Origin of the sequence: Actinomadura sp. RB99, assembly GCF_014706005.1 — a bacterium.
Lineage (GTDB): Bacteria > Actinomycetota > Actinomycetes > Streptosporangiales > Streptosporangiaceae > Spirillospora.
The window spans coordinates 1-55,595 of record NZ_JABMCA010000055.1 but is presented as its reverse complement, the minus strand read 5'-3'; the positions used below and the strand labels follow the sequence as shown (position 1 = coordinate 55,595).

At 74.6% G+C, this 55,595-nt stretch carries 52 protein-coding genes and 1 pseudogene (1 of these 53 running past the window's edge); 29 read left to right on the top strand and 24 right to left on the bottom strand.

Features of this window, described 5'->3' with window-relative positions:
* The 7 genes from amrb99_RS35575 to amrb99_RS51700 all read left to right on the top strand — a co-directional run.
* Positions 1-408, top strand: the 3' end of a protein-coding gene (locus amrb99_RS35575) for an aminoglycoside phosphotransferase family protein (RefSeq protein WP_190864608.1). 609 nt of this gene lie to the left of the window's left edge; 408 of the gene's 1,017 nt are visible here — the last part of the coding sequence; its start codon lies beyond the left edge, outside the window; the stop codon is at positions 406-408.
* Positions 405-1,688, top strand: coding sequence for an enolase C-terminal domain-like protein (locus tag amrb99_RS35570; protein WP_190864606.1), 1,284 nt, complete (start codon positions 405-407; stop codon positions 1,686-1,688). Before amrb99_RS35575 ends, amrb99_RS35570 begins: the two co-directional genes overlap by 4 nt.
* Complete coding sequence (locus tag amrb99_RS35565; RefSeq protein ID WP_190864604.1) at positions 1,685-2,641, top strand: NAD(P)-dependent oxidoreductase; 957 nt, start codon at positions 1,685-1,687, stop codon at positions 2,639-2,641. The genes amrb99_RS35570 and amrb99_RS35565 overlap by 4 nt, the downstream gene beginning before the upstream one ends.
* Entirely contained in the window at positions 2,638-4,038 is a 1,401-nt protein-coding gene (gene leuC, locus amrb99_RS35560; RefSeq protein ID WP_347256988.1) for a 3-isopropylmalate dehydratase large subunit, read from the top strand. The genes amrb99_RS35565 and leuC overlap by 4 nt, the downstream gene beginning before the upstream one ends.
* The gene (gene leuD, locus amrb99_RS35555) at positions 4,038-4,637 is read left to right on the top strand and encodes a 3-isopropylmalate dehydratase small subunit (protein ID WP_190864602.1); all 600 of its coding nucleotides are present in this window, start codon (positions 4,038-4,040) and stop codon (positions 4,635-4,637) included. Before leuC ends, leuD begins: the two co-directional genes overlap by 1 nt.
* Before the next feature lie 96 nt (positions 4,638-4,733).
* Complete coding sequence (locus tag amrb99_RS51705; protein ID WP_241756228.1) at positions 4,734-5,294, top strand: cytochrome P450; 561 nt, start codon at positions 4,734-4,736, stop codon at positions 5,292-5,294.
* Complete coding sequence (locus tag amrb99_RS51700) at positions 5,261-5,899, top strand: cytochrome P450 (RefSeq protein ID WP_241756233.1); 639 nt, start codon at positions 5,261-5,263, stop codon at positions 5,897-5,899. Before amrb99_RS51705 ends, amrb99_RS51700 begins: the two co-directional genes overlap by 34 nt.
* Before the next feature lie 11 nt (positions 5,900-5,910).
* Here the strand turns inward: amrb99_RS51700 and amrb99_RS35545 are convergent, their stop codons facing one another.
* Both amrb99_RS35545 and amrb99_RS35540 read right to left on the bottom strand, forming a co-directional pair.
* Positions 5,911-6,303 (bottom strand): nuclear transport factor 2 family protein, encoded by a 393-nt coding sequence (locus amrb99_RS35545; protein ID WP_206700232.1) that lies wholly within the window; start codon positions 6,301-6,303, stop codon positions 5,911-5,913.
* A 4-nt stretch (positions 6,304-6,307) separates the two neighbouring features.
* Positions 6,308-7,459 carry an MBL fold metallo-hydrolase gene (locus amrb99_RS35540; protein ID WP_190864600.1) on the bottom strand — a complete coding sequence of 384 codons (1,152 nt, stop codon included), beginning with the start codon at positions 7,457-7,459 and terminating at the stop codon, positions 6,308-6,310.
* Between the two features lie 23 nt (positions 7,460-7,482).
* Between amrb99_RS35540 and amrb99_RS35535 the strand changes: the two are divergent.
* Positions 7,483-9,066: pseudogene (locus amrb99_RS35535) on the top strand (aldehyde dehydrogenase).
* A gap of 71 nt (positions 9,067-9,137) precedes the next feature.
* On the opposite strand, the gene amrb99_RS35530 reads toward amrb99_RS35535, so the two are convergent.
* The gene (locus tag amrb99_RS35530; RefSeq protein WP_190864598.1) at positions 9,138-9,701 is read right to left on the bottom strand and encodes a MarR family transcriptional regulator; all 564 of its coding nucleotides are present in this window, start codon (positions 9,699-9,701) and stop codon (positions 9,138-9,140) included.
* Positions 9,702-9,913: 212 nt separating this feature from the next.
* On the opposite strand from amrb99_RS35530, the gene amrb99_RS35525 reads away from it, so the two are divergent.
* Genes amrb99_RS35525 through amrb99_RS35510 form a run of 4 tightly spaced genes read left to right on the top strand, consistent with a single transcriptional unit; the run spans position 9,914 to position 13,949 of the window.
* Entirely contained in the window at positions 9,914-10,999 is a 1,086-nt protein-coding gene (locus amrb99_RS35525) for an ABC transporter substrate-binding protein (RefSeq protein WP_190864596.1), read from the top strand.
* Between the two features lie 3 nt (positions 11,000-11,002).
* Positions 11,003-11,785, top strand: coding sequence for an ABC transporter ATP-binding protein (locus tag amrb99_RS35520; RefSeq protein WP_190864594.1), 783 nt, complete (start codon positions 11,003-11,005; stop codon positions 11,783-11,785).
* Positions 11,782-12,708: an ABC transporter permease gene (locus amrb99_RS51695; RefSeq protein ID WP_190864592.1), complete on the top strand. Its 927-nt coding sequence runs from the start codon at positions 11,782-11,784 to the stop codon at positions 12,706-12,708. Before amrb99_RS35520 ends, amrb99_RS51695 begins: the two co-directional genes overlap by 4 nt.
* Complete coding sequence (locus amrb99_RS35510) at positions 12,705-13,949, top strand: alcohol dehydrogenase catalytic domain-containing protein (protein ID WP_206700231.1); 1,245 nt, start codon at positions 12,705-12,707, stop codon at positions 13,947-13,949. Before amrb99_RS51695 ends, amrb99_RS35510 begins: the two co-directional genes overlap by 4 nt.
* A gap of 155 nt (positions 13,950-14,104) precedes the next feature.
* Here amrb99_RS35510 and amrb99_RS35505 read toward each other — a convergent pair whose 3' ends face one another.
* The 4 genes from amrb99_RS35505 to amrb99_RS35490 form a co-directional block, all read right to left on the bottom strand.
* A complete protein-coding gene (locus amrb99_RS35505) occupies positions 14,105-14,617 on the bottom strand; it encodes a cupin domain-containing protein (protein WP_190864590.1) in 513 nt (170 codons plus the stop codon).
* Complete coding sequence (locus amrb99_RS35500) at positions 14,614-15,423, bottom strand: alpha/beta fold hydrolase (protein WP_190864587.1); 810 nt, start codon at positions 15,421-15,423, stop codon at positions 14,614-14,616. The genes amrb99_RS35505 and amrb99_RS35500 overlap by 4 nt, the downstream gene beginning before the upstream one ends.
* On the bottom strand, positions 15,420-16,217 hold the full coding sequence (locus amrb99_RS35495; RefSeq protein WP_190864640.1) for an aspartate dehydrogenase domain-containing protein: 798 nt from the start codon (positions 16,215-16,217) through the stop codon (positions 15,420-15,422). Before amrb99_RS35495 ends, amrb99_RS35500 begins: the two co-directional genes overlap by 4 nt.
* Before the next feature lie 115 nt (positions 16,218-16,332).
* Positions 16,333-17,637 carry an FAD-binding oxidoreductase gene (locus amrb99_RS35490; RefSeq protein WP_190864585.1) on the bottom strand — a complete coding sequence of 435 codons (1,305 nt, stop codon included), beginning with the start codon at positions 17,635-17,637 and terminating at the stop codon, positions 16,333-16,335.
* Positions 17,638-17,772: 135 nt separating this feature from the next.
* On the opposite strand from amrb99_RS35490, the gene amrb99_RS35485 reads away from it, so the two are divergent.
* Complete coding sequence (locus amrb99_RS35485) at positions 17,773-19,275, top strand: PLP-dependent aminotransferase family protein (protein WP_190864583.1); 1,503 nt, start codon at positions 17,773-17,775, stop codon at positions 19,273-19,275.
* Positions 19,276-19,330: 55 nt separating this feature from the next.
* On the opposite strand, the gene amrb99_RS35480 is transcribed toward amrb99_RS35485, so the two are convergent.
* From amrb99_RS35480 to amrb99_RS35460, 5 genes are all read right to left on the bottom strand, one after another.
* Positions 19,331-19,972 (bottom strand): hypothetical protein, encoded by a 642-nt coding sequence (locus amrb99_RS35480; protein WP_190864581.1) that lies wholly within the window; start codon positions 19,970-19,972, stop codon positions 19,331-19,333.
* The gene (locus amrb99_RS35475) at positions 19,969-20,547 is read right to left on the bottom strand and encodes a sigma-70 family RNA polymerase sigma factor (RefSeq protein ID WP_190864579.1); all 579 of its coding nucleotides are present in this window, start codon (positions 20,545-20,547) and stop codon (positions 19,969-19,971) included. The genes amrb99_RS35480 and amrb99_RS35475 overlap by 4 nt, the downstream gene beginning before the upstream one ends.
* A gap of 97 nt (positions 20,548-20,644) precedes the next feature.
* Entirely contained in the window at positions 20,645-21,217 is a 573-nt protein-coding gene (locus amrb99_RS35470; protein WP_190864577.1) for a heme-binding protein, read from the bottom strand.
* A gap of 581 nt (positions 21,218-21,798) precedes the next feature.
* Entirely contained in the window at positions 21,799-22,752 is a 954-nt protein-coding gene (locus amrb99_RS35465) for an alpha/beta fold hydrolase (RefSeq protein WP_241756227.1), read from the bottom strand.
* A 62-nt stretch (positions 22,753-22,814) separates the two neighbouring features.
* The gene (locus tag amrb99_RS35460; RefSeq protein WP_190864575.1) at positions 22,815-23,684 is read right to left on the bottom strand and encodes a sigma-70 family RNA polymerase sigma factor; all 870 of its coding nucleotides are present in this window, start codon (positions 23,682-23,684) and stop codon (positions 22,815-22,817) included.
* Between the two features lie 140 nt (positions 23,685-23,824).
* On the opposite strand from amrb99_RS35460, the gene amrb99_RS35455 reads away from it, so the two are divergent.
* Together amrb99_RS35455 and amrb99_RS53420 are read left to right on the top strand one after the other, a co-directional pair.
* A complete protein-coding gene (locus amrb99_RS35455; RefSeq protein WP_190864573.1) occupies positions 23,825-24,280 on the top strand; it encodes a carboxymuconolactone decarboxylase family protein in 456 nt (151 codons plus the stop codon).
* Positions 24,281-24,398: 118 nt separating this feature from the next.
* On the top strand, positions 24,399-26,519 hold the full coding sequence (locus amrb99_RS53420) for a histidine kinase (RefSeq protein ID WP_206700230.1): 2,121 nt from the start codon (positions 24,399-24,401) through the stop codon (positions 26,517-26,519).
* Here the strand turns inward: amrb99_RS53420 and amrb99_RS35445 are convergent.
* Positions 26,516-27,121 carry a response regulator gene (locus amrb99_RS35445; protein WP_190864570.1) on the bottom strand — a complete coding sequence of 202 codons (606 nt, stop codon included), beginning with the start codon at positions 27,119-27,121 and terminating at the stop codon, positions 26,516-26,518. The genes amrb99_RS53420 and amrb99_RS35445 overlap by 4 nt on opposite strands.
* 109 nt (positions 27,122-27,230) lie before the next feature.
* Here amrb99_RS35445 and amrb99_RS35440 point away from each other — a divergent pair, with 109 nt between their 5' ends.
* From amrb99_RS35440 to amrb99_RS35415, 6 genes are all read left to right on the top strand, one after another.
* Positions 27,231-27,962 (top strand): ABC transporter ATP-binding protein, encoded by a 732-nt coding sequence (locus amrb99_RS35440; protein WP_206700229.1) that lies wholly within the window; start codon positions 27,231-27,233, stop codon positions 27,960-27,962.
* Complete coding sequence (locus amrb99_RS35435; protein ID WP_190864634.1) at positions 27,962-30,379, top strand: ABC transporter permease; 2,418 nt, start codon at positions 27,962-27,964, stop codon at positions 30,377-30,379. The genes amrb99_RS35440 and amrb99_RS35435 overlap by 1 nt, the downstream gene beginning before the upstream one ends.
* A gap of 724 nt (positions 30,380-31,103) precedes the next feature.
* Complete coding sequence (locus amrb99_RS35430; RefSeq protein WP_241756226.1) at positions 31,104-32,120, top strand: hypothetical protein; 1,017 nt, start codon at positions 31,104-31,106, stop codon at positions 32,118-32,120.
* A gap of 291 nt (positions 32,121-32,411) precedes the next feature.
* Positions 32,412-33,275: a peptidoglycan-binding protein gene (locus amrb99_RS35425; RefSeq protein WP_190864565.1), complete on the top strand. Its 864-nt coding sequence runs from the start codon at positions 32,412-32,414 to the stop codon at positions 33,273-33,275.
* Between the two features lie 47 nt (positions 33,276-33,322).
* A complete protein-coding gene (locus amrb99_RS35420) occupies positions 33,323-34,129 on the top strand; it encodes a CHAP domain-containing protein (protein ID WP_190864563.1) in 807 nt (268 codons plus the stop codon).
* A gap of 13 nt (positions 34,130-34,142) precedes the next feature.
* A complete protein-coding gene (locus tag amrb99_RS35415) occupies positions 34,143-35,072 on the top strand; it encodes a SpoIID/LytB domain-containing protein (protein WP_190864561.1) in 930 nt (309 codons plus the stop codon).
* Positions 35,073-35,165: 93 nt separating this feature from the next.
* Here the strand turns inward: amrb99_RS35415 and amrb99_RS35410 are convergent, their stop codons facing one another.
* Together amrb99_RS35410 and amrb99_RS35405 are read right to left on the bottom strand one after the other, a co-directional pair.
* On the bottom strand, positions 35,166-36,161 hold the full coding sequence (locus amrb99_RS35410; protein ID WP_190864552.1) for a hypothetical protein: 996 nt from the start codon (positions 36,159-36,161) through the stop codon (positions 35,166-35,168).
* The gene (locus tag amrb99_RS35405; RefSeq protein ID WP_190864549.1) at positions 36,158-36,745 is read right to left on the bottom strand and encodes a sigma-70 family RNA polymerase sigma factor; all 588 of its coding nucleotides are present in this window, start codon (positions 36,743-36,745) and stop codon (positions 36,158-36,160) included. Before amrb99_RS35405 ends, amrb99_RS35410 begins: the two co-directional genes overlap by 4 nt.
* Before the next feature lie 127 nt (positions 36,746-36,872).
* Here amrb99_RS35405 and lexA point away from each other — a divergent pair, with 127 nt between their 5' ends.
* Positions 36,873-37,544, top strand: coding sequence for a transcriptional repressor LexA (gene lexA / locus amrb99_RS35400; protein ID WP_347256989.1), 672 nt, complete (start codon positions 36,873-36,875; stop codon positions 37,542-37,544).
* 31 nt (positions 37,545-37,575) lie between these two features.
* Here lexA and amrb99_RS35395 read toward each other — a convergent pair whose 3' ends face one another.
* From amrb99_RS35395 to amrb99_RS35385, 3 genes are all read right to left on the bottom strand, one after another.
* Entirely contained in the window at positions 37,576-39,156 is a 1,581-nt protein-coding gene (locus tag amrb99_RS35395) for an AMP-binding protein (protein ID WP_190864544.1), read from the bottom strand.
* Complete coding sequence (locus tag amrb99_RS35390) at positions 39,153-40,871, bottom strand: amidohydrolase family protein (RefSeq protein WP_190864542.1); 1,719 nt, start codon at positions 40,869-40,871, stop codon at positions 39,153-39,155. Before amrb99_RS35390 ends, amrb99_RS35395 begins: the two co-directional genes overlap by 4 nt.
* Before the next feature lie 143 nt (positions 40,872-41,014).
* The gene (locus amrb99_RS35385) at positions 41,015-42,805 is read right to left on the bottom strand and encodes an alpha/beta fold hydrolase (protein ID WP_190864540.1); all 1,791 of its coding nucleotides are present in this window, start codon (positions 42,803-42,805) and stop codon (positions 41,015-41,017) included.
* 332 nt (positions 42,806-43,137) lie between these two features.
* Here amrb99_RS35385 and rox point away from each other — a divergent pair, with 332 nt between their 5' ends.
* The gene (rox, locus tag amrb99_RS35380; protein ID WP_190864538.1) at positions 43,138-44,559 is read left to right on the top strand and encodes a rifampin monooxygenase; all 1,422 of its coding nucleotides are present in this window, start codon (positions 43,138-43,140) and stop codon (positions 44,557-44,559) included.
* Positions 44,560-44,635: 76 nt separating this feature from the next.
* On the opposite strand, the gene amrb99_RS35375 is transcribed toward rox, so the two are convergent.
* A complete protein-coding gene (locus amrb99_RS35375) occupies positions 44,636-45,481 on the bottom strand; it encodes an NAD(P)H-binding protein (RefSeq protein ID WP_190864536.1) in 846 nt (281 codons plus the stop codon).
* Positions 45,482-45,599: 118 nt separating this feature from the next.
* On the opposite strand from amrb99_RS35375, the gene amrb99_RS35370 reads away from it, so the two are divergent.
* Positions 45,600-45,992, top strand: a complete 393-nt coding sequence (locus amrb99_RS35370; protein WP_190864534.1) for a helix-turn-helix domain-containing protein — start codon at positions 45,600-45,602, stop codon at positions 45,990-45,992.
* Positions 45,993-46,046: 54 nt separating this feature from the next.
* Here the strand turns inward: amrb99_RS35370 and amrb99_RS35365 are convergent, their stop codons facing one another.
* Positions 46,047-46,589 carry an SMI1/KNR4 family protein gene (locus amrb99_RS35365; RefSeq protein ID WP_347256987.1) on the bottom strand — a complete coding sequence of 181 codons (543 nt, stop codon included), beginning with the start codon at positions 46,587-46,589 and terminating at the stop codon, positions 46,047-46,049.
* A gap of 140 nt (positions 46,590-46,729) precedes the next feature.
* Here amrb99_RS35365 and amrb99_RS35360 point away from each other — a divergent pair, with 140 nt between their 5' ends.
* Positions 46,730-47,509: a methylenetetrahydrofolate reductase gene (locus tag amrb99_RS35360; protein WP_190864531.1), complete on the top strand. Its 780-nt coding sequence runs from the start codon at positions 46,730-46,732 to the stop codon at positions 47,507-47,509.
* 12 nt (positions 47,510-47,521) lie between these two features.
* Here amrb99_RS35360 and amrb99_RS35355 read toward each other — a convergent pair whose 3' ends face one another.
* Complete coding sequence (locus amrb99_RS35355; protein ID WP_190864528.1) at positions 47,522-48,298, bottom strand: helix-turn-helix transcriptional regulator; 777 nt, start codon at positions 48,296-48,298, stop codon at positions 47,522-47,524.
* A gap of 95 nt (positions 48,299-48,393) precedes the next feature.
* On the opposite strand from amrb99_RS35355, the gene amrb99_RS35350 reads away from it, so the two are divergent.
* Positions 48,394-49,380: a zinc-binding dehydrogenase gene (locus amrb99_RS35350; protein WP_190864527.1), complete on the top strand. Its 987-nt coding sequence runs from the start codon at positions 48,394-48,396 to the stop codon at positions 49,378-49,380.
* A 58-nt stretch (positions 49,381-49,438) separates the two neighbouring features.
* Here the strand turns inward: amrb99_RS35350 and amrb99_RS35345 are convergent, their stop codons facing one another.
* Together amrb99_RS35345 and amrb99_RS35340 are read right to left on the bottom strand one after the other, a co-directional pair.
* On the bottom strand, positions 49,439-50,233 hold the full coding sequence (locus amrb99_RS35345; protein WP_190864525.1) for an SDR family oxidoreductase: 795 nt from the start codon (positions 50,231-50,233) through the stop codon (positions 49,439-49,441).
* A 29-nt stretch (positions 50,234-50,262) separates the two neighbouring features.
* Positions 50,263-50,934 carry a TetR/AcrR family transcriptional regulator gene (locus tag amrb99_RS35340; RefSeq protein ID WP_206700228.1) on the bottom strand — a complete coding sequence of 224 codons (672 nt, stop codon included), beginning with the start codon at positions 50,932-50,934 and terminating at the stop codon, positions 50,263-50,265.
* Between the two features lie 157 nt (positions 50,935-51,091).
* Between amrb99_RS35340 and amrb99_RS35335 the strand changes: the two genes are divergently transcribed.
* The 3 genes from amrb99_RS35335 (at position 51,092) to amrb99_RS35325 (ending at position 54,496) form a co-directional block, all read left to right on the top strand.
* A complete protein-coding gene (locus amrb99_RS35335) occupies positions 51,092-52,636 on the top strand; it encodes a bifunctional 3-(3-hydroxy-phenyl)propionate/3-hydroxycinnamic acid hydroxylase (RefSeq protein WP_190864520.1) in 1,545 nt (514 codons plus the stop codon).
* Between the two features lie 85 nt (positions 52,637-52,721).
* On the top strand, positions 52,722-53,648 hold the full coding sequence (locus amrb99_RS35330; protein WP_190864518.1) for a VOC family protein: 927 nt from the start codon (positions 52,722-52,724) through the stop codon (positions 53,646-53,648).
* Positions 53,648-54,496, top strand: coding sequence for an alpha/beta hydrolase (locus amrb99_RS35325; protein ID WP_190864515.1), 849 nt, complete (start codon positions 53,648-53,650; stop codon positions 54,494-54,496). Before amrb99_RS35330 ends, amrb99_RS35325 begins: the two co-directional genes overlap by 1 nt.
* Positions 54,497-54,621: 125 nt before the next feature.
* Here the strand turns inward: amrb99_RS35325 and amrb99_RS35320 are convergent, their stop codons facing one another.
* The gene (locus amrb99_RS35320) at positions 54,622-55,380 is read right to left on the bottom strand and encodes a helix-turn-helix domain-containing protein (RefSeq protein WP_190864513.1); all 759 of its coding nucleotides are present in this window, start codon (positions 55,378-55,380) and stop codon (positions 54,622-54,624) included.
* Between the last annotated feature and the right edge of the window lie 215 nt (positions 55,381-55,595).

The window sequence follows — 55,595 nt, the reverse complement described above, 5'->3', positions numbered from 1 at the left end:
ATCCTGCTCGGCCCGGACGGTCCGGTGCTGCTCGACGCCGAGTGCGCGAGCCCCGGCGACCCCGCCTTCGACCTGGCGTTCTGCGCGAACCACCTGCTGCTCAAGGCCGTCTGGCGGCCCGCCGGGCGCGCCCGCTACATCGACGCCGCGCGCGCACTGGCCGCCGCCTACCTCGACGGCGCGGACTGGGAGCCGGCCGGGGGACTGGAGGCGCGGGCCGCGCGGCTGCTGCCCGCGCTGGCGCTGGCCCGCGTCGACGGCCTGTCCCCGGTCGAGTACCTCGGCGCGGACGCCCGCCGGACCGTCCGGCACGCCGCCGCCCGCCTGGTCGAGCGGCCGCCGGACGGGTTCGCCGACCTGACCGCCCGCTGGCTCGACCTCACCGACACCCCCGGAGAACCCGCATGAGCACCGAGATCGTCTCCGTCACCGGCCACCGCCGCTGGGACTCGCGCGCCCGGCCGACCGTCGAGGTCGTGGTCCGCACCGCGTCCGGCACCGGGCGCGCCCTCGCCCCCGCGGGCGCGTCGACCGGGTCCGGCGAGGCGGTCGACCTGCGCGACGGCGGCGCCGCGTTCGGCGGGCACGACGTGACCCGCGCGGTCGCGGCCGTCAACGGCGACATCGCCGAGGCGCTGGCCGGCATGGACGCCACCGCCCAGGCCGCCGTCGACCACCGCCTCGAAGAGCTCGACGGCACGCCCGGCTTCTCCCGGATCGGCGGGAACGCGGCGGTCGCCACCTCGATGGCCGTCGCGCACGCCGCCGCCGCGTCCCGAGGCGTACCGCTGTGGCGGCACCTCGACCCGGCGGCGACGCGGCTGCCGCTCCCGGAGATCCAGGTGTTCGGCGGCGGCGCGCACGCCCACGGCCGCCTCGACCTCCAGGACCTGCTGGTCGTCCCGCTCGCGGCGGGCTCGTTCGCGCAGGCGCTGGACTGGGCCGCCGAGATCCACCGCAGCGCGGGCCGGTGGCTGGACGAGCGCGGACGGCTCGCCGGGACCGCCGACGAGGGCGGCTGGTGGCCCGCGTTCGACTCCAACGCCGAGGCCCTCGAGGCCCTCGTCGCCGCGATCGAGGGCGCGGGCCTCACGCCCGGCGCCGACGTCGGCATCGCGATCGACGTCGCCGCGACCCAGTTCGGCTCCGGCGGCACGTACCGGCTGGCCCGCGAGGGCCGCGAGTACGACCGCGACGGCTGGGGCGAGGTGCTGCTCGGCTGGCTCGACCGGTTCCCGATCGTGTCGGTCGAGGACCCGTTCGCCGAGGACGACCCCGACGGCATGGCGCTCATCACCAAGGCGGCCGGCGACCGGATCCAGATCGTCGGCGACGACTTCCTCGTCACCGACGCCGACCGCGTCCGCGCCGCCGCCGCCCGGCGCACCGCCAACACCGTGCTGGTCAAGCCGAACCAGGCGGGCACGCTCACTCGCGCGCGCGCCGCGCTGGACGCCGCCGCCGAGAGCGGCCTCGGCGCGATCGTGTCGGCCCGGTCCGGCGAGACCGAGGACGTCACGATCGTGCACCTCGCGGTCGGCTGGGGCAGCGGCGGCTTCAAGGTCGGGTCGTCGGCGCGCGGCGAGCGCACCGCCAAGTGGAACGAGATGCTCCGCGTCGAGGAGGAACTCGGCGGCGCCGCCCGCTACGCCGGACGCGCCGGGCTCGGGCCGGGACTCGCACCGTGACGCCCCGCGTCCTGTGCCACCTCGCGCCGACGCCCGCGCTGCGCGCCCGTCTCGACCCCCTCCTCGACGGCCTCGACGTGCGCTGGTGCGCCGAGGACGACGAGGACCGGTTCGCCGCGCTGCTGCCCGGGACCGACGTCCTGTGGCACGTGCTGCGCCCGATCACGGCGGACGACCTCGGCCGCGCCCCCGGTCTCCGGCTGATCCAGAAGCTCGGCTCGGGCGTCAACACCATCGACCTGGACGCGGCCCGCGCGCGGGGCATGACCGTCGCGAACATGGCCGGCGCGAACGCGCCCGCCGTCGCGGAGGCCGCGCTGGCGCTGATGCTCGCCGCGCTGCGCCGGATCGTCCCGCTGGACGCCGCCACCCGCGCCGGGCGCGGCTGGCCGCTCGACACCGCGCTGGCCGACCGGGTCGGGGAGATCGGCGGGCGCGTCGTCGGCCTGGTCGGGCACGGCGCGGTCGCGCGGCGGCTGGAGGCGCCGCTCACCGCGCTCGGCGCGACCGTGCTGTGGCACAGCCCGTCCGGCACGGCCGCCGACCCGTCCTGGCGGCCGCTGGACGAGCTCCTCGCCGCGTCCGACATCGTCTCGCTGCACCTGCCGCTGACCCCGGGCACCGAACGGCTCATCGACGCCGGCCGGCTCGCCCGGATGAGGCCGGGCGCGATCCTCGTCAACACCTCGCGCGGCGGCGTCGTCGACGAGGCGGCGCTGGTCGAGGCGCTCCGCACCGGCCGGCTCGGCGCGGCGGGGCTCGACGTGTTCGCGACCGAACCCGCCGACCCGGCGAACCCGCTGCTGGCCTTGGACAACGTGGTCGTGCAGCCGCACGTCGCGTGGCTGACCGGCGAGACGCTGGAGCGCTGCGTGGCCATCGCCGCCGCCAACGCGCGCCGCCTCGCGTCCGGGGCGCCGCTGGAGAACGTCGTCCAGGGAGCGGACTCGTGACCGCGCTCGCCGACAAGGTCTGGGACCGCCACGTCATCGAACGCGGCGACTCCGACCTCCTCTACATCGACATGCACCTGCTGCACGAGCTGACCTCGCCGCAGGCGTTCGAGGGGCTGCGGATCGCGGGACGTCCCGTCCGGCGGCCCGACCTCGCGGTGGCGACCGCCGACCACAACGTCCCCACCGGGCCCGACCCGCTGTCCCTGCTCGACGGTCTCGCCGCCCGGCAGTTGCGCGTCCAGCAGGAGAACTGCGCGCGGCACGGCATCGAACTGCACCCGCTCGGCTCGCCCGGCCAGGGCGTCGTGCACGTCATCGGCCCCGAGCTGGGCCTGACCCAGCCCGGCATGACGATCGTCTGCGGCGACAGCCACACCGCCACCCTCGGCGCGTTCGGCGCGGTCGCGTTCGGCATCGGGACGAGCCAGGTCGAGCACGTCCTCGCCACCCAGACGCTCTGGATGCCCCGGCCCCGCACCATGGCCGTCACGGTGCGCGGGACGCCCCGTCCCGGCACGTCCGCCAAGGACCTCGCCCTCGCGATCACCGCCCGCGTCGGCACCGCCGGCGGCACCGGGACCCTCATCGAATACCGCGGCGACGCGATCGCCGCTCTGCCGATGGAGGGCCGCATGACCGTGTGCAACATGGCCATCGAGTCCGGCGCGCGCAGCGGCATGATCGCCCCCGACGACACCACGTTCGCCTACCTGGAGGGCCGCGAGCGCTCCCCGCGCGGCCGGCTCTGGGAACGCGCCCTGGACGACTGGCGCACCCTCCGCACCGACGACGGCACCGCCTTCGACCGCGAGGCCGTCATCGACGCGGCGGGCATCGGCCCGCAGGCGAGCTGGGGCACCAACCCGGCCCAGACGACCGGCATCGACGGCACCGTCCCCGACCCGGCCTCTCTCGCCGACCCCGCCGAGCGGGCGGCCGCCGAACGCGCCCTCGCCTACATGGACCTCGCCCCCGGCACCGCCCTCCGCGACATCGCCGTCTCCACCGTCTTCATCGGCTCCTGCACCAACGGGCGCCTCGCCGACCTGCGCGCCGCCGCCGAGGTGCTGCGCGGGCGCCGCGTCGCGCCGTCCGTCCGGGCGCTCGCCGTCCCCGGCTCCACCCGGGTGAAGCGGCAGGCCGAGGAGGAGGGCCTGGACGAGGTGTTCCGCGCCGCCGGGTTCGAGTGGCGCTCCTCCGGCTGCTCGATGTGCGTCGGGATGAACGGCGACCTCGTCGAGCCCGGCGCGCACAGCGCGTCCACGTCGAACCGCAACTTCGAGAGCCGCCAGGGACCCGGCGCGCGCACCCACCTCGTCTCGCCCGGGTCCGCCGCCGCGTCGGCCGTCCTCGGGCACCTCGCGAGCGCCGCCGACCTCGGGGAGGTGCGCTGATGGAACCCGTCACGCGGGTCGCCGGAAGGGCCGTCCCGCTCGACCGGTCCGACGTCGACACCGACCAGATCATCCCGGCCCGCTGGATGAAGCGCGTCGAGCGCACCGGGTACGCCGCCGGGCTGTTCGAGAAGTGGCGCCGCGACCCCGCGTTCGTGCTGAACGACCCGGCGTACCGGGGCGCGACGATCCTGGTCAGCGGCCCGAACTTCGGGTGCGGCTCGTCCCGCGAGCACGCCCCGTGGGCGCTGCGCGACCACGGCTTCCGCGCGATCATCGCGCCGAGCTTCGCCGACATCTTCCGCGGCAACCTGCCCAACAGCGGCCTCGTCCCGGTGCGGGCGGCGCCCGCCGTCGTCGCCGCCCTGCTCGCCGCGGTGACGGCCGACCCCGCGACCGAGATCGTCGTGGACGTCGCCGGGCGGACCGTCCGCTGCGACGGCGTCTGCGACGCGCCCTTCGAGCTGGACGCGTCCGCGCACCACCGGCTCGTCCACGGCCTCGACGAGATCGACCTGACGCTCGCCCGCGACGAGGCCGTCACCGCCTACGAGCGCACCCGCCCGCCCTGGATGCCGACCGGCCGCCCCGGGATTTGAGCGCGTCCGAAACGGGGGATCCCAGCCGGGGGCGCCCCCGGAACCTATGATCGCCAGCGTGCGGCCGCCGGGCCGCGCGCGGCGAGCGGGAGTGCCATGAGCCATCCTCGGATCGACTTCGACCCGTTCGGCGAGCCCCGCCCGGCCGGGACCACCCACGCGATGCTGGACGAGCTCCGCGAGCGCTGCCCGGCCTTCCACAGCGGCGCCCGGCACGGGTTCTGGGTGCTGACCCGGTACGCCGACATCCTCGCCGCCTACCAGGACACCGCGTCGCACTCCAGCCGGGCCATCGCCGTCACCGACCCGGACCCGTCCTACCGGTGGATCCCGGTCATGCTGGACCCGCCCGAGCACACCACCTGGCGGCGGCTGCTGCGCCCGCTGTTCACCCCCGCCCGCGCCGCCGCGATGGAGGACGGCGTCCGACGGCGGTGCGGCGAACTGATCGACGCGCTGGCCGGCCGGGGGAGTGCGACTTCGTCACGGACTTCGCCCGCCGCTACCCGACGGCCGTCTTCCTGGAGTTCATGGGCCTCCCGGTCGACCGGCTGGAGGAGTTCCTGCGGTGGGAGTACGCGATCCTGCACGCGCCGCCGGCCGAGGGCGGGCGCGCCGAGGCCATGGGGAGCGTGGCGGCCCTCTTCAAGGAGCTGATCGCCGAGCGGCGGCGGGACCCGCGCGACGACGTCGTCAGCGCCGCGCTCGCGTTCGAGCCGGACGGCAGGCCCGTCACCGACGACGAGCTGCTGCAACTGTGCACCCTGCTGTTCCTGGCCGGGCTCGACACCGTCGCCGCGCAGCTGTCGTACTCGTTCTGGCACCTCGCCCGCCACGACGCCGACCGGGCCCGGATCACGGCGGATCCCGGCATCGTCCCGGACGCCGTCGAGGAACTGCTGCGCGCCTACTCCCTGGTGCTGCCCGCCCGCAAACGCGTCACGGACGCCGCGTCCCACGGCTGCCCCATGGGCGCGGGCGACATGGTCATGCTGCCGCTCGCGATGGCCAACCGCGATCCCCGCGCGTTCCCCGACCCGCGGACCGTCGACTTCGACCGCACGCCCAACCGGCACATCGCCTTCGGCGCCGGACCGCACCGCTGCCTCGGCTCGCACCTGGCCCGCCTGGAACTGCGCGTCGCCGTGGAGGAGTGGCACCGCCGCATCCCTCACTACCGCGTCCCCGACGGCGCCCGCCCCACCGAGCACGCCAGCCTCGTCCTGGGCCTGGACACCCTCCCCCTGGCCTGGGGCTCCTGACACGCCACCGCTCAGCGGGCGGGGCGGTACGGGTCCAGGCAGCGGCTCTGGGTCGGGTCCATGTACTCGTCCAGGCGGGTGATGCGGTCGTCCTTCACCGTCACGATGAAGCAGGCCCGCAGCGTCAGCTCCGTACCGTCCGGTACGACACCCCGCAGGACGTGCTGCTGGACGTACCCGTCGGGCGTGAGCCGGCGCCGGATCTCGGTGTACCGCATGTCGCGGAGGGTGGCGGTGAGCCAGCTCAGCACCCGCAGGTTCTCGTCCGGGCCGATCACCTTGTCGTCGGTGTTGTGCCAGATCTCCGCGTCCGGGGCGTAGAGGGACGTGCGGATGGCGTCCAGGTCCCCGGCCTCGACGGCGGCGATGAACTCGTCCGCGAGGCGCTCGATGGATCGTTCCACGACGTCAGCCCCGCTTTCGCGGCAGCGGGACGGTCACCAGGTCGTTCCCGACGACCACCGGCCCCCGGTACGACTTGCGGGCGCCCTGGTACCAGACGCGGTCCGGCACCATGCTCGGCTTCGCCGGGCCGAGATGGCTGAGGACGAGCTTCCCGGCGCCCGCCAGCCGCGCCACGTCCCCGACCTGGGTGACGTCGGTGTGCGCCTCCTTCAGGTGCTCGATGAACGCCTCGTTCTGGTTCTTGTCCTTGTAGTAGTCCACGCTGACGGCCTCGTGGACGAGGACGTCGCTGCCGTGCGCCAGCTCGATGATGTTCTCGTGGTAGCCGGTGTCGCCGGAGAAGGCGATCACGCCGTCCGGCGTCTCGCACCGGAACCCGAACGCGGGGAACACCAGGCCGTGCGCGCCGAGCGTCGCCTGCACGCGGATCCGGTCGTCCTCGAACACCGTGAACGGGCGGATGCGCGGGGCGCGGTCCTTCAGCGGGTCCGCGCCCGTCCGGGACACGTCGATCTCGGTGAGGTCCAGGATCGACTCCGGGTGGAGCGGCGTCGCCCCCTCCCGCCCGTAGATGTTGAACGTGTAGGCGTTCGCGGCGAGGCTGCCGTTGATCAGGTCCTTCAGGCCCGGCGTGGGGTCGTCCGGGTTGACGTTCGGGACGGGGCGCGGCCCCGCGAACGGCGGCCCCATCGCTCCGGCCGGGCCCGGCCCGAGCACCCGCACCGGCGGCACCAGCGCGTCACCGTCCGGGCTCGCCTGCGCTAGCATCAGGTAGTTGAACAGGTCGGCCGTGTGGTCGGCGTGCAGGTGCGTCACGAAGACGGCCCGCAGCGACTTCAGCGGCAGCCCCGCCCGCACGTACTGGCTGACGGACCCCCGCCCGGCGTCGAACAGGTACGTCCGGTCGCCGACCACCACCGCGCTGGAGATCCCGAACCGCTCCGCGATCGGCACCGGCCCGCCCGCCGTGCCGAGCAGCACCAGCCTCGTCCGCGCGTCCGACGGGCCGCGGTCGGGCCGCGCCGGCGCCGCGAGCGCCCGGCCCGGGGCGCCGACCGCGCCGAGGGCGGCCATCCCCGCCACCGCCGCCGATCCGATGACCGCCCGCCGCGACGGCCGTGCCGCCGCCGTCCCGTCCGCCTGCCCGTCGCACATGCCAGCTCCGATCCGTGCCGAGAATGAAGCTGACATTAGATTCAGAAAGAGTCCGGGCGCAATACCCCGGAAAAGCTGGGTTCTTGATATCTTTGCTCCAAGCTATCTACGGACAGGGGAGGGCCGAGGCGATGGACGCTGGCGGTGCGGACGAGATCCTGGTCGGCGGGGTCTGGCGGCGCGGGTCCGGGGCGGAGTTCGCCTCGCTCAGCCCCCTGGACGGGACGGTGATCGCCCGCCTGCACGGCGCGGACGCCGCCGACGTGGACGAGGCGGTGCGGGCCGGCGCCGCCGCGGCGGCCGACCCCGCCTGGCGCGACCTGCTGCCGCACGAGCGCGCCCGGTACCTCGTCCGGATCGCCGACGGGATCGCCGGCTCGGCCGAGCGGCTCGCGGCGCTCCAGACGCGCGACACCGGCAAGTCGATCAACGAGACCCGCGCGCTGGTGCACAGCGCGCAGGCCACGTTCCGCTACTTCGCGGCGGCGCTGGAGACGCTGGAGGGGGACCTCACGCCCTCGCGCGGGCCCTACCTGAGCATGAGCGTGCACGAGCCGATCGGCGTGGTCGGCGCCATCACCCCGTGGAACTCGCCGATCGCCAGCGACGCGCAGAAGATCGCCCCGGCGCTCGCGGCGGGCAACGCGGTCGTGCTGAAGCCGGCCGAGTGGACCCCGCTGGTGGCGCTCGCCCTCGGCCGGGTGGTCGAGGAGGCCGGGCTGCCGGCGGGCCTGCTGTCGGTCCTGCCCGGACCGGGCGGCGTCACCGGCGACGCGATCGTCCGGCACCCCGGCGTCGGCAAGGTGTCGTTCACCGGCGGCACCGCTACCGGGCGCGCCATCGGCGCGGCGGCCGCGGAGAAGATCATGCCGGTCTCGCTGGAGCTGGGCGGGAAGTCCCCGACGATCGTGTTCCCCGACGCCGACCTGGAGCGGACCATCGCGGGCCTGCTGTTCGGCGTCTTCTCCTCGTCCGGGCAGAGCTGCATCGCCGGCTCGCGCGTCTTCGTCCACTCCTCGGTGTACCGGCAGGTCGTGGACGAGCTCGTGGCGCGCGCCGGGCGGCTCCGCGTCGGGCCGGGGACCGACCCGGCGACGCAGGTCGCGCCGCTGGTGACGCACGCTCACCGGGACCGGGTCGCCGGGATGGTCGACCGGGCCCGCGCGGAAGGGGCGCGGGTGCTGTGCGGCGGGCGGGCGCCGGAGGGCGACGCGTGGTCGCGGGGCGCCTACTACCTGCCGACGGTCCTGGACGGGCTGCCGAACGGCTAGGCCACGTGCCAGGAGGAGATCTTCGGCCCCGTGCTCGCGGCGCTGCCGTTCGAGGACGAGGACGACCTGATCGCGCAGGCCAACGCCTCGGTGTACGGGCTGGCCTGCGGGATCTGGACGCGCGACTACCGGCGGGCCTGGCGCGTCGCCCGCCGGATCGAGGCGGGCACGGTCTGGATCAACACCTACAAGCAGTTCAGCATCTCGACGCCGTTCGGCGGCATGAAGGCCAGCGGGATCGGCCGCGAGAAGGGCCGCGAGGGGATCCTCGCCTACGCGCGGCAGAAGAGCGTCTACTGGGACCTGGCGGAGGAGCCGCTCCCCTGGGCCTCATGAGGAGCTGGGCCTCATGAGGAGCTGGGCCTCGTGAGGGGCAGGGCCTCGTGAGGAACGGCGCCTCCCGGACGTCAGACGGAGTTGCGGGACGAGCGGCGCGGGCGGCGCGGCGGGGCGACGGCACGGCCGGCGACGGCGGACTCGATGGACCGCTGCAGCAGGAGCAGGCCGTCGATGACCCGCGCGCGCTGCTCCGCCGTCAGCCCGGCGAGCAGGGTCTCCTCGTTCGCCAGGTGGCGGGCGAACACGTCGTCGATGAGGCCGAGGCCGACCTGCGTCAGCTCGGCGAACATCACCCGCCGGTCGTTCGGGTGGGGGCTGCGCCGGATGAGGCCCTGCCGTTCGAGCGCGTCCAGCCGGCCGGTCATCGCGCCGCTGGACAGCAGCGAGGACTCGGCGAGCTCGGAGGGCGTCTTGCGGTAGGGCGGGCCGCCGCGGCGCAGGTTGGCCAGCACGTCGAAGGACTTCGGCGTCAGGTCGTACGGGGCGAGGAACGCCTCGAGCTCCTGGCGGGAGAGTTCGGCGACGTGGCGGAGGCGGCCGAAGACGCCGATCGGCGAGGGGTCGAGGTCCGGACGCTCCCGGCGCCAGTCGTCCAATGCCTTCCCGACCGTGTCCGTTGCACCGTCGTCCATTGCACCGTCCGTGTGATGAGTGGGGCGGATCCGTGAGCCGTCCGAAACAATAGCGGAACCAAGATATCTTGACACAAGTAATTTAGGTCCCAGATACTTCGGGGCGAACCACCTGCCGCCGAGCCCCCGGCGGGACACCGCTCGGACGGCCGCGCACCGCCACGGACGGCCCCCAGCCCGCGCCGCCGAGCCAGCTTTCACACGAGGTCACGATGCACATAGCTTTCGCCGCGGTCCGCACGGCCCGCCGGAGCCGCCGGGGCCGCCGGGCCCTTTCCGGCGCCGCACTGGCGCTGACGGCGGCACTCGCCCTCTCGGCATGCGGGGACTCGAAGCCGGAGAAGGACGCCTCCGGACGCACGAAGGTCACCGTCCGCACCGACGTCTTCTACACCGGCGCCGTCCTGCCCCTCATCGTGGGCGTGCAGAAGGGCATCTACGCCAAGCACGGCCTCAACGTCACGCTCAACCCGGGGAAGGGGTCGGCGACCACCCTGCAGACGGTCGCCAACGGCTCGGACGACATCGGCTACGCCGACGCCGGCGCGCTGGTGCAGGCCGTCGGCAAGCACATGCCGGTGAAGATGGTCGCCGGGATGGTGCAGAAGTCGCCGCTGGCCGTCTTCGCCCGCAAGGACTCCGGCATCACCGGCGCCAAGGACCTGGCGGGCAAGACCGCCGGGTTCACCGCCGGCTCCGCGCCCGAGACGGTCTTCCCCGCGTTCGCCAAGGCCACCGGCCTCGACCCGGACTCGGTCAAGCTCAACAAGGTCGACGTGCCGACCCGCGACAGCCTGTTCGTCCAGGGCAAGACGCAGTTCACCTTCGGGCTCCTCAACGTCACCGAGCCGAACATGAAGGTCAAGTGCAAGTGCGACCTGACCGTCCTCGGCTACGCCGACTCCGGTCTCGACGTGCTCAGCTCCGGCATCGTCACCTCGAAGAAGTTCGCCGACGGCGACGCCGGCACGCTCCGCAAGTTCCTCGCCGCGACGGCCGAGGCGGTGCAGACGACCGACGCCGACACCGACGCGGCGGTGGAGTCCTTCTTCTCGTTCGTGAAGACGACCAGCCTCTCCAAGGAGGTCGTCAAGCAGCAGTGGCAGGCGTCCGCGAAGCTGCTCACCACCGACCGGACGAAGGGCCAGCCGTTCGGCTGCACCTCCGCCGACGACTGGAAGAGCACTATCCGGGTGATGGAGCAGTACGGCGGCGTCGACCCCGGCAAGATCACCCCGGCGGACGCCGCGAGCAACGCCTTCCTGTCCGGCTGCTCCGACGCGTTCGGAGGGAAGTAGCCGATGGCCGGCGCGACCGCCCCCTTCATCGAGTTCGACCGGTTCACCAAGTCCTTCGACGCGGTCACCGCGGTCAGCGAGATGTCCTTCGAGCTGGAGCGCGGCGAGTTCCTCGCCATCGTCGGGCCGAGCGGCTGCGGCAAGAGCACCCTGCTGATGGCCCTCGCCGGGCTGACCCAGCCGTCCACCGGCCAGGTGCGGGTGCAGGGCGAACCGGTCCTCAAGCCCTACACCGACCTCGGGTTCGTCTTCCAGGGCGCGGAGCTGCTGCCCTGGCGGACGGCGCTGCAGAACGTCCTGCTGCAGAGCGAGATCCGCCGCGCGCCCCGGCAGGAGGCCGAGCGGCGCGCCCGCGAACTGCTCGGGCAGGTCGGCCTCGGCGGGTTCGAGGACTCCTACCCCGACGAGCTGTCCGGCGGCATGCAGCAGCGCGTGGCGCTGTGCCGGGCGCTGCTGCACGACCCGCAGATCCTGGTGATGGACGAGCCGTTCGGCGCGCTCGACGCCCTCACCCGCGACCAGATCCAGATCGACCTGCAGCGGATGTGGATGGAGCGCCGCAAGACGGTCGTCTTCGTCACCCACAGCATCGACGAGGCCGTCTTCCTCGCCGACCGGGTGCTGGTGTTCTCGCCGCGCCCGGCCCGCATCGCCGCCGAGTTCCGGGTGCCGCTGGAGCGCCCGCGGCACCTGAGCGCGCGGACCGGCCGGGAGTTCGCCGACCTCGTCGGCGAGATCCGCGGCGTCTTCGAGAACCTCGGCGTCCTGAGGGAGGAGCCCAAGTGAGCGGCACGGTGCGGTCCAAGCACGCCCGAAAGAGGACAGGGCAGGGGCCGGGACCGGCGGGCGGCGGGGCGACGCCGCCCGCCCCGGAGCGGCCCGCCGCCCAGGTGCCGGCGGCCCGGCGTCCGGCGGGGAAGCGGTTCCTGGAGTCCCGGGCCGCCGACTGGGTCCTGCCGCTGATCCTGGTCGCGATCATCGTCGCGGTGTGGCAGGCCGTCTGCGCATCCGGGGCGGTGGAGGAGTACGTGCTCCCCGCGCCCGGCGACGTCGTGGGGAAGATGTTCGGCGACTTCGGCACGTTCGCCGACCAGTCCGTGCCGACCATCGTGGCGATCTTCGCCGGGTTCGCGCTGGCCGTGGTGGTCGCGCTGCCCATCGCGGTCGCCATGGTCTACAGCGGCGTCGCGCGGCGCGCGATCTACCCGCTGCTGATCATCGCGCAGGTGGTGCCGAAGGTGGCGATCGCGCCGCTGTTCATCATCTGGTTCGGCTTCGGCCAGCTGCCGAAGGTGCTGATGGTCGCGCTGATCTGCTTCTTCCCGGTGGTCATCGACTCGCTCGTCGGCTTCAAGGCGGCCCGCCCGGAGAGCCTGATGCTGGTCCGGTCGATGGGCGCGAGCCGCTGGCAGGCGTTCTGGAAGATCCGCTGGCCGTGGGCCCTGCCGAGCATCTTCGCGGGCGTCAAGGTCGGCATCACCCTCGCCGTCGTCGGCGCGGTGGTGGCCGAGTTCGTCGGCGCCGACAAGGGCCTCGGCGTCCTGCTCATCACCGCCCGCGGCGACATGGACAGCCTGACGGTGTTCGCCTCGATCGCCTGGCTGACGGTGATCGGGTTCGTGCTGTTCGTCCTCGTGGAGGTGCTGGAGCGGGTCCTGCTGCCGGGCAAGCGCGGCGGGCGCTCGCACGAGGCGTCGGGCTCGCTGTGACCGGCGCCGCTGTGACCGGCGCCGGACCGTCCGGCGGGGGAGCGTCCGGCGGGGGAGCGTCCCCGAACGGGACGCAGCGCGCCGTCGTGTACGCCGGGCCCGGACGCGCGGTGGTGGGCGAGGCGCCGATGCCCGCCCTGGAGACCCGGGCGGCGCCCGGCGTGCTGCCGCGCCGCTGCGACCACGGCGTGATCGTGCGGACGCTGGCGACCTGCGTCTGCGGGTCCGACCTGCACACGCTGCACGGGCCGGGCGCCGCCGAGGGCATGGTCCTCGGGCACGAGCTGACCGGCGTCGTCGTCGAGACGGGCCGGGACGTGGAGCGCGTCAGGGTCGGCGACGTGTGCTCGGTGCCGTTCAACGTCGCCTGCGGGCGGTGCGCGAACTGCCGGGCCGGGCGCACCGGGCACTGCCTGCGCACGAACCCGGCCCGGCCCGGAGCCACCTACGGGATGGGCGAAGGCTTCGGCGGATGGGCCGGCATGCAGGCCGAGTACGCGCTGGTCCCGTACGCGGACTTCAACCTGCACGTCTTCGCCGACGCCGACCGCGCCCGCGAGCGGCTGCTGGACGTCGCCATGATCGGCGACATCCTGCCCACCGGCTACCACGCGGCCCGCTCCGCCGGCGTCGGCCCCGGCTCCACCGTCTACGTCGCCGGGGCCGGGCCGGTCGGCCTCGCCTCGGCGGTCGCGTGCCGGATGCTCGGCGCCGCCGCCGTGATCGTCGGCGACCTCAACGCCGAGCGGCTCGCGCACGCCCGCGACGCCGGGTTCGCCGCCGCGGACCTGGCGTCCGGCGAACCGGCCGAGATCGTCGCCGAGACCGTCGGCGTCCCGTACGTGGACGCGGGCATCGACTGCGTCGGCGTCTCCGACGCGACGGTGGCGGCGGCCGGAGCGGACGGCCGGACCCCCGTCGCGGCGGCGCTCAACGACATCATCGGGGTGGTGCGCCACGGCGGCGCCATCTCCGTCGCGGGCGTGTACCCGGCGGGCGCCCCCGGTGCGCGGCCGCCCCTGGGCGTCTGGCTCGGCGGCATCTGGTCCAAGGCCATCACGGTCAGCTCCGGCGCGACGCCCGTCCGGCGCTACCAGGACGAGCTCGCCGCCGCCGTGCTGCTCGGCGGGGTGGGCATCGCGGACGCCGTCCGCGCCACCGCGGTCCCGCTGGAGCAGGGCGCCGACGCCTACGCGCAGTCCATGGCGGGGGCCGGGCGCAAGTTCGTCCTCGTCCCGTGAGGCGCTTGCACGCCGCATAACGCTCGACCACACGACGGCGCCGGGACCGACATCGGTCCCGGCGCCGTTCGTCGTTCTTCGATTGCGCGGCGGCCCTCTCCAAAGGAAAGGTCCCGGTCCCGGAGGGCTTCCGGGACCGGGACCTGCCCGGACGCTCAACCGCGCGTGACGCCGTGCATCGGGGAGGTCGGCGGGTAGGTCGGCAGCTGCGGCTTCTGCGTGCCGATGACCACGCAGAACAGCGCCTCGCCCTCGCCGACGTTGCGCAGGCTCCGCGGCACGCCCGCCGGGACCCGGATGAGGTCGCGGTAGCCGAGCACGCGGCTGGCCGTCCGGGTGCCGTCCTCGACGTCGTGCACGGAGACCTCCAGCTCGCCCTCCAGGACGAAGAAGACCTCCTCCACGTCGTGGTGGGTGTGCTCCGGGCCGACGCCGCCGACGGGGAGCCGCATGTTCGAGAACGTGAAGTGCTCGGACGGCAGGATCCGCGCGTCGGTCTCGTGGTTCCCCGTCGCGCCGGACCCGATGTAGCGGATCTGGGCGCGGCGGAACTCGTCCCCGGCCTTGGCCTGGAAGGCGAGCGTGTCCCAGTCCTCGTAGCGGCTCTCGCGGCTCGCGATGCAGGAGTCGATGAGCTGGTCCAGGTCGGTGGCGGTCTTCTCGGTCATGAAGGGTTCTCCTCTGCTTGTGAACGGGGAAGAAGGAAGTCGCGCACGGCGTCGGCGAACGCCTCGGGCCGCTCCTGGTGGGCCAGGTGGCCGGCCCCGGGGATCTCGGCGTACCGGGCACCGGGCACGGAGGCCGCGATTAGCCGGCTCTCCGCCGGCGGGCAGACCGCGTCGTGCTCGCCCACGAGCACGAGGGTCGGGGCGGTGATCCGGGCGAACGCGTCGCCGTGGTCGGTGGCGGCCATCGACTCGGCCGCGTGGCCGTAGCCGGGCAGGCGGATCGCGGCGGCCATGGCCTCGGCGACGCGCGCGACGTCCGCGGGCGATGCGCCCGGGGAGAGCAGCCGCGGCGCGCGGGCGCGGGCGAACTCCGCCGGGCCGCGCTCGGCCAGCTCGGCGGCGCGCGCCCGCATGGCCGCGGCCTTCGCGGGCGCGGTGCCGGAGCCGCGGGTGGAGTCGGCGAGGACGAGGGCGTCCAGCCGGTCCGGGTGGCGCAGCGCGAACCGGGTCGCGATCACCCCGCCCCAGGACGTGCCGAGGACGCTCGCGCGGGCGATCCCGAGGGCGTCGAGGACACCGGCGGCGGCGTCGGCGTAGCCGTCCGTGCCGGGGGCGCCGGGCGGGTCGTCGGACGCGGCGTAGCCGGGCGCGTCCCAGGCGATGAGGCGCAGCCGTCCGGCGAGCAGGCGGCTCAGCGCGCCGAATCCGGAGCCGCTGGAGCCGATGCCGTGCAGGCACAGGACGGGCGGCGCGTCGCCGCCCGCGTCGTGCACCGCGATGCCGCGGACCTTCGCGGGCCGGTTCACGCGACCCGCCACGCGACGCCGGGGACGAGGTCGGCCAGCGACCTCAGCACCGCGGGGGCGACGAGGCCGCTGGTCGCCGGGTTGCCGGGGTCGGGGAGGTTCGCGAGCTCGAAGCGGTACTCGCCCAGCGGCCCGGTGAACTCGACGACGTGCCTGGTCAGGCGGGTATCGGGGGCCGCGACGAGGCGGACGCGCACGGCCGCGCGGTCACCGGCGGCCAGCGCCAGCGTCGCCGCCACGTTGGCGTTGCGCGGGAAGCGCGCCGCGGCCTCGCGGGCGTCCCCGTCGAAGACGGTCACGGGGTCGTCCCCCGGGCGCAGCGACCGCAGCCGTTCCGCCGTCTCCTCGTCCATCCAGGGCTGGACCAGCGAGGCCGGCGCCTTGGACGAGGTGAGCCGGACGCTCGCCAGCGGCCCGGCGAGCGCCGCCGCGCGGACGACGTCGAGGCCGCCCAGCGCGCCCGGGCAGATCAGCAGCCGGCCGGAGCGCGCCGCGCCGGCGGGCCGGGTGAGCTCGCGGAAGAACGCCTCGTCGGCCAGCGCGCCGACGGACACCGCGAGCAGGTCGCGGCCGGCGGCGAGCACCGCCGGCCCGTGCTCGCGCAGCGCCCGCTGGCCCGCGGCCTCCACCACCACGTCGGCGGAGGCGAGCAGGTCCGGCAGGTCGCGCACGGCCGCCGGGGACGCGGTGCGCCCGCGCGTGAGGACGCCGCCGAGCACCGCTCCGGGGACCACGCCCCGGCGCAGCGCCTCCGCCACGTTCGACCCGATCGCGCCGTGCCCGAGGAGGCCCACGCGCAACACGGCACCGTGCCCTGCCGCCACACCCGCTCCAAATAGCTTGAGCCGAAAATACTTGGACTAAAGATATCTGGGAGCAAAGTGATCGCGCAAGCGGCCCGTCCCGCCGTCAGCCGCGGACGGGGAAGTTGCCGCGGAAGACGCCGTGCGGGTCGCGGGCGTCCTTGACGCGGCGCAGGCGGGCCAGGGCCTCCGGGGCGAAGGCGTCGGCGGCGGTCTCGGTGGGGTTGAGGAAGGTGAACGGCTTGCGGCCGCTCACCGGGAGGGCCTCGGCGAGCGCGCGCTGCCGGGCCGTGATCGCCCCGGCGGTGCGCGGGTCGGACGGGACGCCGAACATGTAGAGGGCGTACGGCTCGGCGAGCGCGCCGTGCGGGGAGTCGGACGGCCGGGCGAGCGCGCCGCCCAGATGCCGGACCTGGACGCTCAGCAGCGGCGCGATCGGGTCCGCGAGCAGGTCCTTCGCGGCGGCGTCGTCCAGGCGGGTCAGCAGCTCGGCGCGCGAGGAGCCCGCGCCGGGATCGGTGGGTTCGGCGGTGATCGCGCCGAGCTCGTCGGCCGCCATCGTCCGCCTGCCGTCGGAGAGCGGGCGGGGCGGCCGGTCGAGGGGGCTCAGCAGCTCGCGTGCCTCCGCCTCGCCGCCCAGATACGTGGCGTCGACCGCGACCAGGGGATCGCCGCCGGGGAAGTGCAGCAGGTCCAGCCACAGGGTCAGCTCGCCGGGCGCGCCGGCGGTGATCCCCCGGAAGGCGTCCAGCACCGCGGCGGCGTGCTCGGCCGCCCACACCATCCGGCCCCCGAACAGGCGCGGCGCCGGATGCAGCGCCAGTTCGAGGCCCGTGACGATCGCGAAGTCGCCGCCCGCGCCGCGCAGGGCCCAGAACAGGTCCGGGTCGCCGTCCGCGGTGACGTGCCGGGCGCGGCCGTCGGCGTCGACGACGTCCAGGGCGGTGACGGCGTCGGCGACCCAGCCGTGCGCGCGGCCGAACCAGCTCAGGCCGCCGCCGAGGGCGACGCCGGCGACGCTGACGACGGGGGAGCTGCCCGGCAGGCCGGTCAGCCCGTGCGCGGCGGCGGCGGCCTGCAACCGGCCGGACCGCACGCCCGCCCCGACGCGGGCGCGGCGGGCCGCGGGGTCGATCTCCACCGCGTCGAGGCGTCCGGTGCGCAGCAGGACCGTGCCCTCGGTGCGGCCGGTCGCGCCGTGCCCGCTCGGCTGCGTCGCGATGCTCAGCCCGGCCGAGCGGGCGTGCCGGACGAGCGCCGCGACGTCGTCGGCCCCGGCGGCCTCGACCACGGCCGCCACCGGCTGCTCGACGGCCAGGTTCCAGGGGCGGCGGGCGGCGTCGAAGCCGGCGTCGCCGGGCAGCAGGACCCGTCCGCGGACGGCGGACCGGAGGGCGTTCAGCGCGTTCATGGTGTTCCTTCCGTCGTGGCGGCGGGGGCCGGGCGGCGGTGCGCGGAGCCTCGCCGAACCTGGATGTCCGGCATCCGGATCACCTCCCGCAGATCAATCTAGGAGGCGAAGAGACCCGCGATAGAGTGCAATTCCATGTCCGAAACGTGGGTCAATCTGGCCGAGCGGATCGGCGCGGACCTGCACCTCGACCTGACCGGACCGGGCGGGCGCCGCGCCGCGCTGACCCGCGCGCTGCGCGCGGCGGTCCGGTCCGGGCGGCTGGCCCCGGGCACGCGGCTGCCGCCCTACCGGTCGCTGGCCGCCGACCTCGGCCTGGCCCGCAACACCGTCGCCGACGCGTACGCCGAACTCGTCGCCGAGGGCTGGCTGACCGCGCGCCAGGGCTCCGGGACGCGCGTCGCGCCCCGCGCCGAGCCGCCCGCGCCGGGCCGGGCGTCCGCATCGGGCCGCACGTCCGCATCGGGCAGCGCTTCCGCATCGGGCCGGACGTCCGTGTCAGGCCGCGCTTACGTGTCGGGCCGCGAGGGGCCTTCGCCGCTTGGTCGTCGCGCGGACCGTCCCGTGCACGACCTGCGGCAGGGGCAGCCCGACCCGTCGTCGTTCCCGCGCTCGGCCTGGCTCGCGTCGGCGCGCCGGGCGGTCACCGCCGCGCCGAACGACGCGTTCGGCCCCGGCGACCCGCGCGGCCGCCCCGAGCTGCGCCACGCGCTCGCCGAGTACCTCGCCCGCACCCGGGGCGTCCGCGCCGACCCGGAGGCGATCGTGGTCTGCTCCGGGTTCGCGCACGCGCTCCGGCTGCTGTTCGGCGGCGGCGTGCTGCGCGGCCCGCTCGCCGTCGAGGGCTACGGCCTGCCGTTCCACCGGGAGCTGCTGGCGCAGGCCGGCGTCCGCACCCGCCCTCTCGGCGTGGACGCCGACGGCGCGCGGATCGGCGAGCTGTCCACCCGCGAACGCGCCGTCCTGCTGACCCCCGCGCACCAGTTCCCGACGGGCGGCCCGCTGTCCGCGCAGCGCCGGACCGCCGCCGTCGGCTGGGCGTGCTCGGCGGACCGGATCGTCATCGAGGACGACTACGACGGCGAGTTCCGCTACGACCGCCGGCCCATCGGCGCGCTCCAGGGCCTGGCCCCCGACCGGGTGGTCTACGCGGGGTCCGTCAGCAAGAGCCTGTCCCCGGCCGTCCGGCTCGGCTGGATGGTCCTGCCCGGCCACCTGGTGGACGCCGTGCTCGCCGCCAAGGGCGAGCGCGAGGCGTGGGCGGGCGTGCTGGACCAGCTGACCCTGGCCGACTTCCTGCGGTGCGGCTCCTACGACCGGCACGTCCGCCGGATGCGGCAGCGGTACCGCGCCCGCCGGGACCGCTTCGTCACCGCCCTCGCCGAGCGCGCCCCGCACGTCCACGCGACGGGCATCGCGGCCGGGCTGCACGCCGTCCTGCGCCTCCCGCCCGGCACCGAGCCGGCCGCGCTGGACGCCGCCGCCCGCGCCGGCATCGCCCTGGACGGGCTGTCGGCGTTCCGCCATCCCGAAGCGCCCTTCCCACCGGAGGACGGCCTGGTCGTCGGCTACGCGACGCCGCCCGACCACGCCTTCGGGGCGGCGCTCGACGCCGTCCTCGGCGTCCTTCCCCGCTAGACGGCGGGGCGCCGCGACGCTGCCCGCGTCACGGCGCCCTCGTCAAGCGGAGCCGCTAGTCGTCCGGGCCCTCGACCGTGTTGGGGCCGTCGCCCGCCCAGTCCTCGTGGACCTCGGGCCCGCCCGGCACGACGACGCACGCGCCGACCGGGCCCTGCGCGACCTTCGGGGTGAGGACGCTCGACTTGATCTCATCGTTCTTCCCGAGCAGCGCCCACACGTCCAGCACGACGGTCTGCCCCGGCTTGAGCCTCTTGGGGTAGATCAGCGTGGCGTTCGCGGACATCTCCTTCGGAATGGTCCCGAACACGGCGTCGGCCGACCCGTCGTAGATCCAGTGCGCCCGGCCCGGCCTGCACTTCTTGCCGCTCGGCAGGAAGTTCACCTCCGCCGGGATCCCGAATCCCCGCAGCTTGCTCCGCACGCGCTCGGGGTGCGACCACTCCCGCCAGTACACCGCGACGGAGCCGTCCCGCCGCAGCTCGACCGCGTTGGCCTTGGCCTCGCCCCCGCCGGTGACCATCGGGATCGCGACCGTGGCGCCCGCCGCCGCCGCGACGACCGCCAGGCCCAGTCCGAGCCGGCGCCCGGGACGGCGCCGCGCGGCCCGCCCCTCCGGCGCCGCGTCCGGCGCCGCGGCGCGCTCGGCGACCACGGCCTTCAGCTCCGACAGGATCCGCTCCTCGTACCCGTTCATGCGCCCTCCTTCGCGTACGCGAGCGCCCTGCCCGCCTCCGGCACCAGGTCGCGCAGCGCCCGCCGCGCCCGGTGCAGCCGCACCCGCGCGGTCACCGGCCGGATGCCGAGCGCCGCCGCGGCCTCGGTCACCGTCAGCCCGTCCACCGCGATCAGTTCCAGCACCGCGCGCACGCCGTCCGGCAGCGCGTGCAGCGCCTGGTGGGTGCGGCGGCCCGCCGCCTCGGCGTCGATGCGCTCCACCAGCGCCGCGATGTCGTCGGCCTCCAGCCGCCGCCGTCCCGCCTCCCGGCCCGTCGTGCGGCGCTCCCGGGCGGCGCGGCGCCGCTCGGCCGCGACCACGTTGCGGGCCACCCCGTACAGCCAGCCGACCTCCGAGCCCGCCGCGGGCCGGTAGGTGTGCGCCGACTCGATGACCGCGAGGAACACCTCGGCGGTCAGGTCGGCGGCGGTGTGCGGGTCGTCGACCCGGCGGGCCACGAACCGGCCCACCGCCTCGACGTGCCGCCGGTAGAACTCCTCGAACGCCGCTGGGTCGCGTCCCACGCGGGCGAGGCCGTCGTCGGATCCGGCCATGCGCTCACTCCCTCTCGCCGCTTCACCCCCACTTGGCTCGGGGAAGCGAACGCGTTACCGCCGAGTCTGCCGCCGCCGGCCCCGCCTCGCCTCGCGGTCAGCGGCCGATGGCCGCCAGCACGTCGTTGGCGATCGCCTCGTCGATCCGCCCGTCCGGTGCGCCGCCCACGCCGATGCCCGCGATCGGGAAGCCCTTGTAGAGGACGGGGACGCCGCCCGGCAGCGTGAGCGTGCCCGGGATCTGCTTGATCGTCTCGTTCCCGGCCAGGGCGCTCGTGGGCTGCCCGAACGCCACCGCCGTGTACGCCTTGGCCTTGGCCGACACATAGGTCTGCGGGCCCGACTCGCGCGTCCGGACCACCAGCCGGATGGTGCCCGCCCGCTCCATGATCACCATCGTCACGCGCTGGTTCCCGTGCCGCCGGGCCGACTCCACCAATTCCCTGGACGCGCGGACGAGCGCGCTGTTCGTCAGCACCCGCTCCGGTGCGGTGGCCTGCCCGTGCTTCCCGTGCCCGTGCCCGCCGCGCCCGTCCTGGACGGCCCGTCCGTCCTGGACGGCGACGGCGGCGGCCGGCGCGGCGGCGGACGCGGTCCCCGCGACGCCGGCCGTCCCGGCGGCGACCGCGCCCAGCGCGACGGCGCCGCCGATGAAACACCTGATCGACATGTTCTCCCCGATTCTCCGACATGCGATTACATAGAGTGACACTCTATGGTCGAAACGTAACCGCGTGTCAGAGCAGAGGGCAATGTGCGGCGGGCAGCGTCCGGCCAACTCTCGGCAAAGCGCCCCGCGCCGCTCACTCGGCCGCGGCGCCTCCCGGCGGCCCGCGGGAGGCGGTCGCGGACGTGGCGCCGGAGCGCCGGGGGCCCGTCAACGGCCGCCGCCGTGCGAGCACCGTCCGGTCCCCTGGCATGTGCCGCAGGTGCGGCCGCCGGATAGCGTGCCGCTGCCGCCGCATGTGGAGCATCCGGGGCAGTCGCACGCCAGGACGGCGCGGTGGACCGGGACGGTGAGGGCGGTGGTCGCGGTGTCGTGCATCGGGGTCTCCCATGGCGCGGTGTGCGGGTGTTCGGGGACGCGCCGCCGCCGGGGCAGAGCGGCGCATCCCTCCTGACGCGATGACTCTGCGTTGATGATGCGCGACTCTTCGTTTGGCACCTCGGCGCCACAGGGGCGTCCCCCGCGGGTACCGCGCACAGCCGCCGCCGCTGCTTGACAGAGCCCGCTCCGGTGCCGGGCGCCGGCTAGATGTTCGGGCCGTAGCCGGTGCACCGCGGCCGGAAGCCCGGCTCACGGGGGCCGACGGCGTCGAGGACGATCTGCATGACCGGGCCGTCGAGCGTCATCCCGGAGTGGCTCACCGGGTCGTCGGGGCACAGGTCCTGCAGCAGGACGTTCGTCGAGTCGCCGCCGTGCAGGAACGAGTTCGCCAGCGGGGTGACGGTCGTGTCGTGCGAGGTCGCGATCGTCAGGTAGCGGACGCCGGGGACGGTGTCGCCGTCGGCGAACAGCGCCTTCTGGAAGTCGGAGCCCTCCTCCTGCTCGGGGTAGGTGGGCGCGCCGGCGAACCGGTAGGCGTCGTTGACGAGGCCGAGGACGTGCAGCGTCCGGCCGAGGTCGACCAGGCCGCCCATGGTGGTGCCGTGGTTGGTCGGCGACAGCCCGATCATCGTGCGGACCTTGCCGGCGCCGCCGAGCCGCTTGATGTAGTAGTTCGGCATCATCCCGCCCTGCGACGCGCCGATCACGTCGACCTTCGCGGCCCCGGTGGCGGTCAGCACGCGGTCGACGAACGCGCTCATGGTGCGGGCCGACGCGGCGATCTCGCCGAGCCCGTAGACGCGGCCGAGGCTGGAAGACGTCTCGCCGTAGTTGAACCCATAGACGCAGTACCCCGCGTTGGCCAGGGTGGGCGCGATCATGGCGCCGGCGGAGCCGAGGTTGGACGTGGTGCCATGCACGATCACGACGGGGTACGGGTGCCCGGCGGACGGCCGGCAGGACCAGACGTTGGCCCCGGCGACGGCGTCGGGGCTGAAGAGGAAGTTGCCGATCGAGGTCGCGAGGTCGCCCACCGGGTAGGCGGTCTGCGCGCGGGCGGGGGCGGCCGCGAGCGCGGGGGCGGCGACGGCGGCGCACGCCGCCAGGGCGGCCGCGATGAGGCGGCGCCGCATGCGGTGCCTTCGCGTGCGTTTCATAAGAACAACAGTATCTATTTGGAAATCGCGGATCTACGCCCCCGCGTGACAACCCGCGCGGGTCAGGCGACCCAGGACGGGACGATCCGGCCCAGCCGCGCGGGGTCGGTGAGCCCGCTGATCGCGGTGACGGCGCCGTCCGCGACCGTGAAGGCCAGCACCGTGACCGGCCGTCCGCCGACGGTGATGAGGACGCCGGGGCGGCCGTCGACGAGCGCCGGATGCCCCGTCGCGCCCGGCCGCGCGAACCTGGCCGCCTGCGCCGCGACCTCGGCCGCGCCGCGCACGACGGTGCTCCCGCCGGGGCCGTGCGCGCGCAGCTCGACGTCCGGGGCGAGCACGGACAGCAGCCCGGCGACGTCGCCCCTGCCCGCCGCCGCCAGGAACGCGTCGACGACGTCGCGGGCCGCGGCGCCGGAGCCGGGCGCGGGCGCGCCCGACCGCAGCCGCCCGCGGGCCCGGCTGGCGAGCATCTTGGCGGCCGCGGTGCTGCGGCCGAGGACCCCGGCGATCGCGTCGAACGGGACCTCGAACACGTCGTGGAGCACGAACGACACCCGTTCCGCCGGGGTCAGGGCGTCCATGACGACGTAGAGCGCGAGGCCCACGGACTCGGCGAGCAGCGCCTCCTCCTCGGGATAGATCCGCGTGTCCGCGGCCGCGTCGAGGGGGAGCGCGCCGACGTCGAGTTCGAGGGGCTGCTCGCGCCGCGTCCCGCGCCTGCGCAGGACGTCCAGGCAGATGCGGCCGGTCACCGTGGTGAGCCAGCCGCGCAGGTCCGCGATCTCGCCGCCGGTGCGGGCGAGCCGCAGCCACGCCTCCTGGACGGCGTCGTCCGCGTCGGAATGGGATCCGAGCACGCGGAACGCCACCGCGTGGAGGTAGGGGCGGTGGGCCTGGAACTCGGCGGCGAGCGCGTCCTCGTCGGTCACGGTCCTCCTCGGTCTGCGGGCGGTGTCACTACCAGGACGCGCGGGGCGCCGCAGAGGTAACGCCCCGGGCCCGGCGTTACCTCCCGCGATGTCGAGACGTCGTAGTGCCGTCCACCGACGAACCGTTCCAAGGAGGAGCGATGACGGCACGTATCCACGACGCGAAGAGCCAGCCCGACATCACGAAGGGGGTGCAGCTGCTCTTCAAGGAGGTGTACTCGGGCGGCGTGCCGCGCGAGACGCTGGAGCTGGTGCACCTGCGCGCGAGCCAGATCAACGGCTGCAGCGCCTGCGTCGACGCGGGCGCCACGGCCGCGGCCAAGGCGGGCATCGCACACGAGAAGCTGATGGGCGTGGCGGCCTGGTACGAGAACCCGCTGTTCGACGAGGCGGAGCGGGCCGCGCTGGCGCTCGCCGAGGCCGCGACCCGGCTGTCCGACCGGCCCGGCGCCGTCACCGACGAGATCTGGGCGGAGGCCGCGCGGCACTTCGACGAGCGGCAGCTCGGGTCGCTGGTGCTGATGGTGGCGGTCACCAACTTCTTCAACCGGATCAACACCACCTTCCGGGTGCCCGCCGGAACCCGCTGGGACTGACCCCGCACGTCGCCCGCCGTGCCCCGCACCTCGCCCGCCGCATCTCACCGGCCGCACCGCGCGGCGGGCGGCGGTCCCGCCGCGTGGCAGGATCGTGGCACGCGGAGTATGTAGGGGTGTGTCCGGGATTGTGAGAGGGCGTTCGCCGGGGCGGGCGCGGCTGACCGTCGGGGCCGTGCTGGCGTCGTTCGCGGGGGTGTACGTGCTGGCGGCCCCGGCGCGGACCGAGGGGGCCGTCCGGGTGGCGGCGGCGATCGCTCTGGTGGCGATCGTCCTCGCCGTCCAGGTCGTGCGGGTCGTGTCGCGGGACGGCCGGTGGCGCTGGGGGATCCCCGTCCAGGCGGCGGCGGCCTACGCGGGCGTGCTGGCGTTCGGCACGTCCGCGGGCGTCCTCGGGTTCGCGGCGGGTTCGCTGCTCCTGGCGGGCGCGTGGCCGCTCGCGGCGGCGGTCGTCGGGAGCGCGGCGGTCCTCGGCGGCGCCGACGTCACGATCAGCTGCCTGCTCACCGGGCTGGTCGTCTACGGGCTGGTGCGGCTGGCGGACCGGGCGGACGACACCGCGGCGGCGCGGCTGCCGGTGACGCTGGCGGCGGTGGCGCGGGAGCGGCTGCGGATCGCGGCGGAGCTGAACCGCGGGCTCGGGGACGGGCTGCGGGAGATCTCCGAGGGGAGCCGCCGGGCGCTGGAGCGGCCCGAGGCGATCGCGGACGTGCTGGACGTCGCGCGGAGGTCGCTGAACGAGGCGCGGGCCGCGGCGGCGGACTTCCGCAGCATGTCGCTGGCGCCCGAAGCGTCGGCGGCGCGCGCTCTGCTGGAGTCCGCGGGCGTCGAAGCGGAAGTGCGGACGGACCACAGCGAGCCCCTCGGCCCGGCCGGTGCGCTGCTGGCGATGGCGCTGCGCGAGGCGGTCACGGACGTCGTGCGCGTCGGGACGGCGCGGACCTGCGTCATCGAGACCTCGGAGGCGGACGGGTCCGTGCGGCTGCGCGTCGTGAACGACGGCGTCCGGACGGCGGAGCTGGGCGAGGAGGGGCTGGAGGACGCCGCGCGGCGGGTGCGGGCCGCGGGCGGCGCCTTCGCCACCGGGCTCGGGGAGGACGGCAGGTTCGCGGTCGAGGTGTCGGTGGCGGCGGGCGAGCGGCCGGTGAGCCTGCCGGACCGGGCGGCCTACCGGCTGTCGGTGGGGCTGCTGGCGGCGGTGCTGGCGGGGTTCTCCGTCAAGGGGCTGCTCCAGGTCCCGTGGGGGCCGGAGTGGCCGGTCGCGGCGGCGCTGCTCGTCTTCATCGGCGCGGTGCAGCTGTTCTGGACGAGCACCGGGCGGCCGAGGGCGTGGGCGCCGTGCCTGGCGGTGCTGAGCTTCGCGCCCGTGCCGCTCCTCGGGAAGGCGTGGCTGGGCGTCGCGGGCTTCCTGGTCGGGACGCTGCTGGTGGGCCTGCCGCGCCGGGTCGCGGTCCCGCTGGTGGCCGGGGTGATGGCGGCGGTCGGGGCGGGCGCGTGGGCCCTGCGGCTCGGGCCCGCGGCCATAACGAACTATGTGGTCAGCACGCTGGTCACGGGCCTCGTCGTGTACGGGCTCGTCCGGTTGGCGCGGCTCGTCCGGGACCTGCGGGCGGCCGGGGAGGAGCTGGCGCGGGCGGCGACCGTCCAGGAGCGGCTGCGCGCGGCGCGCGACCTGCACGACCTGCTGGGGCACAGCCTCGCGGCGATCCTGCTGAAGTGCGAGCTGGCGCGGCGGCTCGCGGACGTCGATCCGAAGCGCGCGCGGGCGGAGCTGGAAGAGGTCGTCGCGATGGCGGAGCGGGCCGGGAAGGACCTGGAGGCGGCCACCGGCGGCGAGGCCGGGCTGTCGCTGGACGGGGAGGCGCGCTCCGCGCGGTCGGTGCTGACGGCGGCGGGCGTCGAGGTCGAAATGAACCTCGCGCACGGCGAGGTGCCGGACGGGACGTCCGCGGTGCTCGGCACGGTGCTGCGCGAGGCCGTGACCAACATCCTCCGGCACAGCGCCGCGACGCGCTGTGTCATCGCGACCGCGCAGGAGGACGGTGTAATCCGGCTGGTCGTGGAGAACGACGGGCTGGATCCGGCGGCGCCGCGTACGGCGCCCGGGTCGGGGATCGGGAACCTGACCACGCGCCTGGCGTCGGCCGGAGGGACGCTCAGCGCGCGCGCCGACGGCAAGGGCGGCTTCCGGGTGGAGGCGGTCGTCGGCCAGAGCCGGCCCGAAGAGGAGGCCGGCTAGAGCCAGCCGGCCTCCCGCGCTATGCGGGCCGCGTCGGTGCGGTTGCGGGCGTTGAGCTTGGTGACGACGGCGGTCAGGTAGTTGCGCACGGTGCCCGCCGACAGGTGCAGCCGCGCGGCGATCTCCGGTGCCTCGGCGCCCTCGGCGGCCAGCCGCAGCACGTCCGTCTCGCGCGGGGTGAGCGGGTTGTCGGCGAGGTCCCAGGCGGTGAGGGCGAGCTGGGGGTCGAGGACGCGCTCGCCCGCGGCGACCTTGCGGATCCCGGCGGCGAGCTCGTCCGGCGGCGCGGTCTTCAGCAGGAAGCCGCGGACGTTCGCGGCGAGGGCGCGGCGCAGGTGGCCGGGCTTGCCGTGGCCGGTGAGGATCATCACGGCGACATCGGGGAGGGCGTCGTGAAGGGCGGCGGCGGCCGCGAGGCCGTCCAGGCCGGGCATGTCGACGTCCAGCACGGCGACGTCCGGGCGGGCGGCGCGGGCCGCGGCGAGGACCTCGTCGCCCCGCTCGACCTCGGCCACCACGGTCAGGTCCGGTTCCAGCGACAGCAGGGCCGCCAGCGCGCTGCGCACCACGTGGTGGTCGTCCGCGAGGAGCACGTTGATCACGGCTCATGTCTACCAGTGACCGCGTCACGGGCCGGACCATGACGAGATCACATGGGACCGGTGATCTGCTCTCTGGCCCGTGAAGGCGCAGGTCAGAAGACTTGTCCCCATGAACGAAGCGGTGCGGATGGACGCGGTCAGCAAGGTGTACGGCAAGGGGAGGGGCGCGGTGGCGGCGCTGCGCGAGGTGTCCACGGGCATCCCGCGCGGCCGGTTCACCGCCGTGATGGGCCCGTCGGGATCGGGGAAGAGCACGTTCCTGCACTGCGCCGCGGGCCTCGACACCCCGACGTCCGGCAGCGTCCGGCTGGGCGACACCGAGCTGTCGTCCATGAACGAGACGAAGCTGACGGAGCTGCGCAGGCAGCGGGTCGGTTTCGTGTTCCAGGCGTTCAACCTGGTGTCGTCGCTGACGGTCGAGCAGAACATCACCCTGCCGCTGCGGCTCGCCCGCGCGCGGGTCGACCGGAAGTGGCTGGACGAGGTCGTCGCGAGAGTCGGCCTGAGCGAACGCACCGGGCACCGTCCGGCGCAGTTGTCCGGCGGGCAGCAGCAGCGCGTCGCCATAGCGCGCGCGCTCGTGACCCGTCCGGAGGTGGTGTTCGGCGACGAGCCGACCGGCGCGCTCGACACGATGACGGCCCGGGACGTCCTGACGCTGCTGCGCGAAACCGTCGACGCCATGGGGCAGACGGTCGTGATGGTGACCCACGACCCGGTCGCCGCGTCCTACGCGGACACGGTGCTGTTCCTCGCGGACGGCCGGATCGCCGACGCGATGGACGCGCCGTCCAGCGACAAGGTGGCGGCCCGCATGACCCGGCTGGGGGCGTGGAAGTGATGCTCGGGATCGTCCTTTCCACGGTGCGGCACCGCAAGGCGGGGTTCGCGGGGGCGTTCGCCGCGCTGCTGTGCGCGGCGGCGCTGGTGTGCGCGTGCGGGGTCCTGCTGGACACCGGGCTGCGCGGCTCGGTCGCGCCGGAGCGGTACGCCGGTGCGCCGGTCGTCGTGACCGGCGACCAGTTCGTCCACCAGACGAAGATCAAGAAGAAGGGCAAGGTCAAGCACAAGGCCAAGGCGATCGCCGAGCGGGCGTGGCTGCCCGCCTCGGCCGCCGACAAGGTCCGCGCCGCGGGCGCCCGCGGTGTCATCACCGAGGTGGCGTTCCCCGCCGAGATCGGCGCCGCGCCGGACGAGTCGTGGGGGCACGGCTGGGAGTCTGCCGCGCTGACCCCGTTCACGCTGCGGGAGGGCCGGGCGCCCGCCGCCCCCGGCGAGATCGTGGTCGACGCGGCGACGGCCCGCGCGAACGGCCTGCACGCCGGGTCGCGGGTGCGGGTCGCGTCCGCCGAACCCGGGACCTACCGGGTGACCGGCGTGACGCGGCAGGCCCTCAAGGACCAGGCGGCGATCTTCTTCAGCACCGCCGAGGCGCGCCGGCTGGCCGGGCACCCCGGCATGGTCACCGCGATCGGCGCGACCGGCTCCAAGGCCGCGATCGCCGGCGCGCTGCGCGGCACCCGCGCCACCGTCCACACGGGCGCGGACCGCGGCCGGGCCGAGTTCCCCGGCGCCGAGCGGTCCCGCGTCAAGCTGATCAGCATGGGCGGCGCGCTCGGCGGGACGGCCCTGCTCGTCGCGATCCTCGTCGTGTCCGGCACGTTCGCGCTCTCGGTGCAGCAGCGGCAGCGGGAGATCGCGCTGCTGCGCGCCGTCGCCGCGACGCCCCGGCAGGTCCGCCGGATGATCGGGCGGGAGGCGCTGCTCATCGGCCTCGCCGCCGGGCCGCTCGGCGCCGCCGCCGGGCTGCCGCTGGCGTTCTGGCTGCGCGACCGGTTCCGCGGCCTCGGCGCCCTGCCCCCGAACCTCGACCTCGTCGTCAGCCCGTTCCCGCCGGCCGCGGCGGCGGTGGCGGCGATCGTCGCGGCCGTCGCGGCGGCCCGGATCGCCGCGCGGCGGACGGCGCGGATCCGCCCGGTGGAGGCGCTCGGGGACGCGGCGCTGGCCCCCGCCCGGCTCGGCGCCGTCCGCACCGCCGCCGGGCTGCTGGTCCTGGCGGGCGCCGCCGTGCTGACGGCCGTCCTCGCGGGCCTGCACACCGAGGCCGCGGCGAGCCCCGTCACGATGCTGACCGCGCTCGCCTGGACGGTCGCGGTCGCGCTGCTCGGCCCCGTCATCGCCCGCGCGGCCGTCGCGGTGCTCGCCGTCCCGCTGCGCGCGTTCCCGGTCGGCGGGCACCTCGCCGCCGCGAACCTCGGTGCGGGCGCGCGGCGCCTCGCGTCCGTGATCACGCCGCTGACCCTGATGACCGGGCTCACCGCGACGATCCTGTTCGCGCAGACCACCACGGGTCACGCCGCGGTCCGCCAGGCGACCGACGGCACTCTCGCCGCGCACGTCGCGGGCCCGAAGATCCCGCACGGCGACGCGGAGCGGATCCGCCGCGCGCCCGGCGTCACCGCCGTGACCGAGGTCGTGCGCAGCACCGTCCGGGTCGGGCTGGAGAACTACGGCGTCCAAGGCGTCACCACCGCCGGGCTCGACAAGACCCTGGACCTCGACGTCCGCAAGGGCGATATCAAGGCCCTGGACGCCTCGTCCGTCGCGGTCAGCACGACCGCGGCGTCCCGGCTGCACGTCGCCCCCGGCGACACGCTCCGCCTCACGCTCGGCGACGGCACGCCCGCCGCGCTGAAGGTCGTCGCCGTGTACGGGCGCGGGCTCGGCTTCGGCGACCTCACCGTGTCCCACGACCTCCTCGCCGCGCACGTGGACGACCCGCGCGGCACCGTCCTCATCGCGGGCACGCCGCCGGAGGGCGTCCCGACCGTCAGCGCCGCGTCCCTCGCCGAGGACACGGCCTCCGCGAACGCCGAGGTCAACTACATCGCGATGGGCCTGATCATCGCGTTCACCGCGATCGCCGTCGTCAACACGCTGGCGATGTCGACCGCCGACCGGGCCCGCGAGCTCGCCGTGCTGCGGCTCTCCGGCGCCACCCGCCGGCAGATCATGCGGATGCTCGGCGGGGAGACCCTCGCGGTCGTGCTGATCGCCGGCGTCCTCGGCACCGCGATCGCGCTCGCGACGCTCACCGCGTTCGGGCGCGGCATGACCGGCGGCGGGCCGTCCGTCCCGCCGCTCGCGCACCTCGGCGTCATCGCCTGGGGCGCGCTCCTCGCGGCGGCGGCCACGGCGCTGCCCGCCCGCCTCGCGATGCGGGCCCGCCCCGCCGACGCCGTCGGCGCGCGCGAGTGACCTCCGGCCGGTCCCCACGCCCGGGCCGGTCATGAACGCCACCGGGCGGCGGTCGCCGCGGGCTCTGCCCGCGGCGACCGCCGTACGGAAGGCACCGCACGGGAAGGCGCCGCCCCGAGGGAGGTCTGGACAGATCGTCGCACCGGTTCTACTTTGATGACGATCGCACTGGGTGACGCGTGATGGCGGAGGTCAATGGTGAGCTGAGATCGTGGCGATTGCCGAGGCACGTCGATCGCAACGCACTTTGACCATGGGCTCCCGCAATGGCTGACGAAGCGCAGAACGACCCGCCTACCATTTCGAAACCGGTTGTCGCCGGCCTGTTAAGCCGCGAGTTCCTGCGGTTTCCCGGGTAAGGCCGGTACGTTGACCGCTGCACTCGATCGTCGAAAGGACCGGCGCTCGTCCGACGCCGCCCGCACGCGCGCGGGCGCGCGGGCGCCCATGGCTGGACGGTCGCATGGCTCGTCGTGAACGCCCGCTGGACCCGGCGGCAGGCCCGCTGGAGTCGTTCGCGCACGATCTCCGCGCGCTGCGGGTGTCCGCCGGTGAACCGACATACCGGCAATTGGCGCAAATCGCCGGATACAGCGCATCAACGTTGTCAGAAGCCGCCAGTGGCGTCCGTTTACCGACGTTATCGGTCGCACTCGCCTTTGTCGGCGCGTGCGGCGGCGATACGGAGGAGTGGGAGCGCCGCTGGAAAGAAGTCCACGGCGCCGTGCGGGCGCCCTACGAGGCGGATCCGTGCCCGCCGGAAGAGAACGCGGGCGCGGCGGGCGAGAACGCCGCCGCGGTTGAACATGACGCTGGCGGAGAGGCCGTCGTCAAGCGGGAGTTCCTGCACGCGGAAGTGCCGAACGAACCGGCGCCGGTGCCCCGGGAATTCCATTCGATCGTCATCGGCCCGGCCGCGAGCGGCGGCAGGACCAGGCGGACCGTCGCCGCCGCCACCGCCGCGTGCCTTCTCGCGGCCGGCTTCTTCGCCGTCGGGCTGACCGTCGGCGGGCAGGGCGGCGGCCGCGCGGACGCGGGCGGCTGCCCGGCCCCGGCGAAGAACCCGAAGTTCACCGCCACCGCGTACGGCGAGGGGGCGCACGTCCGGTCCGGCGCCGCCCTCGACCGGCCGACGGTGGCGACGTACGCGCCGGGATGCGTGATCGGGTTCACCGGCTTCTGCATCGGCGACAAGGTCACCGACCGGACCGCGGGCATCCCGGACAGCCGCTGGTTCATCCTCCCGGACGGCCACGTCGTCGCCTCGGCCGTCGTGCACGGGAACCCGCCCACGCACCTCGCCCCGTCCGGGTGCGCGGCGGCGCGGCCGGTGCCGAGAAGGCTGTCGCTGAAGGCCATCGGCGCGCCCTCGCGGGACTCCCGGGTCGTCCTCACCGCGACCGGCCCGAACGTGCAGATCGTGGGATTCGCCGCCTACTACGCGGGCGACCCGGCCAGCCCGGAGCTCCGCCTGTGGCACCAGATCGGGCTGATCGGCGAGTCCGCGTCCAGCCTGTCGGTCACCTGGCGGCCCGACCGGCTCCCGGCGCCCGTCCACGCCGGCGACCGCGTCCCCGTGGCGGCGGTCGCCTGCTTCGGCGGCGGCGCCCCGGGCGAGGCGGCGGTCCTCGCGTCGCTGAGGCTGCCCGGCCCCCGCACCGCGGCGTCGCTGGCGTCGCCGTCCACGACGGTCGACGCGTCGGCGCGCGAGGCCGCCTGCAAGTACCCCAGCGCCTCCTGACCGGCCCGGCCGCCGCGCGCTCCCTGTCCGCGCCTTCGTTCGCGGTGCCCGGCGGTGGGCGTCCCTCCCGCCGAACGACGCGGTGCCGATAAGGCCGCCCGGCCGTCCCGGTGCCGCGCGCGCCTCCTCTGACCTGCCCGTACAGCGGGCGACCGCGGCGTTCCGGCAGACCCTGACGGCCCCGATGTCCGGGGCTGATTGATCCCTTCCAGCAGGTGTGTCGATCAATCAATGCGGCCGGTAGCAACGAGGGACCACGAGGCAATCCGACCGCACGGAAGGACGCACCGCATGAAGCTGACGAGGACCCGGGCCGCCATCACAGGGCTGCTCGCGACCTTCGCGGTAACGGGCGGCCTGGCGGCGGGGGCGGTGCAGGCGTCGGCCGCACCGCACGTCGCGCCCGCCGCCCTGCCCGCCGTCGACATGGAGGCCACCGTCCTCGCCGCGCAGATCGACCCGCGGCGCGCCGACGACACGCTGACCCCGGGCGCGAAGGAGTCCGTCCTCGCCGTCGAGCAGGCGCTGCAGGCGCGGCACCTCCTGGACGCCCGCTGGGTCGACGGCTACTTCGGCACCGAGACCATCGCGGCGTACGCGGCCTACCAGCGCTCCCTCGGATACAGCGGCCTGGCCGCCAACGGGCTGCCCGGCGCGACGTCGCTCGCCGCGCTCGGGGAGAACCGCTACACCGTCACCAAGAAGATCGGGCCGGGCGCCAAGGTCCAGCGCGACGGATACACCGTCGACGCCCGCACCCAGGCGATGCTCGCCGAGGCCGAGCGGCTGCTCGGCTTCACGCTCGTCCTGTCGCAGGGCTCCTACAACCCGGGCGGCGACCCCTCGTCCGCCGGCACCCACGACGGCGGCGGCGTCGTCGACATCAGCGTCACCGGGATGTCCGCCGCCACCCGCACGTCCGTGGCGCGCGCGCTGCGCCAGGTGGGTTTCGCGGCCTGGGTCCGCAACCCGAACCAGGGCGACTGGCCCTGGCACATCCACGCCGCGGCGATCAACGACACCGATCTGTCCAGCCAGGCCCAGCACCAGACGGGCGACTACTACCTCGGCCTCAACGGCCTGGCCGACCGGGGCGCGGACGACGGGCCCCGCGTCCCCATCCACACCTGGGAGGAGTACCAGCGCACCCACTGACCGGGTTTCCGAGGCATCTCCGCACCCCCTATCGAAAGAGGAGACCAATGCCGCACCTGAAGAGGACCCTGACCTTCGCCGGCGCAGCGCTGGCCCTCACCGCGCCCCTCGTGGCCTCCGGTTCGCCCGCGTTCGCGGCGGCCCGCGACGGCGTCTGCGACAGCGGTGAGTTCTGCTACTACTACAACAGCGACGAGGCCGGTTCGATCTCCGACTTCACCACCTCGATCGGCGACTACGGCACCACCCAGCCCTCCTGCTACGAATTCAAGGGCCCGGGGAACGGCCAGGGCGTCTGCGTGAAGAACAACGCGGCGTCGGTGTGGAACCGCACCGGCCACACGGTGCGGGTCTACTACAACAGCAATTACGGCGGCTCGTCCCAGGACTTCGCGGCCGGCGCGAAAGGCAACCTCAACGCCACGCTGAAGAACAACAACGCCTCCCACCAGATCCTCGACGGGTCGGGGCAGACGCCGCGCAACGACTACGACGGGAACGCGCGCGGATTCGCGCAGAACAACTGCACCGCCTTCGCGGCGTGGCGGATCGCCAGCCGGCTCGGCGTCCCGAGCTTCAGCAACTCGTGGAAGACCACCTGGGGCAACGCGGGCACCTGGGACGACGCCGCCCGCAGGGTCGGCGTGACGGTCAACACGACGCCGTCGGTCGGCGCGATCGCCGTCAACGACGTGCACAAGGTCGGCCACGTCGCCTACGTCAACAGGGTCTACTCCGACGGCTCGTTCGACGTCGAGGAGTACAACTGGAACAACCCGCTCGCGTACGGCACCCGCTCGCACGTGCACGTGAGCAGCGCCCAGGCCGACTTCCAGTGGATGCTCCACTTCTGAGAGGCGGCCGGGAATGGCGATCCGCACAAGGGTGATGGGCGTCCTCGCCGCCGTGGTGACGGTGCTGGCGGGCATCGTGGTGGTGGCCGGACCGGCGTCCGCGGCGTCCCGTGACGGGGTCTGCGACAGCGGCGAGTTCTGCTACTACTTCAACAGCGACGAGGCCGGCTCGGTCTCCGACTTCACCGGCTCCCTCGACGACTACGGGACGACCCAGCCGACCTGCTACGAGTTCAAGGGCGCCGGGAACGGCCAGGGCGTCTGCGTGAAGAACAACGCGGCGTCGGTGTGGAACCGCACGAGCTACACGGTGCGGGTCTACTACAACAGCAATTACGCTGGCTCCTACCAGGACTTCGCGGCCGGCGCGAAAGGCAACCTCAACGCGACGCTGAAGAACAACAACGCCTCCCACCAGCTCCTCGCGTCGCAGCCCAGCGGATGCAAGACCGACGGGTCCAACACGACGCTGCCGTCCTCGATCCTGGTGTACCGGGTCGGCCTGGGCCGGGTGGACCGCGTCGACTTCAAGACCTACGTCAAGAACGTCCTGCCGAACGAGTGGATCTCGAGCTGGCCGAGCGCCTCGCTGGACGCGGGGGCGATGGCCGTCAAGAGCTACGCCTGGTACTGGGCGCTGCACTCGACCCGCAAGACCTCGGGCGGCGCGTGCTACGACGTCCGCGACGACACCGGTGACCAGGTGTACCGGCCGTCCTCGGCGGTGTCGTCGACGTCCGCCGCCGTCGACCGCACGTGGTCGACCCGGATGACCCGCAGCGGCAACATCCTGATCGCGCACTACTGCTCCACCACGACCGCCTGCGGCGCGTGGGTGGACGGGAACTGGATGTCGCAGTACGGCTCGCGCGACATGGCGAACGCCGGCTCGGACTTCCGGGCGATCCTCCACCACTACTACCGGGACATCGTCCTCTCCTGACGGGCCCCTCCCCGCACGGCGGGGCACCGGCATCCAGCCGGTGCCCCGCCGCCCCGCGCCGCCGGCCCTCGCGGGTCACGGAACGGCGGTCGCTCAGGGCGCGGACGGCGAACCGGGGGCGGCGGTCGGCGTCGGCGACGCCGCCGGCGGCGCGCCCGATCCCAGGTCCTCGGTCGGCTTGGGGCCGACGAACAGCATCACCTGGCCGTCCGCCCACGGGACGGCGTCGTGCACGTACCAGTTCCCCGGAACCTGCCCCGGGTAGCGGACCTGGCTCTCGTTGCCCACCATCACCCGATACTCGGGGACGGTGACCTTCCGCTTCGCCAGCGCGGCCAGCACCTCCGACAGGTGCCGCCCCCGGTACGCCATCCCGTGCATGGCCTCGCCGCGCGCGGTCGCCTGGGCGGTGCTCTGGTACTGCTCGCCGTGCCGCGCCGCGCGCCCGAAGACGATCGCGGCGGTGCCCGTGTAGCCCTTCCGGATCCGCACCCCCACCGTGCAGTCGTCCCCGCCGCTCGCGACCTCGCAGGCGCCCTTGACTCGGATCTCGGTGACGTCGTCCGGGTGCGTCCCCTCGCTGGTGTCCTCCATCACCACGGTGCCCACGATCGAGGGCGAGACGGGCACCAGGCTCAGGCTGACGTGCAGGCCGTGCGCGGCGAACTCCTCCTTGTACCGCGCGGGGTCGGCGTAGGGGTCGCGGATCCGCACGTCGATGTAGCCGCCCTTGCGGGTGAAGCTGAGCGCGGCGGCCAGCTGCACCCGCCCGTGCGAGCTCGTGGGCGGCGCGGGCCGTCCGGGGTCGCGCCCGGGATCGCCCGAGCCCCCGGACTGCGTGACGAGCGCCGCGGCGACCGCGGCCGCGGCGACTCCGGTGGCCAGCAGCGGAAGCCCGATGGCGAGCCGCCGGCGCGCCCGGGTCTTGGCGGGGACCGGATCCGCGGCGGCGGGGCCGGCGGCTTCGGCGGGCGCGGCGAGGATGCGTCCGGCCAGGTCGGCGGCCGTCTCGTCGGTGAGCAGCTCGGCGGCGCGGGCGTCGGTGACGGGGGCGAGGCGGCCGATGAGCGGGTCGATGTCGTGGTTCATGCGCGTTCTCCGTTGATGACCGCTGCGGGCATGGCGTGGGCGTTCGGGGCCTGGGCCCCCTGCCGGTCCAGGGCGCGGGCGAACCGGCGGCGGGCCCGGTGCAGCCGGATCCGCACCGCGTTGCGGGAGCACCCGAGCACCGCGGCGATCTCGCCGTGGTCCAGGCCCTCCCAGCCGACCAGCGACAGCAGCTCCCGGTCGCCCTCGGACAGCTCGCCGAACGCCGCCGCGATCGCGGCGAGCTCCCCGTCCCGCGGCGGCACGCGGTGCGCCGCGAGATCGCTGCGCAGCCGCCCCGCCAGGTCGCCGACCAGCGCCGACCGGCGGCGCTCGCCCCGGTGGTGGTTCGCCAGCACGCGGCGCGCGACGCCGTACAGCCACAGCCGGGCCGCGTCGCCGCGCGGCACGTCGTCCAGCCGCCGCCAGGCGACCAGGAACGTCTCGGCGAGCACGTCCGCCGCGTCCTGCGGATCGGCCGTGCGGCGCAGCGCGTAGCCGAGGATCCCGGCGCGGTGGGCCGCGTAGACGTGCTCGAAGCGGCGCCGCCGTTCGTCGGGCGGGGGTGGTTCCGAGGTGGCGGACACGTGGGTTTCCTCTCGCCGTGCGGACCGGACGACCACCACATGTCCGGCGGCGGCCGAGCATTTCACCGCCGCCCGGCGAGCGGCGCCGCCCGCGCCTCCACCCGCGCGGGGCCGCGGGACCTCTACAATTCCGCGGGTGGCCGCCTATCACGATCATGATGCGTTCGAGGGCCTGGACGTCTCCGCCCTCCCGCCGCGCCAGCAGCGGATCCTGGCCACGATCCGGGACTGGGTCGTCCGGTACGGCTACCCGCCGAGCACGCGGCAGATCGGCGACGCCGTCGGCCTGCGGTCATCGTCGTCGGTGTCGCGGCATCTCGCCAGCCTGGAGGACAAGGGCTTCCTGCGCCGGGGCGCCGCCGTCGCCCGCCCGATCGACGTGCGGTCCTTCCTGCGGGACGCCCCGGACGAGGCGCCCGCAGGGGACTCGGTGCCCGTCCCGGTCGTCGGCGACATCGCCGCCGGCGTGCCCATCACCGCCGAGCAGCACGCCGACGGCATGCTCGCGCTGCCCCGCGAGCTCGTCGGGCGGGGCACCGTCTTCGCGCTGCGGGTGCGCGGCGACTCGATGATCGAGGCCGCGATCTGCGACGGCGACACCGTCGTGGTCCGGCAGCAGCCGGAGGCGCACTCGGGGCAGATCGTCGCCGCGATGATCGACGGCGAGGCCACCGTGAAGGTCTACCGGCGCCGCGGCGGGCACGTCCTCCTCGAACCCCGCAACCCCGCGTACGACGTCATCGACGGCGACCGCGCGGTCATCCTGGGCATCGTCGTCTCGGTCCTGCGCAGCGTCTGATCCGGCGCCGCGCCCGCGATCCCGGGCGGGCTCAGGACGAGACGACGGCGCGAGCCCAGGCGTAGTCGGGCTTGCCGACGGGCGTGCGCCGCACGGCGTCCACGAAGCGGTAGACGCGCGGCACCTTGTAGCCCGCGAGCCGCTCCCGGCAGTGCGCGGTGAGCGCCTCCTCGCCGGTGCGCGCCTCGTCCCCGGCGGGCGTCCCGTCCGCCCAGGTCACGACGGCGGCGACGCGGTGGCCGAACCTCGGGTCGGCGGCGCCCACGACCACGGCGTCCGCGACGGACGGGTGGCCGCGCAGGACCGTCTCGACCTCCTCCGCGAACACCTTCTCGCCGCCGGTGTTGATGACCAGCGACCCGCGGCCGAGCAGCGTGACCGTGCCGTCGTCCTCGACGCGCGCGTGGTCGCCCTGCAGCGCCCACCGCCTGCCGTCCGGGTCGCGGACGAACGTCGCCGCGGTCTTCGCCTCGTCGCCCCAGTACGCGAGGGGGATGTGGCCGGTGCGGGCCACCACCCCCTCGGCGCCGGGCGGCACCGGGCGCAGGTCGTCGCCGAGGACCGCCAACCCGGGGGCGAGCTCGAAGCGGCCGTCGCCGACGCTGACGCCCATCGCGCCGGTCTCGGTGCCGCCGAGGTTGTCGGAGATGTAGACGTCCGGCAGCGCGGCCCGCAGCCGCTCCCTCACGCCGGACGACAGCGGCGCGCCGCCCGACCCGAACCCGAAGATCTCCAGGTCCGGGTGCGCGCCGGTGGCCAGCTCGTCCGCGACGGGCCCGGCCATCCCGTTGCCGACCAGCATGAACACCTGGCTGCGCTCGCGCGCGGCGAGCTCCAGCGCGGCCCGCGCGTCGAAGTGCCGCCCGGTCCACAGGATCGCCGTGCCGCCCGTGGTGAGGGCGATCAGCGTCATCCACTGGCCGCCGCCGTGCATCAGCGGGGCGTGCACCTGGACGCGCAGCGGCTCCCGCTCCGCGCATCCGGCCAGCTCCTCGGGGGACGCGACGACGGAGCCGCCGCCGTACGCGCCGCCGCCCAGGGCCGCGAAGAACAGGTCCTCCGACCTCCACAGGACGCCCTTGGGCAGGCCGGTGGTGCCGCCGGTGTAGAGCAGGTAGGGGTCGTCGGGCGAGCGCGGCCCGAAACCCCCGTCCGGGGACGCGGCGGCCAGCGCCTTCTCGTACTCGGCGTCGGCGGCCGCCTCGGCAGGGGAGCCGTCGTCGATGGCGACGGTGTGCCGCAGTCGCGGCAGCCGGTCGCGGTCGACGCCGCCGAGCAGGGACCGCTCGGCGACCAGCGCGACGCAGCCCGCGTCGCCGAGCAGGTGCGCCAGCTCCCCCGCGACGTACCGGTAGTTGACGTTGACGGGGGCGGCGCGGAGCTTGAAGCAGCCGAGCATCGTCTCGACCCATTCGGCCCGGTTGTAGGCGAGGATCCCGACGTGGTCGCCCGGCCGCACGCCCGCGCCGGCGAGATGGTGCGCGACGCGGTTCGCGCGGGCGTCCAGCTCCGCGTACGTCGACCGGACGGGTCCGGCGACGAGCGCGGTGCGGTCCGGGCAGGCGCCGGCGACCACCTCGAAGAGGTCCGCCAGGTTGAAGCGGCGCGTCACGAACGCGCTCCCCGGACCAGCCGTCCCGGCAGCTCGCCGGTGTGCTCGCCGTCCGCGAAGACCTGCGTCCCGGAGACGAACGTCGCGAGGTACCCGTCGGCCCGCTGCACCAGCCGCCGCCCGCCCGCGGGCAGGTCGTACCGCATCTCCGGGCGGCGGTTCGCGACGCGGTCGAAGTCGATGAGGTTGAGGTCGGCCTTCTTGCCCGGGGCGATGATGCCCCGGTCCTCCAGCCCGTACAGGCGGGCCGTGTCGCGGGTCATCAGCCGCACGACGTGCTCCAGGGGCAGCTTCTCGCCGCGCCGCCGGTCCCGCGCCCAGTGGCTCAGCATGGTCGTGGGCAGCGACGCGTCGCAGATGAAGCCGCAGTGGGCGCCGCCGTCGCCGAGCCCGAGCACCGCGCGCGGATGGGTGAGCATCTCGCGGACGGGGTCGAGGCTGCGTTCGGAGTAGTTCAGCAGCGGCAGCAGGAGCAGGTTGCGGCCGTCGTCCTCCAGCAGCAGGTCGTACAGCATCTCCAGCGGGTCGCGGCCGGTCGCCGCCGCGCGGGCCGCCACCGACTCGTCCGGCGCGGGCTCGTAGTCGGGACGGTCGCCGTCCAGCGGGAACAGCCGGTCCAGGCAGCCGCGGACCATGGCGGCGAGCAGGTCCTCCTGCGGCGGGCGCTCGGCGAGGATCCGCGCGCGGACGTCCGGGTCGCGCATCCGCCTCACCCGCTCGGGCAGCGGCAGCAGCGCCAGCTCGGACACGTACGTCGGATGGTCGCCGAACGCGTGCAGCGTCTCCAGCCCGATCAGCATCCCGAACGGCCGCCCCGCCACCTGCGGGTACAGCCGCGCGTCGGTGCCGGCGGACAGCCGCATCAGCTCGCGCCACAGGTCCGGCGCGGCGTCGACCTGGAGCAGCGCGAACGACACCGGGCGGCCGGTCGCCTCCGCCAGCCGCCGCATCCACCGGACCTCGTCCGGCGGGGCGTTGACGTCCTCGCCGGCCGCGCCCACGGGGGCGATCTCGTAGACCCCGGAGTCCAGCTCGCGGAGCGCCTCGCCGATCCCGAACAGCTCCTCCTCGGCCGCGTACGTGCCGGGCACCGGCTCGCCGTCGATCGCGCGGTGGGCGAGCGTGCGGGAGGTGGAGAAGCCGAGCGCCCCGGCGGCCACGCCCTCCTTGACGATCGCCTTCATCGCGGCGATGTCGTCGGCGGTGGCGGGCTCGTTGCGGGCGCCGCGCTCGCCCATCACGTACGCGCGGACGGCGCCGTGCGGGACCTGCGTGCCGAGGTCCATGGTGCGGGGCGTCCGGTCCAGCGCGTCGAGGAACTCCGGGAAGCTCTCCCACTCCCAGGTGATGCCCTCGGCGAGCGCGCTGCCGGGGATGTCCTCGACGCCCTCCATCAGCCCGATCAGCCAGGCGTGCCGGTCGGGCCGGGCGGGCGCGAACCCGACGCCGCAGTTGCCCATGACCGCCGTGGTGACCCCGTGCCAGGACGACGGCGCGAGGATCGGGTCCCAGGTGGCCTGCCCGTCGTAGTGGGTGTGGATGTCCACGAACCCGGGGGTGAGCAGCGCGCCGTCCGCGTCGACCGTGCGGCGGCCGGGCCCGGCGCCGGGGCCGACGGCGGTGATGCGGTCGCCGGTGACGGCGACGTCGGCGGGGTAGGGGGGTGCGCCGGTGCCGTCCACGACCCGGGCGTTCCTGATCACCAGATCATCCATCGGGGTCACTCCTCGCGGCGCTCGCACCCCACTTTGAGACTTATGTCTAGATCGGCGTCTCGCCCCGAACAAGCGATTGGCCGGTATCTGCCATCGTGCCGCCGCGTCCCTGCACGGACAAGGGTCCGCCGGCGGCCGGCCGCTCACACGCCGTCGATGGCCCGGACCACGTCCTCCCGATGGGTGAGCTGGGGGTGATGGCCCGCGCCGTCGATGACCGTCACCGTGACCTGCGGAAGCGCGTCCAGCAGGGCCCGCCCTTCGGTGGTGAGCGGGTCCTCGGAGCCGACGATGACGTGCACGGGCCCGCGGTGGCGGCGCAGCCCGGCCCGGAGGTCGTCACGCCATCGCGGGTCCGCTGTCTCGGCGAGGTACCGGGCGGCGGTGGCGGCGACGGAGCCTCGGCGGAGGTCCGCCGCGCTCGACTGGAGCGCGGCCGCGTGCACCGCCGTGCCGGTGAGCCGCGCGGCCAGCGCCCCGGACGACGCGCGCCGCAGATACAGCCGGGCCAGCGGCGCCCACCGGGCGAGGCGGGCAGGACGCGCCTGAAGGAAGAACGGTGAGACGAGGGTGAGCCGCTCCACCGCCTCCGGATGGGCGGCCGCGGCCTCGACGGCGGCGGCCGCGCCGAGGGAATGGCCCACCAGATGGCGGGCGCCGGTCCCGGTCACCAGCGCGGACAGCCAGGCCGGCCAGTCGTCGCGGCGCCCGGCGCTCATCCCCAGCCCCGGCAGGTCGACGGCGCGGGCGCGGCCCAGCGCCGCGACCACCGGAGCCCAGGAGTCGGCGTTCACCGGCAAGCCCGGCAGGACCACCGTCGGGGAGTCCGGCTCGCCGAGCTCGAAGGTCCGCACCCCGGCGGGCGCCGTGAACCGCCGCGCCCCGCCCCCGGCCTCCCCGAAGCGGTGCGCCGCCAGATGGTCGGCCCAGCGGCGGATCGCCGTGGCGGTGTCCGGCATGGCCAGCCCGTGGCGCGCGGCGAACGCGGACGCCGACGCGGTCGGGTACCGGTCCTCCGACAGGAACGTCAGCGTCTCGGGGTCGGCCTTGGTGAGCGACCGGGGCAGGCGCTTGACCAGGGACACCGGGATCTGCGCGCGGGGCGCCCGGACCCGGTAGTGCTCGGCGACGAGCGCGAGGAGGTCCGGCAGGGCGGGCGTGCCGTCGTCCAGCGGCCAGTACGCGGCGCCCTCGGCGGCCTCGTCGTCAGGGAGCAGCGTCATGAACCGGGCGAGGTAGTCGACCGCGACCACCGGGACGAACGTCCGCGCGTTGCCCGGCACCGCCGCGAGCGAGCCCGTCCAGAGGTCCCGCACGGTCGACGCGAGCCCCAGGTACTGGTCGGACTCCCCGGTGGCGCTGTCACCGATGACGCTGGGCGGGTTCACGATCGACCACGGGACGCCCAGCCGCGCCGCCTCCGCCTGGAACACGGCGTCCGCCTCGGCCTTGGACGCCTCGTACGCGCCGAGCGCCCGGTAGGCCTCCCGCCGCCGCTCCTCGCTCCACTCGGCCGGGTCCTGCCCGCCGACGCGGTACCCCGAGACGTGCACCAGGCGGCGCAGGCGCGGCAGCCGCGCCGCGAACGCGACGATCGCGCGCACGCCGTCGACGTTCGCGCGGCGCGCCTCGTCCGCCCGCATCCCGAACCGGTAGGCGCCGGAGCAGTTGTAGACCTCGGTGACGCCTTCGCAGCCGTCCTCGACCAGTGCCGGTGCGCCGAAGTCGGCGCGCAGGTCGGCCGGGGGTTCGCGGTGCCCGTGCTCGTCCAGCCAGCGGACGAGCCGCCGGTGGGCCTCCGGCCTCCGGTTCGCCGCGCCGACCCGGACGCCCGCCCGGCCGAGCGCGAGGACCAGGTGGCGCCCGATGAAGCCGCTCGCGCCGAACACCAGCGCGTACCTGTCCCCGCCGCCGTCTCTCCGAGTACTGACCATGGAGAGATAGTAGACCGGTCTACCTATTCGTCAAGCGCGCCGAGATCGGGCGGTGGCCTCCGGGGCCGTCGAGGAGGGGGCGCCGAGGACGCGCTCCGGGCGTTCGCGGAACCGGAACGGCGGCGCGTCTCAGCAGACGAAAAAAGCAGGGAGAAAACATCTCCCTGCCACTATCAATCTATAGCGCACAGGGGGCCTTGCGGCAAGACCCGGGTCATGGCGCAGAATCTACGGCCGGTGCCGGAACCGGCGGGAATTCAGCATGTCCACGCGACTGAACCCGGCGGGTCGAACGGCCGGAAATCACCACGGTGAACGGGGGAATTGAATTCATGTTCGATGTGATCATCGCCGGTGGCGGCCCCACCGGCATGATGCTGGCCGGAGAACTGCGGCTGCAGTGCGCGCGCGTGCTCGTCCTGGAGAAGAACGCCGAGCCGGCCCCGCACGTCAGGGCACTCGGGATCCACGTCCGCAGCATCGAGGTGATGGACCAGCGCGGCCTGCTGGACCGGTTCCTCGAACGCGGCCGGAAGTACCCGCTCGGCGGGTTCTTCGCGGGCATCACCAAGCCGGCGCCCGAGAACCTGGACACCACGCACCCCTACGTCCTCGGCATCGTGCAGACCGTCACCGACCGCCTGCTGGAGGAGCACGCCGCCGGGTCCGGCGCCGAGATCCGGCGCGGACGCGAGCTGACCGGGCTGAGCCAGGACGAGCACGGGGTGACCGCCGAACTGGCCGACGGCACCCGGCTGCGCGCCCGCTACCTCGTCGGATGCGACGGCGGCCGGAGCACGGTCCGCAAGCTGCTCGGCATCGGGTTCTCCGGCGAGCCCGCGAGCAAGGAGACGCTGGTCGGCGAGATGGAGGCGACCGCGGACCCCGAGACGGTCGCCGGCATCGTCGCGGAGATCCGCAAGACCGAGCTGTTCTTCGCCGCCGGGCGGCTCGAGAACGGCCTGTTCCGGGTCATCGTGCCCGCCGCGAGCGTGGCCGAGGACCGCACCGTCCCGCCGACGCTCGAGGATTTCGCGCGGCAACTGCGCGCGTACGCGGGCACCGACTTCGGGATCCACTCGCCGCGCTGGCTGTCCCGGTTCACCGACGCCACCCGCCTCGCCGACCGCTACCGCGACGGCCGGGTCCTGCTGGCGGGCGACGCGGCGCACGTCCACCCGCCGCTCGGCGGGCAGGGCCTCAACCTCGGCGTCCAGGACGCGTTCAACCTCGGCTGGAAGCTCGCGGCGCAGATCGCCGGCTGGGCGCCGGACGGGCTCCTCGACAGCTACGGCACCGAGCGCCGCCCGGTCGCCGCCGAGGTGCTGAACAACACCCGCGCGCAGGGGGTGCTGATGTCCAACGAGCCCGGACCGCGGGCGGTGCGCCGGCTGATGGCGGAGCTGATGGACTTCGAGGAGGTCAACCGGTACCTGATCGAGAAGATCATCGCGACCGGCGTCCGGTACGACCTCGGCGGGGAGCACGAGCTGGTCGGCCGCCGGATGCGGGACGCGGAGCTCAAGCCCGGCCGCCTCTACGAGCTGATGCGCGACGGCCGCGGGCTGCTGCTCGACCGGACCGGCCTGCTCTCCGTCGCGGGATGGGAGTCGCGCGTCGGCCACGTCGTCGACGACCGCCTGGACGTGCCCGCGGCGCTGCTGCGGCCGGACGGCCACGTGGCGTGGGTCGGCGACGACCAGGAGGACCTGCTCGGCCACCTGCCCCGATGGTTCGGCGCCGCCGCTGCCTGAGCCCGGTCGTCGGCTGCGGCCGGCTGAGGCCGGCCGGGGGCGGTCCGTCCCGCGGACGGGGCCGCCCCTCGGCCGGTCAACGGAACGCGGCGATGTGGTCGCGCACCCAGTCCGCGTACGTCCGGGGCGCCCGCTTCAGCACGTTCTCGACGTCCGGGCTGACCCGCTGCTCGGCCGGGGTCGGCGAGCCCAGGACCTCCAGCGTCGTCTCGGCCACGTCCGGCGGCATGAAGTCCAGCATCCGCACCCGCGCCTCGTCCGGGGTCAGCTCCGCGAACCGGACCGGCTCGCCCAGCACCGCCCCGATCGCCTCCGCCTGCTCGCGCGGCGTGATCGGGACGGGCCCGGTCAGCTCGTAGAACCGCCCGGCGTGCCCGTCCTCGCGCAGCGCCGCGGCGGCGACCTCGGCGATGTCCCGCGGGTCGACGGTCGGCAGCGCCACGTCGCCGAACGGCGCCATGACGGTCCGCTCGGCGCGCACCGACGGGATCCAGGCGTAGCTGTTGGACGCGAAGTTGCCCGGCCGCAGGATCGTCCAGTCCAGGCCCGATCCGCGCACGGCCTCCTCGATCGCCAGCCCGACGACCCCGTGCGACGCCGAGTCCGGGCGCGTGGCCACGCCCAGCGAGGACAGCAGCACCACCCGTCGGACGCCGGCCTTCGCGGCCGCGGCGAGGATCTCGTCCGTCCGCAGCAGGTGCGCGCTGGCCCCGCCGCTCTGCAGGAACAGCGCGTCGGCGCCGTCGAACACCGGGCGCAGGCTCGCGGCGTCGACGAGGTCCGCCTTCACGTGCTCGACGCCGCCGGGCACGTCCGCCTCCGTGATGTTCCGGGACGTGGCGGTCACCTTCTCGCCCGCCTCCGCGAGCACCCGCACGAGCGCGCCGCCGACGTTCCCGGTCGCTCCGGTAACAACGATCATGATCGGTCTCCTGCCGTTCCCCCGCTCGAACGAGCGGTCCGTGGTGGACGCCGACGACGCTAACATCCTGGATATAGTAGGTACCTACAGGAAAGTGACTACCTCAGAGGGGATCCGCATGGCCGAGAAGACGTGGGGCGCCGCGGCCGCGACGGCCGACCCGGAGCAGGCGTGCCCGATCGCGCCGGTCGTCGACATCGTGTTCAGCCGGTGGACGACCCCGATCCTGTGGACGCTCCACCAGGACGGTCGGCAGCGCTTCGTCGAGCTGCAGCGGCGGATCGCCACGATCACCCCGAAGGTCCTGACGCAGCGCCTGCGGCAGCTCGAACGCGACGGACTCGTGGTGCGCACCTACCACCCCGAGGTCCCGCCCCGGGTCGAATACGAGATCAGCGATCTCGGCCGCAGCCTCGGGCCGCTCTTCGCCCATCTCGCGGAATGGGCGTCGGCCAATCTCGAAAAGGTCGACCAGGCCCGCCACGACTACGACGAGGACCCGGCCCGCTGAAACCGCCGCGGGCGCCGCCGGAAATGACGTGACCGGCGCCGGGACGCGCGCCGTTCAGCGGCACATGGCGTCGATGTGATCGGAGAAATGCGGGAACTCGGCTCGCGCGTCCCCGACGATCCGGGCAGGGGAGCGGTGGCGGCCGGGCGCGTGCCGCTCCGCGATCGCGCGGAAGGCGTCGTTCGGCTCCGCCGGTGACTCCGGGTCGTCGAACGCCTCGGCGGGCCCCAGCCCGGCGGCGAAGAGCCAGAGCAGGTCGCCGAGGTCGCGGGCGAGCACGCCGCGCTCCCCCTCGGAGCCGATGTGGACGACGGGCTGCTCCGCGATCGGCGCACCGGGCCGCACCAGCCAGAAGCCGGTGTAGTCGCCGCAGCCGGTCTTGCCGAAGAAGCGGAACTCGCCGCCGTCGACGTCCTGGTTCCCCGTCCACAGGCGGAACCACCACGCCGTCCGCTCGGGCTCCTCGAACCGGTCGAACGGCTCGAAGTCGCAGCCGCTGGCCTCGTCGGTCTCCTCGTCGTAGTCCCACTCGAAACCGACCTCGACCACCTCGGCCAGGGGAGAGGGCAGGGCGAGAGCGTCAGATGTGTGCGCCACCCCGGCAGGCTAAGCGATCACCCGCCCGCCCGCAGCCCGCCCGCCACTCCCGCCGGCGACTCCTCCTGACCGGTCGTCGGCGAGGACGATTTCGCCACCGGGCGCCGGATGCGCCGGGGCGGCGCCGGTAGGGTGCGGGGATGGTCGCCGATGGCTTCGAAGTGATCTGTGAGATCGAACCGCCCGTCCGCCCGGACCTGGCGCGGGTGCGGCACCAGATCGGCGTGCTGAGCCCGGTCGCCGACTCGTTCCTGATCCCGGACAACCACATCGGGCGGGCGACGGTGTCGAGCGTGGCGGTCGCCCACGAGGTGCAGGCGATGGGCGCCTCCGGGATCGCGTGCCTGAACTCGCGGGACCGCAACCTGCTGGGGTTCCGCCGCGACCTGCTCACGGCCGCGGCGTACGGGGTCGACCGGTTCCTGTTCGTCTACGGCGACAAGCCCACCGTCGGCGGGCGGACGAGCGAGCTGACCGTGCGCGCCATGATCGAGGAGACGCGGGCCGCGGCGGACGACCCGGCGTTCGAGGGACGCGCGCCGTTCCGGGCCGGGGTCGCGTCCGGGCTGCGGCCGGTCCCCGCGTGGAAGACCGCGGCCGATTTCGTGTTCGTCCAGGTCAGCTACTCGCTGGACGCGCTGCTGCGCTGGCGGGACAGCGTCCGGTTGGACGTCCCGGTGTACGCGGGGGTGATGGTGCTGGCGAGCACCGGCATGGCCCGCAACCTCGCGGCGGCGATCCCCGACATCGCCATCCCGGACGAGCTCGTCGCGGCGGTCGAGCGGGACCGGGACGCCGGGGTGGACGCCGCGTGCGAGCACGTGCTGGCGATCCGCGACAGCGGCGCCTTCGACGGCGTGCACCTGGTGCCGGTCAGCAGGTACCGCCAGGTCGCCGCCCGCCTGGAGCAGCACTTCTGACGGGCGGGGCCGTCACGGGCCCGCCCGGTAGCGGCCCGGGGTCGTGCCGACGAGGTCGGCGAAGGCCGCGATGAAGCCGCTGGGGTTCGCCCAGCCGCAGGCGTGCGCGACGCGGGTCGTGTCGTGGCCGTCGGCGAGGAGGACGAGCGCGTGGTGGACGCGCAGCTGCGTGCGCCACTGGTAGAAGGTCATGCCGAGCTCGTCGTGGAACAGGCGGCTGAGGGTCCGGGGGCTGGCTCCGATCCGCCGCCCGAGCCCGGCGAGCGAGGTGCTGTCGGCGGGGTCCTCGCGCAGCGTCCGCGCGATGGCCCGCAACCGGTCGTCGCGCGGTTCGGGCAGCTGCAGCGGCTGCTCGGGCGCCTCGCGGAGCTCGTCGACGAGGACGCGCCGGAGCCGGGCGCGGGCGCCCGCGGCGCGGTCCTCGCGGCGCGGGCCCGTGAGCGCGAGCAGGATCTCGCGGGCCAGGTCGGAGACCAGGTAGACGGCGGGGCGGTCGGGGACGAGCCGGGCCAGGGACGCCGGCAGGAAGACGATCCGCATGTCGGTGCTGCTGTGGGCGCGGTGGTGGTGCGTGAACCCGGCGGGCGTCCAGGCGGCCCGGTTGGCCGGGACGATCGAGGTGCCGTGTTCCGTGTGCACCGACAGGACGCCGCGGGCCGCGTACACCAGGTGCCCGCGCGAGTGGGTCTGCGCCGTGCTCGTCCCGCCCGCCGGCCACAGGTGCGCCCCTCCGGACGGCCACAGGCGGGACGTCGGACCGGGCGGGGGAACTTGGCGGCCAACGGGCATGGGTTGGCATTCTAACGGTGGTCGGCCGCACCGCCCTCCGGCGACAGTGGACGCATGAGCCGCGGGTTCTCCCTTCCGTCGAAAGGTGATGTGCGATGAGCGCGACGATGCGGGCGGCCGTCTGCCTCGGGGCCGGTGGGCCGGAGATGCTGGAGGTCCGCGAGGTGCCGGTCCCGGCGGTCCGGGACGGCTGGAGCCTGGTGCGGGTCGAGGGCGCGGGCCTGAACCGGTCGGAGCTGAGGACGCGCCAGGGGCACTCCCCGAACGTGGTGTTCCCGCGCGTGCTCGGCATCGAGTGCGTGGGGGTCGTGGCGGTGTCGACCGATCCCGCGCTGCCGGAGGGGACGACCGTCGCGGCGGTGATGGGGGAGATGGGGCGGGAGTTCGACGGCGGTTACGCGGAGTTCGCGCTGCTGCCGAACGCGCTGCTGATGCCGGTCGCCACCACGCTGCCCTGGGACGTCCTCGCCGCGCTGCCCGAGACGTACCTGACGGCGCAGGGCGCGCTGGAGGCGCTGGGCGCCGGGCCCGGCGGCGGGCGCCTGCTCGTCCGGGGCGGGACGTCGTCGGTCGGGATGGCGGCCCTGTCGATCGCGTCCGCGCACGGGCTGGAGATCGCGGCCACCACCCGGCAGAAGGGCAGGATCGGTGCGTTGACCGCCGCCGGCGCCGCCCACGTCCTCGTCGACGCGGGCGGTCCGCTGGCGGACGACGTGCGGGCGATCTGGCCCGAGGGCCCCGACCACGTCCTCGACCTCGTCGGAGCGGCCACGGCGGCGGACTCCCTGAGCCTGGTCCGCCGCGGCGGGACGGTCTGCGTGGCGGGCTCGCTCAGCGGCTGGGCCATCCCGGACTTCCAGCCGGTCGCGATGATCCCGTCCGGGACGAGGCTCACGGCCTTCCACAGCGACGACCTCAAGGGCGAGGCGGGCGCCGTGCTGCTGCAGCGGATCGTCCGGCAGGTCGAGGCGGGCGTCTACCGGCCCAACATCGACCGGGTGTTTTCGTTGGCGGACGTCGTCGCGGCCCACCGCCACATGGAGAACGACCAGGCCACCGGGAAGGTCGTCATGATCCCCTAGCCGGGCCGGCCGGCGCTCGCCGGACCGCCGGTGCTCGCCGGTCCAGACGGGTGCTCCGCTAGGGCAGGATCGCGTCGACGTAGCCGCCGTCGACGCGGACCGCCCCGCCGGTGGTGGCCGAGGCGTGCGGCGAGCTGAGGTAGACGACCATGTTGGCGATCTCCTCGGGCTCGATGAGCCGCTGGAGCAGCGAGTTCGGGCGGTGCTCGGCCATGAAGCGGCGCTGCGCCTCGTCCCAGGGCAGGTCGTCCCCGACCATCTCGGCGACGAAGTCCTCCACGCCGCCGGTGTGGGTCGGCCCGGCCAGGACGGTGTTGACGGTGACGCCCGTCCCCGCGACGGCCTTCGCGTAGCCGCGCGAGACGGCCAGCAGCGCCGTCTTCGAGACGCCGTAGTGCACCATCTCCGCGGGGATCGCCACCGCCGAGTCGCTGGCGATGAACTGCACGCGCCCCCAGCCCCGCTCGGTCATGCCCGGCAGGTACAGGCGGGCGAGCCGCACTCCCGACAGGACGTTGACCTCGAAGTAGCGCCGCCACTCGTCGTCGTCGACCTCCAGGACGGGCCGCGCCCCGAAGATGCCGAGGTTGTTCACCAGGATGTCGACGTCGGGCGCCTGGGCGCGCACCGCCTCGGCGCCTTCGGCGGTGGCGACGTCGGCGGCCACGCCCCGCAGGTCGGCGTCCGGCAGTTCGGCCCGCAGCGCGTCGAGGGCGGAGTCGACGCTGCCGTCCGACCGGCCGTTGACGATGGTGGTCGCTCCGGCCCGGGCCAGCCCCGCGGCGATGGCGCGGCCGATGCCCTGGGTGGAGCCGCTGACGAAGGCGGTCCGCCCGCTGAGATCGATGTCCATGGCGGTGACCCTTCCCCCGTCGCCGCCGGTCAGCCCTCCCCGCCCGGGGGCGGCGCGGCGGCGGCGCGCAGCGCGGCCGCCCGCGCCTCGCCGAGCGCGGCCACCGCCTCCGCGAGCAGCCGCATCTCGCCGGCGAGGTCGCGGTGCGGTTCGGCCTGCAGGGCGACGAACGCGCCGTCGAACCCGGCGATGCCGAAGTAGTCGAGCTGGTCCGCGACGGCCTGCGCGATCTCCTCGCCCTCCGGTGCGAAGGACAGCGCGATCATCCGGTTCATGTGCGCGCGGCCGTCCCGCCGCACCCGCTCGATGATGCCGTCCACCTCGGCCTCGGCGGCCTCGGCGCTCATGACGAGGAGCAGGTGCAGGCGCAGGAACTCCGGGCGGTCCAGGAACACCTCGCCGGTGCGCAGCAGGAACCACGTCAGCCGCTCGCGCGGGGTGCCGCCCTCGGGGCCGCCCGCCTGGGCGCGCCGCATCGCCGCGAAGAAGTCCTCGGCGCCGCGCGCCATGACCGCCGACAGCAGCCCCGCCTTGGAGTGGAAGTGGTGGTACACCGCGCTCTTCGGCAGGCCGGTCTCCCGGCTCAGCACCGACAGCGAGGTGGCGGCGTAGCCGCGCTCCGCCATGATCCGCGCCGCGACGTCGAGGATCTCCTCCCGTGACCTGCGGCCGCGGCGATTCCCGATCGTCTCGTCCGCCACGCGTCGAAGCATAGAACCCCGCCCGGCCCCCTCGCGCGGCTGATTCTGCATAGCGGAATTTCATGGACACCCAGGAGGAACACATGTGAGGGTGGCCACTGTTGTACCGAACGACCGGTCCAAAACTTGATCGGAAGAGCCGCCTCCGGAGCCCGCCATGAGCCAGCATTTCGACGCCGACGTCGCGATCGTCGGTTACGGCCCCACCGGCGTGACCGCCGCCCTGACCCTCGCGAAGCGCGGCGTCCCGGTGGTCGCGTTCGAGCGGGACGCCGCCATCTACCCGCGCGCCCGCGCCGTCACCGTCAACGACTGGACGATGCGGATCTTCCAGAGCCTCGGCATCGACGAGCGGATCACCAAGGTGATCGAGCCGCAGCGGGCGCTGCGCTGGGTGACCTACGACGGCACCGAGATCATGCGCGTCGAGCACCCGCCGTCCGCGCTCGGCCCCGGGCCCCGGTTCTACAACATCTACCAGCCGGCCATGGAGGCCGAGCTGCGCGCCTGCGCCGAGGACCACGGCGACCTGATCGACGTCCGCTACGGCGCCGAGGTGACCGGGCTGGAGCAGGACGCCGACGGCGTCACGGTGACGGCCGTGGACGCCGCGACGGGCGAGGAGCGCACCGTCCGCGCCCGCTACGCGATCGGCGCCGACGGCGGCGGCAGCCCCACCCGCGGCATGATCGGCAGCCGGCTGGACGGCGACACGAACGACGTGCAGTGGATCGTCATCGACTGCCGCGTCAAGCGCTGGTGGCCCGACCGCGACTTCCTCACGTTCTGGTCCGACCGCCAGCGCCCGGTGGTCGACATCGCGCTGTCCGCGGGCAACCACCGCTGGGAGATCCCGCTCAAGCCGCACGAGACCGAGGCGGACTTCGCGTCCGAGGACGACGTCTGGCCGCTGCTCAAGGCGCTCGGCGTCACCACCGACGACGTCTCGATCCACCAGTGGGCCTTCTACCGCCACCACACCCGGATGGCCGACACCTGGCGGTCGGGCCGGGTCTTCCTCGCCGGGGACGCCGCCCACCTCATGCCCCCGTGGGCGGGCGCCGGCATGCAGACCGGCATGCGGGACGCCCACAACCTGTGCTGGAAGCTCGCCCGCGTCCTTACCGGCGAGTTCGACGAGAGCTGGCTCGACACCTACGAGACCGAGCGGCGGCCGAACGCCGCGTTCTACACCGGCCTCGCCGTCGGGCTCGGCCGGGTCATCAAGCAGGAGGCGACCCCGGCGGAGATCGAGGAGATGAACCGGGTCCCCGAGGGCACGGTGACGCCGTTCGAGCCGCCGCTGATCGCACCGCCGGTGCTGGAGGCGGGCTGGATCCGCGGGCCGGTCGGGGACGCGAGCATCGTCGGCCGCATGGTCCCGCAGCCCGTCACGGGGGACGCGACCGGCCGGATGGCGCGCCTCGACGACCTGCTCGGCGACGGCTTCGTGCTGCTCGGCGCGGACGTCGACCCGGCGGACCTGCTCACCGCCGAGGAGCGGGAGCGCTGGGACGCGCTCGGCGCCCGCTACGTCGCGGTCCGCCCGAAGACCGCCTACACGCGGGGACCCGAGGAACTGGTCGACCTCGACGAGGTCCTGCTGCCGTGGCTGGCGCGGTACGGCGTCCGCGCCGTCGCGGTGCGCCCCGACCGGTTCGTGGCGGCCGCCGACGTCTCCGGCCTCGCCGCCCCCGCATGACTCGCCGCCCCTGCATGACCCGCCGCCCGTGCTGCGGCCCGTCGCGCCGCTCGTACCGCGGCGCCGAGAGCAAGGAGGACTCCCGATGACCGGAGTCAAGGAACTGGCGTACGTCGTCTACGAGGCGAGCAGCCTCGACGACTGGGAGCACTTCGGCGTGAGCCTGCTCGGCATGCAGCTCGCCGGGAAGTCCGCCGACGCCATCGCCCTGCGCACCGACCGGAAGGCCCACCGCTGGCTCGTGCGGCGCGGACCGGCCGACGACCTGGTGGCCAGCGGCTACGAGGTCGCGGACGGCGCCGCCCTCGACGCGCTCATCGAACGGCTGACGGCCGCCGGTGTCGACGTCGCCGAGGGCGACGCCGACCTCGCCGCGTCCCGCGCCGTCGACCGCATCGCGGTGACCGCGGACCCGATGGGCAACCGCGTCGAGCTGGTCACCGGCTTCGCCGACGCCCCCGACCCCTTCCACTCCGACGCGCTGCTCGGCGAGTTCGTCACCGGCGCCGGGGGCGCGGGCCACCACGTGCTGCTGTCGAAGGGCGTCGCCCGCGAGACGTACCTGGAGTTCTACGAGGGGCTGCTCGGCTTCCGGATCTCCGACCGCATCGTCGAGGAGCTCGCCCCCGGCGCCGTCGCCGACCTGATCTTCCTGCGCTGCAACCCCCGCCACCACTCCGTCGCGTTCGGCGACATGCCGCACCCGAAGCGGACCCACCACTTCATGATCGAGGTCACCGACGTCCGCGACGTCGGCATGGCCTACGACCGCTGCATGGACGCAGGGCAGCCGTTCGAGATGACCCTCGGCATGCACCCCAACGACCACATGTTCAGCTTCTACGTGCGGACGCCGTCCGGCTTCAGCGTCGAGTACGGCTGGGGCGGCCTGCTCGTCGACGACGACACCTGGCAGGTCAAGACGCTGGACCGGCTCCACAGCTGGGGGCACCGGCCGCCCGAGGTCGTCGCCGGCCTGCTCTCCCGCGCCTCCGGAAAGGACGCACTCTGATGGCACTGACCCAGGCCGAGGCCGCCCGCACCGTCCAGACCCGGGACTGGAAGCTCCGCTACTACGAGGCGGGCGACGGGCAGCCGGTCGTCCTGCTGCACGGAAGCGGCCCCGGCGCGACGGGCTGGAGCAACTTCTCCGGCAACATCGAGGCGCTGGCCCGGCACTTCCACGTGTACGCGGTGGACATGCCCGGCTGGGGGGAGTCGGACGCGGCGACCGTCGACCGCCTCGACCACGTGGACGCGGCGATCCAGTTCCTCGACGCCCTCGGCATCGCCAAGGCCGCGTTCGTCGGGAACTCGATGGGCGGGCAGACCTCGCTCCGCCTCGCCACGGAGCACCCGGACCGGATCACCCACCTGGTCACGATGGGCCCGCCGGTGGGGCGGATCCCGTCCCTCTTCGCGCCGGGCGACGGGCCGTCCGAGGGCCTGAAGGTCCTCATCGAGGCGTACCGCGACGCGAGTCCGGAGAACATGCGCCGGCTCGTCGAGATCATGTGCTTCGACAAGGCCCGGTTCGCCACGCCGGAGCTGTGCGAGGCCCGTTCGGACGCGGCGCTGGCCCGCCCCGAGCACCTGCGCAACTACGTCGAGGGCCTGCCGAAGGGCGCGCCGCTCCCGATCTGGGTCAAGCCGGAGCTGCTGCCCGGCATCCAGGTCCCGACGCTTCTCATCCACGGGCGGGACGACCGGGTCGTGCCGTTCGAGAACTCGCTGCACCTGCTCGCCGCCATCCCCGACAGCCGGCTGGTGCTGCTGAACCGGTGCGGCCACTGGGCGATGATCGAGCACGCGGACGAGTTCAACCGGCTCGTCACCGACTTCATCCGCGGCACCTCGTAACCGCGACGGCACGCAGAGCGGCGGAACGGAGCGGGACGGAACGGAGCGGGACGGGACCGAGCGACGACCGGGACGGAGAGCGGCGGGGCCGCCTCCGTCCCGCCGTCATGCCCGGGAACGACCGCTCATCCTCCGGCCGGGCTCGGCTCCGCGACGACGCCCTCCGGCGCCGCGCCGGTACCGGTGTGGAGGACCTCGCGCGCCTGCTCCGCGGCGCGGAGCAGGCTCTCGCTGACGAAGTCGATGAAGCGGGCCCCGCCTTCGAGGCGGTCGGCGGCGGGCGTGCCGCGCCCGAGGACGGTGACGCCCTGCCGCATGGCCTCCATGACCTGCACGAGGGCCTGGGCACTGGCGACCAGCGACTGGTACCAGATGTCGTCGTCGACGATGTAGCGCTCGCGGCGCCCCTCGGCGCGCTCCCTGCGGACGAGGCCCTGCTCCTCCAGGAACGTGATCGACTTGGACACCGACGCCGGGCTGACCTGGAGGCGCCCGGCGAGTTCGGACGCGGTGAGGCTGCCGGAGTCGGTGGTGTAGAGGCAGGCCATGACCCGGGCCATCATCTTCGGCGTGCCCGAGGCCATGAAGACGGTGGTGAGCGTCTCCTCGAACTCGGCCACGGCCTCGGGGTCACGCCCGTCGGCCTGCGGGGGCGCCTCCGGCCCCCGGGGCGCGGCCTGCCGGCGGCGGTGGGCGCGGCGCTCGGTGGCGCGGTGGGCCAGGTCCGCGCGGTAGCCGGCGGGACCGCCGTTGCGCATCACCTCGCGCGTGATCGTCGAGGTCGGACGCTCCAGGCGTCTGGCGATCTCGGCGTAGGCCAGGCCGTCGGCCAGCCCGACCGCGATCTGCTGGCGTTCCTGCTGGGTGAGCCTGCCTCCCGGCATCACGGCCTCCTTCATGCTCCTCGGACGCCCTCACCATAGCGTTCACTCTCATTTCATTGCAACAAGAGCGCTCGTTTCGTTGCGTTACTTTTCAGCTTGTTGCAACAATAATCTTGGATCTACCAGCGAAGACAGTGATTTCGTGCAACAAGCTTCTTGCTGAACCTGGAAAGGCAACGTAGCGTTTGCGTTGTCAGAAACAAGCGGGCCGCAAG

Excerpts from the sequence above, each read along its gene's own strand:
- amrb99_RS35570 (WP_190864606.1), top strand. The coding sequence starts at position 405 with ATGAGCACCGAGATCGTCTCCGTCACCGGCCACCGCCGCTGGGACTCG.
- leuD (WP_190864602.1), top strand. The coding sequence starts at position 4,038 with ATGGAACCCGTCACGCGGGTCGCCGGAAGGGCCGTCCCGCTCGACCGG.
- amrb99_RS51705 (WP_241756228.1), top strand. The coding sequence starts at position 4,734 with ATGAGCCATCCTCGGATCGACTTCGACCCGTTCGGCGAGCCCCGCCCG.
- amrb99_RS51700 (WP_241756233.1), top strand. The coding sequence starts at position 5,261 with ATGGGGAGCGTGGCGGCCCTCTTCAAGGAGCTGATCGCCGAGCGGCGG.
- amrb99_RS35540 (WP_190864600.1), bottom strand. The coding sequence starts at position 7,459 with ATGTGCGACGGGCAGGCGGACGGGACGGCGGCGGCACGGCCGTCGCGG.
- amrb99_RS35530 (WP_190864598.1), bottom strand. The coding sequence starts at position 9,701 with ATGGACGACGGTGCAACGGACACGGTCGGGAAGGCATTGGACGACTGG.
- amrb99_RS35525 (WP_190864596.1), top strand. The coding sequence starts at position 9,914 with ATGCACATAGCTTTCGCCGCGGTCCGCACGGCCCGCCGGAGCCGCCGG.
- amrb99_RS35520 (WP_190864594.1), top strand. The coding sequence starts at position 11,003 with ATGGCCGGCGCGACCGCCCCCTTCATCGAGTTCGACCGGTTCACCAAG.
- amrb99_RS35505 (WP_190864590.1), bottom strand. The coding sequence starts at position 14,617 with ATGACCGAGAAGACCGCCACCGACCTGGACCAGCTCATCGACTCCTGC.
- amrb99_RS35490 (WP_190864585.1), bottom strand. The coding sequence starts at position 17,637 with ATGAACGCGCTGAACGCCCTCCGGTCCGCCGTCCGCGGACGGGTCCTG.
- amrb99_RS35485 (WP_190864583.1), top strand. The coding sequence starts at position 17,773 with ATGTCCGAAACGTGGGTCAATCTGGCCGAGCGGATCGGCGCGGACCTG.
- amrb99_RS35480 (WP_190864581.1), bottom strand. The coding sequence starts at position 19,972 with ATGAACGGGTACGAGGAGCGGATCCTGTCGGAGCTGAAGGCCGTGGTC.
- amrb99_RS35475 (WP_190864579.1), bottom strand. The coding sequence starts at position 20,547 with ATGGCCGGATCCGACGACGGCCTCGCCCGCGTGGGACGCGACCCAGCG.
- amrb99_RS35470 (WP_190864577.1), bottom strand. The coding sequence starts at position 21,217 with ATGTCGATCAGGTGTTTCATCGGCGGCGCCGTCGCGCTGGGCGCGGTC.
- amrb99_RS35465 (WP_241756227.1), bottom strand. The coding sequence starts at position 22,752 with ATGAAACGCACGCGAAGGCACCGCATGCGGCGCCGCCTCATCGCGGCC.
- amrb99_RS35455 (WP_190864573.1), top strand. The coding sequence starts at position 23,825 with ATGACGGCACGTATCCACGACGCGAAGAGCCAGCCCGACATCACGAAG.
- amrb99_RS35440 (WP_206700229.1), top strand. The coding sequence starts at position 27,231 with ATGAACGAAGCGGTGCGGATGGACGCGGTCAGCAAGGTGTACGGCAAG.
- amrb99_RS35435 (WP_190864634.1), top strand. The coding sequence starts at position 27,962 with ATGCTCGGGATCGTCCTTTCCACGGTGCGGCACCGCAAGGCGGGGTTC.
- amrb99_RS35425 (WP_190864565.1), top strand. The coding sequence starts at position 32,412 with ATGAAGCTGACGAGGACCCGGGCCGCCATCACAGGGCTGCTCGCGACC.
- amrb99_RS35420 (WP_190864563.1), top strand. The coding sequence starts at position 33,323 with ATGCCGCACCTGAAGAGGACCCTGACCTTCGCCGGCGCAGCGCTGGCC.
- amrb99_RS35415 (WP_190864561.1), top strand. The coding sequence starts at position 34,143 with ATGGCGATCCGCACAAGGGTGATGGGCGTCCTCGCCGCCGTGGTGACG.
- amrb99_RS35410 (WP_190864552.1), bottom strand. The coding sequence starts at position 36,161 with ATGAACCACGACATCGACCCGCTCATCGGCCGCCTCGCCCCCGTCACC.
- amrb99_RS35390 (WP_190864542.1), bottom strand. The coding sequence starts at position 40,871 with ATGGATGATCTGGTGATCAGGAACGCCCGGGTCGTGGACGGCACCGGC.
- amrb99_RS35385 (WP_190864540.1), bottom strand. The coding sequence starts at position 42,805 with ATGGTCAGTACTCGGAGAGACGGCGGCGGGGACAGGTACGCGCTGGTG.
- rox (WP_190864538.1), top strand. The coding sequence starts at position 43,138 with ATGTTCGATGTGATCATCGCCGGTGGCGGCCCCACCGGCATGATGCTG.
- amrb99_RS35375 (WP_190864536.1), bottom strand. The coding sequence starts at position 45,481 with ATGATCGTTGTTACCGGAGCGACCGGGAACGTCGGCGGCGCGCTCGTG.
- amrb99_RS35370 (WP_190864534.1), top strand. The coding sequence starts at position 45,600 with ATGGCCGAGAAGACGTGGGGCGCCGCGGCCGCGACGGCCGACCCGGAG.
- amrb99_RS35360 (WP_190864531.1), top strand. The coding sequence starts at position 46,730 with ATGGTCGCCGATGGCTTCGAAGTGATCTGTGAGATCGAACCGCCCGTC.
- amrb99_RS35355 (WP_190864528.1), bottom strand. The coding sequence starts at position 48,298 with ATGCCCGTTGGCCGCCAAGTTCCCCCGCCCGGTCCGACGTCCCGCCTG.
- amrb99_RS35350 (WP_190864527.1), top strand. The coding sequence starts at position 48,394 with ATGAGCGCGACGATGCGGGCGGCCGTCTGCCTCGGGGCCGGTGGGCCG.
- amrb99_RS35345 (WP_190864525.1), bottom strand. The coding sequence starts at position 50,233 with ATGGACATCGATCTCAGCGGGCGGACCGCCTTCGTCAGCGGCTCCACC.
- amrb99_RS35335 (WP_190864520.1), top strand. The coding sequence starts at position 51,092 with ATGAGCCAGCATTTCGACGCCGACGTCGCGATCGTCGGTTACGGCCCC.
- amrb99_RS35330 (WP_190864518.1), top strand. The coding sequence starts at position 52,722 with ATGACCGGAGTCAAGGAACTGGCGTACGTCGTCTACGAGGCGAGCAGC.
- amrb99_RS35325 (WP_190864515.1), top strand. The coding sequence starts at position 53,648 with ATGGCACTGACCCAGGCCGAGGCCGCCCGCACCGTCCAGACCCGGGAC.
- amrb99_RS35320 (WP_190864513.1), bottom strand. The coding sequence starts at position 55,380 with ATGCCGGGAGGCAGGCTCACCCAGCAGGAACGCCAGCAGATCGCGGTC.